At 67.5% G+C, this 56,988-nt stretch carries 54 protein-coding genes and 1 tRNA gene (1 of these 55 running past the window's edge); 46 read left to right on the forward strand and 9 right to left on the reverse strand.

What is annotated here, in order from left to right; translation table 11 throughout:
- The 4 genes from ACFY01_RS27775 to ACFY01_RS27790 all read right to left on the reverse strand — a co-directional run.
- On the reverse strand, positions 1-3,188 hold the 5' portion of the coding sequence (locus ACFY01_RS27775) for an FtsK/SpoIIIE domain-containing protein (protein ID WP_390738456.1). The gene continues 1,999 nt to the left of window position 1, outside the view; only the first 3,188 of its 5,187 coding nucleotides appear in the window; its start codon is at positions 3,186-3,188; its stop codon lies beyond the left edge, outside the window.
- Positions 3,169-4,773 (reverse strand): hypothetical protein, encoded by a 1,605-nt coding sequence (locus ACFY01_RS27780; protein WP_390738457.1) that lies wholly within the window; start codon positions 4,771-4,773, stop codon positions 3,169-3,171. The genes ACFY01_RS27775 and ACFY01_RS27780 overlap by 20 nt, the downstream gene beginning before the upstream one ends.
- The gene (locus tag ACFY01_RS27785) at positions 4,770-6,575 is read right to left on the reverse strand and encodes a hypothetical protein (RefSeq protein ID WP_390738458.1); all 1,806 of its coding nucleotides are present in this window, start codon (positions 6,573-6,575) and stop codon (positions 4,770-4,772) included. The genes ACFY01_RS27780 and ACFY01_RS27785 overlap by 4 nt, the downstream gene beginning before the upstream one ends.
- 62 nt (positions 6,576-6,637) lie before the next feature.
- Positions 6,638-7,444 carry a helix-turn-helix domain-containing protein gene (locus ACFY01_RS27790; RefSeq protein WP_390738459.1) on the reverse strand — a complete coding sequence of 269 codons (807 nt, stop codon included), beginning with the start codon at positions 7,442-7,444 and terminating at the stop codon, positions 6,638-6,640.
- 278 nt (positions 7,445-7,722) lie between these two features.
- Here ACFY01_RS27790 and ACFY01_RS27795 point away from each other — a divergent pair, with 278 nt between their 5' ends.
- The gene (locus ACFY01_RS27795; RefSeq protein WP_390738460.1) at positions 7,723-8,772 is read left to right on the forward strand and encodes an HNH endonuclease; all 1,050 of its coding nucleotides are present in this window, start codon (positions 7,723-7,725) and stop codon (positions 8,770-8,772) included.
- Positions 8,773-9,252: 480 nt separating this feature from the next.
- Positions 9,253-10,428 (forward strand): PIN domain-containing protein, encoded by a 1,176-nt coding sequence (locus tag ACFY01_RS27800; protein ID WP_390738461.1) that lies wholly within the window; start codon positions 9,253-9,255, stop codon positions 10,426-10,428.
- A gap of 320 nt (positions 10,429-10,748) precedes the next feature.
- On the opposite strand, the gene ACFY01_RS27805 is transcribed toward ACFY01_RS27800, so the two are convergent.
- Positions 10,749-11,192, reverse strand: coding sequence for a hypothetical protein (locus ACFY01_RS27805; protein ID WP_390738462.1), 444 nt, complete (start codon positions 11,190-11,192; stop codon positions 10,749-10,751).
- Between the two features lie 426 nt (positions 11,193-11,618).
- Here ACFY01_RS27805 and ACFY01_RS27810 point away from each other — a divergent pair, with 426 nt between their 5' ends.
- The 4 genes from ACFY01_RS27810 (at position 11,619) to ACFY01_RS27825 (ending at position 16,989) form a co-directional block, all read left to right on the forward strand.
- Complete coding sequence (locus tag ACFY01_RS27810; protein ID WP_390738463.1) at positions 11,619-12,086, forward strand: CU044_2847 family protein; 468 nt, start codon at positions 11,619-11,621, stop codon at positions 12,084-12,086.
- Between the two features lie 460 nt (positions 12,087-12,546).
- Positions 12,547-13,380, forward strand: a complete 834-nt coding sequence (locus ACFY01_RS27815; RefSeq protein ID WP_390738575.1) for an AAA family ATPase — start codon at positions 12,547-12,549, stop codon at positions 13,378-13,380.
- A 33-nt stretch (positions 13,381-13,413) separates the two neighbouring features.
- The gene (locus ACFY01_RS27820) at positions 13,414-15,735 is read left to right on the forward strand and encodes a S8 family peptidase (protein ID WP_390738464.1); all 2,322 of its coding nucleotides are present in this window, start codon (positions 13,414-13,416) and stop codon (positions 15,733-15,735) included.
- A gap of 459 nt (positions 15,736-16,194) precedes the next feature.
- Positions 16,195-16,989: an NUDIX domain-containing protein gene (locus ACFY01_RS27825; protein ID WP_390738465.1), complete on the forward strand. Its 795-nt coding sequence runs from the start codon at positions 16,195-16,197 to the stop codon at positions 16,987-16,989.
- On the opposite strand, the gene ACFY01_RS27830 is transcribed toward ACFY01_RS27825, so the two are convergent.
- Entirely contained in the window at positions 16,973-18,016 is a 1,044-nt protein-coding gene (locus ACFY01_RS27830) for an XRE family transcriptional regulator (protein ID WP_390738576.1), read from the reverse strand. The two genes, ACFY01_RS27825 and ACFY01_RS27830, sit on opposite strands and share 17 nt — an antisense overlap.
- A 423-nt stretch (positions 18,017-18,439) precedes the next feature.
- Between ACFY01_RS27830 and ACFY01_RS27835 the strand changes: the two genes are divergently transcribed.
- Positions 18,440-18,796 (forward strand): hypothetical protein, encoded by a 357-nt coding sequence (locus ACFY01_RS27835; RefSeq protein WP_390738466.1) that lies wholly within the window; start codon positions 18,440-18,442, stop codon positions 18,794-18,796.
- Between the two features lie 2 nt (positions 18,797-18,798).
- Positions 18,799-20,136 (forward strand): FtsK/SpoIIIE domain-containing protein, encoded by a 1,338-nt coding sequence (locus ACFY01_RS27840; protein ID WP_390738467.1) that lies wholly within the window; start codon positions 18,799-18,801, stop codon positions 20,134-20,136.
- On the opposite strand, the gene ACFY01_RS27845 is transcribed toward ACFY01_RS27840, so the two are convergent.
- Complete coding sequence (locus tag ACFY01_RS27845; RefSeq protein WP_390738468.1) at positions 20,133-21,218, reverse strand: IS630 family transposase; 1,086 nt, start codon at positions 21,216-21,218, stop codon at positions 20,133-20,135. The genes ACFY01_RS27840 and ACFY01_RS27845 overlap by 4 nt on opposite strands.
- A 188-nt stretch (positions 21,219-21,406) precedes the next feature.
- Between ACFY01_RS27845 and ACFY01_RS27850 the strand changes: the two genes are divergently transcribed.
- From ACFY01_RS27850 to ACFY01_RS27915, 14 genes are all read left to right on the forward strand, one after another.
- Positions 21,407-21,892 (forward strand): hypothetical protein, encoded by a 486-nt coding sequence (locus ACFY01_RS27850; protein WP_390738469.1) that lies wholly within the window; start codon positions 21,407-21,409, stop codon positions 21,890-21,892.
- Complete coding sequence (locus ACFY01_RS27855) at positions 21,876-22,082, forward strand: hypothetical protein (protein ID WP_390738470.1); 207 nt, start codon at positions 21,876-21,878, stop codon at positions 22,080-22,082. Before ACFY01_RS27850 ends, ACFY01_RS27855 begins: the two co-directional genes overlap by 17 nt.
- A 2-nt stretch (positions 22,083-22,084) precedes the next feature.
- Positions 22,085-22,279 carry a hypothetical protein gene (locus ACFY01_RS27860; protein WP_390738471.1) on the forward strand — a complete coding sequence of 65 codons (195 nt, stop codon included), beginning with the start codon at positions 22,085-22,087 and terminating at the stop codon, positions 22,277-22,279.
- Between the two features lie 78 nt (positions 22,280-22,357).
- Positions 22,358-22,630 (forward strand): hypothetical protein, encoded by a 273-nt coding sequence (locus ACFY01_RS27865; RefSeq protein WP_390738472.1) that lies wholly within the window; start codon positions 22,358-22,360, stop codon positions 22,628-22,630.
- Positions 22,627-23,298, forward strand: a complete 672-nt coding sequence (locus ACFY01_RS27870) for a DUF2637 domain-containing protein (RefSeq protein ID WP_390738473.1) — start codon at positions 22,627-22,629, stop codon at positions 23,296-23,298. The genes ACFY01_RS27865 and ACFY01_RS27870 overlap by 4 nt, the downstream gene beginning before the upstream one ends.
- Before the next feature lie 22 nt (positions 23,299-23,320).
- Positions 23,321-23,515, forward strand: coding sequence for a mobile element transfer protein (locus ACFY01_RS27875; RefSeq protein WP_390738474.1), 195 nt, complete (start codon positions 23,321-23,323; stop codon positions 23,513-23,515).
- 16 nt (positions 23,516-23,531) lie between these two features.
- Positions 23,532-23,687 carry a hypothetical protein gene (locus tag ACFY01_RS27880; RefSeq protein WP_390738475.1) on the forward strand — a complete coding sequence of 52 codons (156 nt, stop codon included), beginning with the start codon at positions 23,532-23,534 and terminating at the stop codon, positions 23,685-23,687.
- 26 nt (positions 23,688-23,713) lie between these two features.
- Complete coding sequence (locus ACFY01_RS27885) at positions 23,714-24,040, forward strand: SpdD-like protein (protein WP_390738476.1); 327 nt, start codon at positions 23,714-23,716, stop codon at positions 24,038-24,040.
- 89 nt (positions 24,041-24,129) lie between these two features.
- Positions 24,130-24,327 (forward strand): hypothetical protein, encoded by a 198-nt coding sequence (locus tag ACFY01_RS27890; RefSeq protein ID WP_390738477.1) that lies wholly within the window; start codon positions 24,130-24,132, stop codon positions 24,325-24,327.
- A gap of 5 nt (positions 24,328-24,332) precedes the next feature.
- Positions 24,333-24,572: a hypothetical protein gene (locus tag ACFY01_RS27895; RefSeq protein WP_390738478.1), complete on the forward strand. Its 240-nt coding sequence runs from the start codon at positions 24,333-24,335 to the stop codon at positions 24,570-24,572.
- Entirely contained in the window at positions 24,569-25,234 is a 666-nt protein-coding gene (locus ACFY01_RS27900; protein WP_390738479.1) for an SAM-dependent methyltransferase, read from the forward strand. Before ACFY01_RS27895 ends, ACFY01_RS27900 begins: the two co-directional genes overlap by 4 nt.
- Before the next feature lie 14 nt (positions 25,235-25,248).
- Positions 25,249-26,631 (forward strand): replication initiator protein RepSA, encoded by a 1,383-nt coding sequence (repSA, locus tag ACFY01_RS27905; protein ID WP_390738577.1) that lies wholly within the window; start codon positions 25,249-25,251, stop codon positions 26,629-26,631.
- An 11-nt stretch (positions 26,632-26,642) separates the two neighbouring features.
- Positions 26,643-26,816: a helix-turn-helix transcriptional regulator gene (locus ACFY01_RS27910; RefSeq protein WP_390738578.1), complete on the forward strand. Its 174-nt coding sequence runs from the start codon at positions 26,643-26,645 to the stop codon at positions 26,814-26,816.
- Complete coding sequence (locus ACFY01_RS27915) at positions 26,813-28,186, forward strand: tyrosine-type recombinase/integrase (RefSeq protein ID WP_390738480.1); 1,374 nt, start codon at positions 26,813-26,815, stop codon at positions 28,184-28,186. Before ACFY01_RS27910 ends, ACFY01_RS27915 begins: the two co-directional genes overlap by 4 nt.
- Positions 28,187-28,261: 75 nt before the next feature.
- Here the strand turns inward: ACFY01_RS27915 and ACFY01_RS27920 are convergent, their stop codons facing one another.
- Positions 28,262-28,870, reverse strand: coding sequence for a hypothetical protein (locus ACFY01_RS27920; RefSeq protein WP_361810010.1), 609 nt, complete (start codon positions 28,868-28,870; stop codon positions 28,262-28,264).
- Positions 28,871-29,208: 338 nt separating this feature from the next.
- A tRNA-Arg gene (locus tag ACFY01_RS27925) sits at positions 29,209-29,280 on the reverse strand.
- Between the two features lie 197 nt (positions 29,281-29,477).
- Here ACFY01_RS27925 and ACFY01_RS27930 point away from each other — a divergent pair.
- The 24 genes from ACFY01_RS27930 (at position 29,478) to atpD (ending at position 56,877) form a co-directional block, all read left to right on the forward strand.
- Positions 29,478-29,921 carry a response regulator gene (locus tag ACFY01_RS27930; protein ID WP_390738481.1) on the forward strand — a complete coding sequence of 148 codons (444 nt, stop codon included), beginning with the start codon at positions 29,478-29,480 and terminating at the stop codon, positions 29,919-29,921.
- 87 nt (positions 29,922-30,008) lie between these two features.
- Positions 30,009-30,989 carry an ArgS-related anticodon-binding protein NrtL gene (gene nrtL, locus ACFY01_RS27935; protein ID WP_390738482.1) on the forward strand — a complete coding sequence of 327 codons (981 nt, stop codon included), beginning with the start codon at positions 30,009-30,011 and terminating at the stop codon, positions 30,987-30,989.
- A gap of 15 nt (positions 30,990-31,004) precedes the next feature.
- Complete coding sequence (gene lysA / locus ACFY01_RS27940) at positions 31,005-32,396, forward strand: diaminopimelate decarboxylase (protein ID WP_390738483.1); 1,392 nt, start codon at positions 31,005-31,007, stop codon at positions 32,394-32,396.
- A 188-nt stretch (positions 32,397-32,584) separates the two neighbouring features.
- The gene (locus tag ACFY01_RS27945; RefSeq protein WP_390738484.1) at positions 32,585-33,877 is read left to right on the forward strand and encodes a homoserine dehydrogenase; all 1,293 of its coding nucleotides are present in this window, start codon (positions 32,585-32,587) and stop codon (positions 33,875-33,877) included.
- A 6-nt stretch (positions 33,878-33,883) separates the two neighbouring features.
- On the forward strand, positions 33,884-34,942 hold the full coding sequence (gene thrC / locus ACFY01_RS27950; protein ID WP_390738485.1) for a threonine synthase: 1,059 nt from the start codon (positions 33,884-33,886) through the stop codon (positions 34,940-34,942).
- A 350-nt stretch (positions 34,943-35,292) separates the two neighbouring features.
- Entirely contained in the window at positions 35,293-36,222 is a 930-nt protein-coding gene (gene thrB, locus ACFY01_RS27955; RefSeq protein ID WP_390738486.1) for a homoserine kinase, read from the forward strand.
- Positions 36,223-36,627: 405 nt separating this feature from the next.
- Positions 36,628-38,664, forward strand: coding sequence for a transcription termination factor Rho (rho, locus tag ACFY01_RS27960; RefSeq protein WP_390738487.1), 2,037 nt, complete (start codon positions 36,628-36,630; stop codon positions 38,662-38,664).
- 242 nt (positions 38,665-38,906) lie between these two features.
- The gene (locus ACFY01_RS27965; RefSeq protein WP_390738579.1) at positions 38,907-40,625 is read left to right on the forward strand and encodes a trypsin-like serine protease; all 1,719 of its coding nucleotides are present in this window, start codon (positions 38,907-38,909) and stop codon (positions 40,623-40,625) included.
- Between the two features lie 206 nt (positions 40,626-40,831).
- A complete protein-coding gene (locus ACFY01_RS27970) occupies positions 40,832-41,962 on the forward strand; it encodes an LCP family protein (protein ID WP_390738488.1) in 1,131 nt (376 codons plus the stop codon).
- A 276-nt stretch (positions 41,963-42,238) separates the two neighbouring features.
- The gene (gene rpmE / locus ACFY01_RS27975) at positions 42,239-42,463 is read left to right on the forward strand and encodes a 50S ribosomal protein L31 (protein ID WP_019326867.1); all 225 of its coding nucleotides are present in this window, start codon (positions 42,239-42,241) and stop codon (positions 42,461-42,463) included.
- A gap of 112 nt (positions 42,464-42,575) precedes the next feature.
- Positions 42,576-43,652, forward strand: a complete 1,077-nt coding sequence (gene prfA, locus ACFY01_RS27980; protein ID WP_390738489.1) for a peptide chain release factor 1 — start codon at positions 42,576-42,578, stop codon at positions 43,650-43,652.
- 108 nt (positions 43,653-43,760) lie between these two features.
- Positions 43,761-44,600: a peptide chain release factor N(5)-glutamine methyltransferase gene (gene prmC / locus ACFY01_RS27985; RefSeq protein WP_390738490.1), complete on the forward strand. Its 840-nt coding sequence runs from the start codon at positions 43,761-43,763 to the stop codon at positions 44,598-44,600.
- A 61-nt stretch (positions 44,601-44,661) separates the two neighbouring features.
- Positions 44,662-45,309: an L-threonylcarbamoyladenylate synthase gene (locus ACFY01_RS27990; RefSeq protein ID WP_390738491.1), complete on the forward strand. Its 648-nt coding sequence runs from the start codon at positions 44,662-44,664 to the stop codon at positions 45,307-45,309.
- On the forward strand, positions 45,306-45,983 hold the full coding sequence (locus ACFY01_RS27995; RefSeq protein WP_390738492.1) for a protein-tyrosine-phosphatase: 678 nt from the start codon (positions 45,306-45,308) through the stop codon (positions 45,981-45,983). Before ACFY01_RS27990 ends, ACFY01_RS27995 begins: the two co-directional genes overlap by 4 nt.
- 581 nt (positions 45,984-46,564) lie before the next feature.
- Positions 46,565-47,824 carry a serine hydroxymethyltransferase gene (gene glyA / locus ACFY01_RS28000; RefSeq protein ID WP_390738493.1) on the forward strand — a complete coding sequence of 420 codons (1,260 nt, stop codon included), beginning with the start codon at positions 46,565-46,567 and terminating at the stop codon, positions 47,822-47,824.
- 141 nt (positions 47,825-47,965) lie between these two features.
- Entirely contained in the window at positions 47,966-49,294 is a 1,329-nt protein-coding gene (locus ACFY01_RS28005; RefSeq protein ID WP_390738494.1) for an MraY family glycosyltransferase, read from the forward strand.
- 288 nt (positions 49,295-49,582) lie between these two features.
- On the forward strand, positions 49,583-50,029 hold the full coding sequence (locus ACFY01_RS28010; RefSeq protein WP_390738495.1) for a hypothetical protein: 447 nt from the start codon (positions 49,583-49,585) through the stop codon (positions 50,027-50,029).
- A gap of 225 nt (positions 50,030-50,254) precedes the next feature.
- On the forward strand, positions 50,255-51,085 hold the full coding sequence (gene atpB / locus ACFY01_RS28015) for a F0F1 ATP synthase subunit A (RefSeq protein ID WP_390738496.1): 831 nt from the start codon (positions 50,255-50,257) through the stop codon (positions 51,083-51,085).
- Positions 51,086-51,159: 74 nt separating this feature from the next.
- Positions 51,160-51,384, forward strand: a complete 225-nt coding sequence (atpE, locus tag ACFY01_RS28020) for an ATP synthase F0 subunit C (RefSeq protein WP_390738497.1) — start codon at positions 51,160-51,162, stop codon at positions 51,382-51,384.
- 42 nt (positions 51,385-51,426) lie between these two features.
- Positions 51,427-51,972, forward strand: coding sequence for a F0F1 ATP synthase subunit B (locus ACFY01_RS28025; RefSeq protein WP_390738498.1), 546 nt, complete (start codon positions 51,427-51,429; stop codon positions 51,970-51,972).
- Positions 51,969-52,784 carry a F0F1 ATP synthase subunit delta gene (locus ACFY01_RS28030; RefSeq protein WP_390738499.1) on the forward strand — a complete coding sequence of 272 codons (816 nt, stop codon included), beginning with the start codon at positions 51,969-51,971 and terminating at the stop codon, positions 52,782-52,784. The genes ACFY01_RS28025 and ACFY01_RS28030 overlap by 4 nt, the downstream gene beginning before the upstream one ends.
- 131 nt (positions 52,785-52,915) lie before the next feature.
- Positions 52,916-54,505, forward strand: a complete 1,590-nt coding sequence (gene atpA / locus ACFY01_RS28035) for a F0F1 ATP synthase subunit alpha (protein WP_390738500.1) — start codon at positions 52,916-52,918, stop codon at positions 54,503-54,505.
- A 21-nt stretch (positions 54,506-54,526) separates the two neighbouring features.
- Positions 54,527-55,441: a F0F1 ATP synthase subunit gamma gene (locus tag ACFY01_RS28040; protein WP_390738501.1), complete on the forward strand. Its 915-nt coding sequence runs from the start codon at positions 54,527-54,529 to the stop codon at positions 55,439-55,441.
- Entirely contained in the window at positions 55,441-56,877 is a 1,437-nt protein-coding gene (gene atpD / locus ACFY01_RS28045) for a F0F1 ATP synthase subunit beta (RefSeq protein WP_390738502.1), read from the forward strand. The genes ACFY01_RS28040 and atpD overlap by 1 nt, the downstream gene beginning before the upstream one ends.
- The last annotated feature ends 111 nt before the right edge of the window (positions 56,878-56,988 follow it).

Here is a 56,988-nt window from a genome sequence, read left to right on the forward strand (position 1 = left end):
ATTCCGTCGAGGGCTCGGTTGAGTGCTGCGACGTACGGGCCGACGTACTCCGTGCCCGTGATGCCGTCGTAGCCGGATGAGTCGGGATCTGCCCGTTCCTCGTATTCCAGGACGGTGCGGCGCCGTGCACTTGCGAGAGTGAATGCTTCGAGGCCAACCAACCGGTCCAGGTGTATTACCCACGCCGACTTGCCGTACCACTCCGACAGGGCCTTGTCGGAGGTTCGGACAGTGACCATGCGGGTCTGGTCAGCGGCGAGATTTTCCCCACCCTGGCCGCCGACCAGCTCCAGGCATCGATACTGGATGGCTTCCAGATCGGATGAGCCTTGGTCCGGCTGAGGAGCGAAGACTCCGGTGGCGAAAACCGGATCGGCGTCGGGAATCAGAACTCGTCCGGGTGCACATGCGAGCGCACGGGCGAAGGTGGTACCCGCTCTCCGTTGCAGGCCGACCGGCCGTACCTTGCGTTCGCCGGGGCTCCGGAATAGGAAGGACAGGTGGGAGAAGTCCTGCTCGTCAGCGGGGCGGTGGCGGATGACCGAGCGAGTGCATACCAGTCGGTCCAGAGGATCGGAGGCGGCCGAGGCGACCAGCGATGAGACGCCGTGCCGGATCCCGTCTGCGTCCCCGTCAAGGGTCACGCGGAGCTTGGGGCGCGTATACGCCTGGCGTGTCAGGTCCTTGCGGTAGAACTCGCGCATCGCGTCCAGGACTGGTTCGATGCCAGGGTTGGCGAAGGTGACGGCAACAGTGGCGTCGGGATTGCTCATGCCCGGGTGAACATCCAGGAAGAAGGCGATGCGGCCGGCAATGAACGAGCTGTTGCGTTCAAGCGCTCCCGGCGTGCTCCCGTCCAGCGGTCGGTAGCGTCTCCACAAGAAGGCATTGGGGCAGGGCACGGCTTCGTGCCAGCTGCCGTCCGCCATGATCAGGGGCAGCAGGTGCTGCGGCGAAAACGCGCTGAGGTCGGCCTTGTCCAAGTCTTCCGCACCTGCACCAACGAGTTCGGCGAAGCGCGTGGTGAGGCCCGCGTAGAAGGCAATGCTCAGCGGATTGGTGGGCGCCACGAACAAGTCCGGGGTCCCGATGACTTCAGTGGTGTCGATGAGCAGGAGCCGCTCGTACTCAGTGCGGGAGGCCCCGCTGCGGGGCAACGCTTCGAGCAGGGCGCGGTAGGTGCTGGTGTAGGCAGATGCCTCAGGGGATCGCGGGTCCAGAGCGAAGACGCTGCCGACGGCGGCGGCAATTTCGAAGAACCGACGTCTGGCATCGGCGAATGCCTTGAGCTCCTCTGCCCACGAGGCTTCGGGCTGCGGCAGCTGCTGGAGGACTTCGGCACCCGTGCTGCTGACGCGGAAGGCAGCCCCCTCAGGGTGCTGAAGGATCAGACTCTCGGGTCCGAGGAGGCTGGTCTTGCCGATCCTGGGCTGCACCTCGACACGCTGTGCACCGTATCTGGCGGTGATCTTCTTCTGTTGTCCGGATCCGGTTGTCTCGGGGATGTTGGCGTTCGCCGGCCAGTCGGATTGGCGGAAAGCGAGCATGGCGTGGGCGAGCGTGAGCTGCTGTCCGTTGGTGGGCAGGGATTCGCCCCTGCCGAGGGCAAGCCGATTCAGCAGAGGGTCCGGTTCTGGCCCGGTATCTTCGTCGTCGTGCAGGTCCTCGTGGTCAGCCTCGTAGTTGTCGGCGCCGCTTCCCTTGGCGTCGAGGAAGTCGGAACCGGGGCCAGAGGCGTCTTCCTCCTCGTCAGGTTCTGCGGCGCTGCGAGGCACCACCGGGACGGGCCCGACGGGTGATCCTTGCAGTAGGCCTGTGACCAGTTGCGGACCATCGTTGTCGCTGTTGTCCGTAGGAGGGGTGATGATCTTGGCCGTGCCGAGTTCCTTGCCGTCAGCGCGCCAGACGCCGAGCTGCGGCTGGTCCGCGCAGATGAACCCCCCGACGTCAGGGTCGATGTCGAGCCCGCGCTCAAACCCTGCGATGTCTGCGTCACTGAAGAACAGTGCCAGACGGAAGCTTTGAACCGGGCCATCGGGCGAGTTCAGTTCAACGGCGCCGAAGCGCCATTGGGCAGCGCTTGGCGGCGCCACGTTGAGGAGCGCGCCGCGGCCCTGAGTCTTAAGGGTGGCGTAGCTGTCGTGCTGCCACCGCACGCGCACGCTCTCTCCTCGCCCGAGGAGCCGGATGAGGTTGAACTGCAGTGTCCCACCGCTGGCAGGCATCCAGATGGCCAGACCCTGTTGGCCCTTCAGGACAAGCCGCGGCCCTGTGACTGGGTGGACAGCGTCCAGGTCCAGTGCGGCGCCAGTGGCGCTGCGGGCGAGGTCGTCCAGCGTGAATCCCGTGTAGTCCATGCCGCGGAGGCTGCGTGACTGCAGGACCTTGGCGGCTCCTTCGGCCGGGATTCGCTTCAGGAGGAGCCGGCGCGCCAGGTCCTCGGAAGGGGATGCGATCCAGTCGTCAAGGTCGCGCCGCCAGTCAGCGCATTTGGCCAGGCGCCGCGGGGTGGGTTTGCTGTCGGCGATGTAGAAACCGAGCAGTGGGAGTGCCAGGCCTGCGTGTGTTTCGGGCTTGTCCTTGTTGTCCGTCACCCAACCCCGGAGCCGCTCAGCATCCTGCCAGTTGATCTGGGCGCTCGTGACGCACCGGTCGAGGTAGTCCTCGACGACGGCTGCAACGAATGCAGACAGGGACGGTGTCCCCTGCACCGCGGCCTGCCGGGCAAGCTGGGTCCACTCCAGTTCGGGGAGCAGGGCGGCGTCCTCAGTCGTGGACAGGACTGTCTCAGGGGGTTGGTGGTCGAGGATGAGCAGGACGCGGGGCTCGGTTGCTCCAGCGAGGAAATGGGTGCGCAAAGCGGCGGCGAAGCCTTCGCCTCCGGTGTTGGGTCCCGTCGGCGTCGAGGCGTCTGAGTTGACCAGGTACGGGATGAGCAGAGTGCCGTTGGCCAGCCTGGTCGCGGTGATATCGCGGGGCTGCCCGCTGAGGCCTTCAGGGTAGACCGTCACGGTAACGGTCTCGGAGGCCAGGAGTACGGGCAGGAGGTCAGCGGGGGCCAAGCCGTGCAGACCGCGCAGCATCAGGCGGCGGCCTGCACGCTGGGGCTGTGCTGCCGCCTGCTTGAGGGCGGCTACCACAAGTGTGGTGTAGTGCCGACGCTCTGAGTCAGAGGATGTGGCGGACATACAGTGCCTCCCCGGCATCGCTGTAGCGTTCGAGCAGCCCCAGACGGCCCAGGGCCTGGGAGAGAAGTTCTTCCTCCGCCGCGTCCTGAGGCGCAAGGCCGTACTCGCGGAGAGCCGGTAGGAATTCCTGGCGGAAAGCCAGCTGGTTCCGGCCGGAGTTATCGAGCAGCAGCTTGACGAGGAGGAAGATGACCTGCTCGTCCAGCTCGAAGAAACGCACTCGGCCGCGGTTGCGTTTCAACTCGCCGCTGAAGCCGCCGACGAACGTGTTCACGATGTCGCGGCCCCGCTGCTTCAAGGCATTGCCCCGGCTCCGGAATGAGGCCAGGACGGCCTCTCGAAGGGCGTACACCCCGATGCCCGGATCCGATGGGACAACTTCCGTGCTGTCTCTACGGAGCATCACGGCTGCGGCAGCACACAGCAGGTCGGCCAAGACCCGGCCAACCGGATCGCCGGCCAGAGCCTGTGCGCAGGCGTACGGGTCGGGTACGGGGCCACAGTCTGATCCGCTGACCTGCGCTACCTGGTGAACCAGATTTGCGGAGACCATGTTGGCTGGTAGGGCCAATAGGTGATGCTCATCGAGGTGCCGCCAGGCTTGGGCGCAGGCGTCGGAGGCCCGAACCGGCCGGTCACCTGCGCTACCGACGCGGAAAAGGATTCGCCCTTCAAATCTAGGGCGCTCAGGCAGCTCCTTGCCGTCGAGGACCGCTGCCGCGCAGTCCAGCCCCGTCCCCAGGCGGAATGCGAGCCGGTAGTAGTAGAGGGCGATGTGGAGGCTGAACACTGCGATCAGCGCGTGTGCCTTGTCATGGCGGGGCAGTTGGAGCTTGACTACTGCCAGCAGGTCCCGGCGGATGCGGTCCAGGCTCTCTTGATCGAATGCGCCGGGCGCGAGGTCGTTCCGCAGCGCTTCACCGTACCGTTCGAGGAGTCGCCTCGAGGACACAGGTGCGAGCTCCTGTGAGCTAGCCGCCGTGCGGGCGGCGTTCAGGAAGACCCGGTCCAGTGGGCTGAGGCCGTCTTCGCTTCCCAGGAACTTGGCGATCTCGTCGGCCAGCGCGGTGTCGAAGCCGTTGCCGTCCCAGCACAGAAAAAGCAGCAGATTGCCGCGAAACGATTTGTAGCGGCCCGCATAGTCGAAGGCGGTGGGGAGCTCGCTGTGGAACGGCGCGAGGAAGCTGCGCGGGCTATTCGAGGCTGAGGTGGGGTGGATCCAGTACTGCCTCTCGGTGACGGCGGCCAAGACCTGCCGGTGGCCCTGGTCGACCTGCAGGAGGTCGGCGAGCTTCTCGCGGAGAATCTCGTCGTTTACGCGGTTGCCCGAGTTGTCGGACATGTCCTGCAGGATGTTGTAGAGGGTCTTCTCCCTTACGTCACCGCGCGCACGGGAGGGAAGAGCGCTGGGCATGTGGGCAAGGCGGTCGAGGTCGGTTCCGTCGATCGGAAGCGCGAGCTCGGACTGCCGACCAGCGTACGTTGCCCGCAGCGTCCGGCCGTCAGCCAGCAGGCTGATCGTTGCGTTCCGTGAGGCCGCGACTGCGTTCAGCGTGTACTGCAGGCTCGCGGCAGGGCCGGTCATTCGTTCACCATCCTGGCGTTAAGAGTTAGCTTTCCGCTGAAGCCCGTCCGGGGCTCGATGACGAAGCGGCATCCGGATGCCGGGTCGTCCACAAGCATGGGCACGTACTCTCGGTCTTCTGCGAGCCGTGCGAGCGTTGCTGCCGCCCTCCGCAGGGCGTAGACACGTTCGGCGTCCCCACTGCTGGCCACTCCCCGGGTGGCAGCGCTGAGGATCCGGTAGGTGGGGAGGTCGACAGCCAGCTGGGCGTCCGGTCGGCCGTCTCGCCCTTGTTCAATGCGAAGGGATACAGCCATCGGTCTGTAGCCGACGTGGCGCGTTCCGGTCGGGTTTGTCGACGATGGCTTGTCGAGGACAGGCACCGCTTCGGCCAGAGTGAGTCTGAACTGCACGAAAACCCGCGTTGGCTCCCGGGCGTCGTAGATGTGGACGGGCAGGTAGGTGCCCCCTGAGGCCTGAGCGCCGAACAGGGCAGCGAAGCCGTCGGCGAGCTCGTCAACCATGGCGCTGACGTGCTGTTCGACGTCCTCTTCCAGCGCTCTATCCCCATGATTGTCACGCTTTGCTGCCTGCCAGCGCTCGTAGGCACTGAGCGCACGGAGAAACCGCTCCTCCTCATCGAACTGAGGATCCGGAAGCTCGTCCAGGAAGTAGCGCGATCCGATGACTGTGGCCGCCACCAGGTCACGCCAGGCGCGTTCCTGGGTTGCGTCCGGACTGGTGAACCCCGCCTTGAGCGCCTCGGCTGCGGTCCGCAGGGCCGGTGCGTCGATCCCAGCTCCCTCTACGGCCTCCACCAGGCGCTCTACCGGCCGCGCATCCTGGATCGGGAGCAAACCGGAGTCTGCGAAAGCCTCGTATGCCTCGCGTGTCGGAGCCAGTGCCGGCGACTGTGCGGCGATACGGGGCCCTACCTCGCCTCCACCAGTGAACGTGGTCACCGGGAGCAGGCCTCTAAGCACGAAAGTGGCATCGTCCTTCTGGTGAGCCTGCAGACTTGCCTCGCAGGGGTCGACGAAACTGTCGTACAGCTCCGGTCGCAGGACGGTCCTGCTTACCAGATCCCATAGCGCCCGAGGGGTGTCGCTCCGCCCGCGTTCGACGGCCGCGCGACGTGCCACCGTGTCGAACGCGTTGACGGCTACCGTCGACAGCAGGACCGCATTCGTGTGGGCGGGACAGTGTGAGATGGCCGGACAGGTGCCGCATCTCCTGGCATCGAACAGAGCCGTGCCGTCGCCCGGTGCCAGCCGCTTGAGCATCTCCGGCAGCAGGGTCCCCTCTCCTGCGGTAGGGCGGTGGTCCAGGTTCAGCACCTCGACCTGCAAGGGGAGCAGCGGTTGTCCGGCCGTGTCTTCCACTGGCAGGCCCAGGCGCGTGAACAGCGCATGGACGAGAGCGGTGAACTGGAACCCGCGTTCTTTCCACAGCGGGGCCAGCTGGATGAGCATCCCGATGTTTGCTGCGACAAGGATCGGCGCGCTGGGGCGTTGGTCTGCATCGTCGGCAAGGTCGGCGAGTCTGCGCGCAAGGCTGTCGGCCTGGTCCTCGCCGGGGCTATCGGCATGCGTGGCGTCCTCCACTATCACGCTGAAGTTTTCGGCGTGAGCCTGCCGTTGGAACTCCGCCGCTCCGCTTTTGCCTCCCCCTGCGCTACCAGTGATGAAGATGGCGTGCGGCGGAACGGTTTGAGAGGCCAGTTCAGTGATCGCGTCGTCGACTGCGCTGGGGACGTAAGCTGCTGCCTGCGAATCAGTCTGGCTGCCGAGAGCTACCACGGCGCCTTGGGCATCGGCGCGCATCTGGCGGATAGCCGCCAGCGGGCTGGGGGAGTCGTCTCCCCACGGACGTGCCTGATTACCTGTCACCAGTGAAGTTCTCCGATCTTGTCTTCGGCCACACGTGCTGAGGCCCACTGGGTGGGGACCCGGAACCGGGAGGCGACCCGCTCCAAGGAGGCTGTGAAGTCGGTGGGATCCTGCGGCAGTGGCCTTTGCCGCAAGTCAGCGGCCAGCAGGGCCTGCGGCACGAGGATGCGGGACGCCACATAGGTCGCCTCCCTCTCAGCCACCGATCCGACTTCTCTCACATGGCACTCCGGTATGGTCCCGCTCTCGGCGGCGATCAGCCGATGGGCGATGCCGTGCGCACCCCAGAGCCGCTGTCCCATTGGGGCACTGTCATTGCCCCGGGGGAACTCGTAGCACTGGCCTTGGCGGGCGAAGCGGGCCTCCGTACCGTTGTTCGGAACGAGGGTGAGGTCTGCCTTCTTGGCAGCGAGCCGCACGTCTACGGGCCGCGCGCTTCCCAAATCTGCTGAGAATTCTGAGGAGAGCAGCCTCAGGTGTGTCAGGCGGAGGGCCGACAACGCATCTGGGTTCAGCCGGCCGTCTTGCAGGACACGGCGGATACTGGGATCAGCGAGCTCGGCTGAGCCGGCCGACGCTAGCGGTCCAGCCAGACGCAGAACATCGCCCTCGCCCAGCCCAACGTTGCGGGCGACAGCCAATGCAACTTGGAGTGACGGTACTGGTAGCACACCGTTCTCGATCCGGGAGAGCGTCGAATACGAGATCCCACACCCCTTGACCGCGTCACGTTGAGTGATGCGCCCACGTTTGCGTGCTTCTCGCAACGCTGCCCCGAGCAGGCCGTCCCTTGATCCGGTCACACAATGAACAATGTCACTCGCGCTCCGAGAGTCTCAAGGGGGTTGCATGTTGCGCAAATGCAACAACACTCCCGCTGGTGTCATCGGTTGCTCGTCGCGAGCTCCGCTTGGATGACGTAGGAGCCGTAGATGCCTTCTGGGAGTGCGGAGGGCGCACCCGCGTGTGTGCCCGGATCTGACGCGAGGCTGACGTTCGCACAGTCCCTGCACTGCGCTCGGTTGGCATGGAGGCGGTGACTGCGATGTCTGTTGTCACACCTGCCCTTTAAGCTCCGCCCATGGAAAAAGGGGCCATCTCGCGTGACGACATCCTGAAGACTCTGCAGGAGTACGACGAACTGGGGGCGGAGGCGTTCCTTGACCTCTACGGATTCAGGCCGGCCCAAAAGTTCCTGATCCTGCACGATGGCAAGGAGTACGACTCAAAGGCCGTGGCAGGGGTGGCCCACAAGCACTCTCAGGGAAGGCCCTTGGCCTGGGACGAGCTGAGCGGCGGTGTCGGCCACGCAGTTGACTGGCTCAAGCGTGAAGGCTTTCAGGTGGGAGTATCTCGTAGCCCCAAGTGGACCAGGGACGAGCTGATCCTCGCGTGCGATGTCGTCGCCAAGAACGGGTGGCGAGCGCTCCCGTCCTCGGACCCACAGATCGCGGAACTGTCCGACCTCCTTCAGCTCCTGGCTGCTTACCCCCCGGAGCAGCGGGCGGCCGAGTACCGCAACCGCAACGGCGCGGCGCTCAAGACCGTCAACATCGCCAGCTTCCACCCCGACTACGAGGGTGATCCGACCAACGGCGGACAGCTGGACCGCGAGGTACTCCGTGACTTCTTGGACCGACCGGCCGAGATGGCGCGTGCCGCTGAACTACTTCGTGAGGGACTGCGGTCCGGTGATCTGCAACCTGTAGCGCAGTCTGGTGATGGGGGCTTCGATGACGACGTCAGCGCACCCGAGGGACGCGCTCTCTACCGGCGCCATCGCACGCGCGAACGCAATAAGGGTCTCCGCAGGAAGAAGATCGAATCGGTACTCAAGAGGGGTGGCACCCTGTCTTGCGAGGCCTGCGGATTCGACTTCGCCAAGGTGTACGGCAAGCGCGGTGAAGGTTACATCGAGTGTCACCACGTAGTGCCGCTCCACGTGGCTGGAGAGGGCACCACAAGGCTGGCGGACCTGGCACTGATCTGCTCGAACTGCCACCGCATGATCCACCGCAGCGCGCCGTGGCCCACCCCGGCGGAACTTCGCCTCCTAGTGCTGGAGCAAGCTAACGAAGGAGAACCCGGTTTGCCAGGCCCCCGGACACCGATGGAGTCCGCGGACGTGTGACCGCTGCGACCCTTCTCTACAGCCACAACTGATCGCTGACGGACGTGACCTGCGGCCGCCTCAGCGACAGGCGCTCTGACCTGCTGCCGAGCTGTCGGCACCTGTCGACGTTGCTCACCATTGAGCGCCCTTCCACGGCCCGAGGTCGGCCCAGGGCAGCGCTTGTTGGTGTCACCGCATTAGGAGAGAGGCTGGGTGAACTCGGACCTGATCTGCGGCTTCGCCGGCCGGGGAAGCGGGCGGCTACTCCACCGCAGAGCATCGGGGTTGACCGTGGCTGACCCCTGCATCTGGCACGGTTGTGGCACGAACCTCAGCCGACGACAGTCCGCCACGGCTGGGGCCGACGACAAGACATCTTCACGCGAACCAGTGTGTCGGCCCCGGCCCGATACCGGTTGTTCCGGCCAATTCGTGTGCGCCCGCGGGCCCTGCCTGAAACCCTGGGAGATCACCTCGATGGGCGACAGGAGCAGCGAGTTGATCATCCTTGACACGAATATTTTGTGGAGCCTCACTCCCGAGGGCGGCAGCACCGATCTGCTGCGTGCTATCCGGGCTGTGAGCGGCGAACGTGTTGCGGTGCCGTGGATGGTCATGGAAGAACTCGCGGCCCAACAAGCGCTCAAGTACCAGGAGCAGCACACGCGGGCCGCAGAAGCAGTCAAGGCACTGCGCGAGGTAACGCCTTGGGGTCTCGACGTGCCGCTCGGCCCATGCGAACCCGAAGAGGTGCGCAAGCACTGGCGGCGGCAGTGGGGCACAGTCGTGGAAGTGATCCCGACCAGCCCGCAGGCCTTCCAAGAGGCAGCGTTCCGTGAAGCGAACCAGCTTCGGCCCTGCAGGGTGGTGAAGGGGCTAAAGATCGGCAGCCGAGATGCGGCGATTTGGCTTACTGCTGTGGAGTACGCGCAAGCACATCCGGAGGAGCGTGTCTACTTCGTCAGCGGCAACAACAAGGACTTCGGTGACGGCACGTCGTATCCCGCCCCGATGGACAAGGACGTCGCTGGCATGACTGACCGGTTCCGGCTCCTGCCCTCTATGGCCGATGTCGTGGCTGAGTTCGCCACCGAGACGACGACCGACGAAGCAGCGGTGCGGGCCCTCCTGGAACAGCCTTCGACAGGGTCTCAGTTGGTGGATGCTGCGACCCGGTACGGCTGGCTTCCGATGGACGGCTCGTTCGAGTGCACAATCAGCGGTGTCCCAGGCTCTGAGCCGCTGATCGTCGCTGCTCACGGCTGGCTAAGCGGGGGCCGTGTATCGGTCTCTGAGATCCAGTCGATGCACTCTTACCGCTTCGGCCAACAGGAGTGGTGCGCCGCTGTCGTTACATGGCAACTCACCGGAGTGATCCTCTTGGACGGGGTGACGACGTGGGCCGGCTGCAGCTTGACCGCGTCCGTACTGCTGGCGCTCAACGGGAGTGAGCCCCGACTGACCATCCTGCGAGCGGACACACCGCAGCCTCTCAGCCGCGACATCTTCCTGTCGTTCAATCTGCCTCGCATCAAGCTGAGCGGAGCTGGGGAAGATGCAGCAGAGGTGATGCGAGGCAGCGTTGCGGCTTCGCAGACTCCAGTGAATCTGCACCCCCTGCGGGGTCCGCGCGCCTATGAGGGAGCATGGGCGCGGGCGCGACGAGCTCAATAGGCGGGGACAACAGCACGGTCGGCGGAGTCTCCATGGCTGAGGGATGACCTGATTTCTTGCCCTGTGTCTTGCCGGGGATCTTGGTGAGCTGGGTTTTTGCTGGTCAGGGACGGTGGGCTCGCACGCTTAGCGGTCGTCGCCGGTCGTCGTTGGCCACTGTTGAGCGGCCTCGGACGGCCCAGGGACGGCCCAGCGTGGACGGCTCACCGGACTGTGACTCCCGTTAAGGTGCCAGACATTCGGTCGGCTGGGGCTGCCGTGCTCGGCTTGAACGGCGGCATGCATCGAGTAGTGGCGCCCGGCCGACTATGGTCTTCGTGTCAGTGCGAAATGCCGCCGTGCCAGGAGCAGGTTCCGCGGCCGGTGGAGTGAGATATGGAGCCGTCCGAACAGACTGTCACGGTCGGCGGCTGGTAGCTGAAGCTGGCTATGGGGGTGGGCAAAGCGGTCGAGGTGGTCCAGCGTCTGGCAGCAGCAGACCGTGACGCTTTGAGGTCTTGGAGGGCTTCCTCTATCCCGCGCGCCCAGCATTCGGCGAAGGTGCCGCGAGTGCCGTCCCCGCAGTCTTGCTCAGCAGGTTCCAGCGTTTCTGGGATGCTCTCCGCAGGTGACGGCGTCCCCACGAGCGCCGGTTCGCTGGGGGTCGTGTAGTCAGGCGGCGCAGTTGTGGGACCTGTGTTGGCGATCCAGAAGCCTATGGCCGCGACAGGTATTGCGAAGATCAGGTAGCCGATGAGGGCAGCGCGCTCTCTCTCCGTTGCCACGGTCCCCCCTTGGGTCGCAGGTGGACATCATGCCGCAGATCAGGCGCGACCGGCAGCCGGAGCGCCTTGCTGTGCCGAATAGCTGATGCCGTGCGCCGACGACCGGACCAGCGCAGTGTTCCGGCATAGCCAAGCGGTCGACACTCGCTTTAGGAGTTCGATTCGAGCCTGCTCCGGACGCTTCCGCTGACTGGTACGACAGCCGGTCAGATGCCCAGGGGGTACGCGTCTGTTTGGCGTCGTTGATGTCAGCGGTGGATGTCAGCCTCAGCTTTGAGAGCGACCGGCGTGGCCCAACTCATGGGGATCAGCCGTGCCGGCGGCATCCCGCAGAGGGCCCGGGTGCCGGAACGCTGAACCTCCCTATCTGACCGGGGCATATGGCTCGCTGTTCTGGTGCTCCTGGGAGCCGACGCTAGGACATAAGTGCTGGTGGCAGCAACGCTTTTAGGTCAAAGTGCGGTAACCAGCCAAACCTGCGCGATGATTCGTACCAACCCCTCCGCGGGAGACCCTTCGTGCGAGATCATCGGGCTGCAATTGATCAGCCACATGGGGGCGGATGTGTACAAAGCGGTCAAGATCGATGGTAGCGATTCGGAGTTCCTCGTTGAGGTCATTCCCCTCGCTGTTGAGAGCGTCGACCAGTCAAAGATTCTGAGGGGGCGCGGAGCGCCAGAGCAGGCCTTGACCAGCCTGCGTCAGGTGGGAGATGCCATCGTCCAAACCTGCGAAGACGTGTCAGCCGCGATTCGTGAACGCTTTGCCGAAGCTGCGCCGAACGAGTTGGAGGTCAAGTTCGGGGTATCCCTCAGCGGTGAGGGAGGCGTTCCCCTGGTGGGCAAAGTCAAGGCTGACTCGACCTTCGAGGTCAGAGCACGCTGGACTCGCTGACCAGCGCTGTCTCTGTGGTACATGTACGCGCCGAGAGTGAACGTCATGTACCAGTTGACGTATGCGACCTGGTCAGGGGGGAAAACTAGTTGGTAACCTACGCGGCATGAGTAAGCCGGAGGATGGCAGCTGGTCGGGCCTGAGCGACACAGAACACGCGCTGCTTGAGCTGATGTCGGCTGCGCTGAAGGCGGACGAGGAAGCCGCGAAGGAACTATGCCGACGGTGGATGCGCAAGCCTCCCACAGTGTCAGGTCATGCAGTTGCTCTCCGGGCAGAGCTGAGAGCCTTGCTCACGGCTCTGCCTGGACGCTCTCCTCTTCGAGGTGGCGCGGCACCTAGCACTGACTGGAGGCCGCCGGCCACCGTCGACTTGCCTAGAGACCCGGAAACCAACCAAACGTTGCTTCGCTTGGGTGAGCCGCCTGCAAGTTCAGGTCCCGTGCTTGATGAGGCTTGCATGGCCCAAGTTGACAGGGTTGTCGCTGAGCGCCCTCTACGTGAGCGTCTCCTTGAAGTTGGCCTGCAGCCGTCTCGCAGCGTTCTCTTGAGCGGTCCCCCAGGGGTAGGTAAGTCCATGACCGCTGCGTACATCGCTGAGCAAATGAAGCAGCCGCTCCTCATCGTGGATCTGGCATCCGTAATGTCGAGTTACTTGGGGCGGACCGGGCGCAATTTGAGGGCGGTACTCGATTATGCGTCACAAACGGAGTGCGTCCTTTTTGTAGACGAGTTCGACGCTCTAGCGAAACGGCGAGACGATAATACTGACGTCGGCGAACTAAAGCGGTTGGTCAACGTTTTGCTGTTGGAACTCGACCGCTGGCCCGCTGGAAGCTTCTTGGTCGCCGCTACCAATCACCTAGACCTAGTTGATCCGGCTATCGCAAGGCGCTTCGATGTAAAAATCGAAATGCCTATGCCCGAATGCGAGCAGCGGAAAAACCTTCTATCTCAGGTTCCCGTTATCGCAGGTGCGAGTATCGGCGCAGACTGCATCTCTTTGCTGGCGCTCGCAACTGAAGGGAAATCGCATTCCGATATCGTTAAGCTTGTGAGTGGCCTCGCGAGAGAAGTAATAATTCAAGATGGCAATTTGGAAAAATTTTCGGAGCGTATTGCTGAGTACGCCATGGTTACGCTTCGCGAACATTCGAAGTCGGACTCAGAAACTCGATCTCAAATAATCTGTCTTGCCTATCAATCACTTGGCTACTCGCAACGAAAGATCGCAGGCATCCTCGGTGTAAGCCATCCGACAGTGAGTCGAGTTCTGGCTTCACAAGAAAAATGACGGAACCGTAGCTAATTTCCTGGGGGGGAATAAATGAACCAAAAGACGGGTGGACGAATCCTCGTTGGAGGCGAGCAGATGTCCGAAATGATTGATCGAGCTTTAGGAGGAGGAAACAAGTTCTACCCGTACTCTATGGAGGAGACCAGGGAGATCCTTGGCCCCCAAGCACGATCACTCCGTGACTCTGCAGTACAGATTGATTCATCACTGCGTGCCGATCATGTAGTCTTCGAGGCTACTCTGTTGCCCAATTTTCTTGCCAACAGTTACTTCCCAGATCGCCTAGTCAAGCTGCTGGATCTCACTCCGCTCGGATCTCGTCCGGCCACGGGGAACTTAACACTTCGGAGTGGCACCACACCGGATGTGCCCACCAAATCGCTGATCGTCGCTGGCAATGATGCGAGCCTAAGCCGCTTGGCTAACATGCTTGAAGGGGGCGAACTAAACCGCGCCGAAAAGGCAGCCGCAGAAGAACTGCGTCAGTTCTCACAAATCAACTTGCCACGTCGGGAAGAAGTTTTACGGGATCCTCGGGTAGATACTGGTGCTTCTGGCCGTGATCGTGTGGTCTATGAGGCAGTCCTACACCCTGATCCAGATAACCCTGGATCGGGCCGTCAGCCGATGAATAATCGACTCTTCCATAAATTCGAAGAGTACATTGCGAGCCTGGGTGGGGAAGTAGCGGCTACGCGTCGCGATGTAGTTGGCGGGTTGACGTTCGTCCCTGTGTTGCTGCCTGAGGAGCAGGCAGAGCAGGCTGCTGCCTTCAATCCCCTGCGGTCGATTCGGCGTATGCCGCGGATTCGTCCCGTTCCTACGTCGCCGCTCCGGTCGGCGCCGCGGGTAGCGCGGCCGGCACCTCCAGCAGCTGACGCGATTGCGCCCGAGGTTCTTATCTTTGATGCCGGAATTGATGGCGGCGACTACTTCGCAGGCTCTGCTCAACAAGTGCATCTGACAAATGAACATCCCGAATACGGCTGTATTGAGCACGGGAGCGCTGTTACGGGAGCCGTCCTTTACGGGAATGTGCAACCGGGGGAGAAGTTGTCGAAGCCACCGGTCAAGGCCACCCATTACAGGTGCATTCCGGGGCCAGCCGAGGATGGCACGGAACTTTACTGGCTTCTGGATCAAATCCAGAAAACAGTAACGGAAAAGGATGCAATGATTGTCAATCTCAGCCTTGGACCGGAAGTCTCCGTAGACGATGGAGAGCCGCACCGCTGGACGGCTGTTCTTGATAGCCTGGCCTACGAAAGGGACATTCTTTTCGTTACCGCAGTTGGAAACAACGGTGAAACCAACGACAGCCGGATAATGGTTCCGGCGGATATGGTTAACGGGCTCAGCGTCGGAGCGTGTGATCGCCCCTACCCCGAGGCATTGTGGACACGCGCACCCTATAGCTGCGTTGGTCCCGGGCGGCCTGGTGCCCTAATACAGCCGACGGTCGTGGCGTTCGGGGGCGATGACCAGCTGCCATTCGCTAGACTAAGGGCCGACGGCAGGATCTCGTACGACTGCGGGACAAGTTACGCAGCGCCCCTTGTTTCCCACGAGCTGGCCGTGTTGTCTGGTGAGCTTGGGGACCGAGCAAGTGCTTCGGCACTGAAGGCATTTGCGGTCCATTTTGCAGAATCGCATGCTGACCCGGACATAAGCACTGGGCATGGACGGCTTATCAGTGACCATGCTTCCGCCCTTTGGTGTGACAGTGATGAAGTCACTGTCATGTACCAGGCTTCTGTTGAGCGTGATCAGGTTCTGGGATTCCAACTTCCAGTGCCGGAAGGTCTTGATCGAGGGCTGGTGAAGGTGAGGTGGACGCTCGCCTATGCATCGCCCACGGATCCGACTGAGGCGGTTGAATATACGGAATCCGGCCTTGAGTTCACGCTAAGGCCGCATGCGGCAATTTACTCCTTTCGTGACCCGGAAGACTCGTCGCATGTCGTGAAGGTCAATATTCGTGACGAATCAGAGCGGGTGGCGGAACTGGAGGAGGAGGGCTGGGTCCGCAGCAAAAATCCAATATCTCGGTCTCAGGGGAAGGGGCCAAAAGAATCCGAGGCCAGGAGACGTCGCGGGGGGAAGTGGGAGACGGTCATGCAGGGGCAGGATCGTCTCCGGGCGAATAGCCTCTGGCTTCCCAGGCTGGATATTGAGTATTTGACGCGAGCCGGTGGCGTCCTCACTCGCGGCGCGGCACCGGTGGACTTCACGCTACTTGTTACCGTAACGTCCCTTTCTGGCGTACCGGTCTACCAGCTGGCTCAGGCGGAGTTCCCTGTTCTCTCGGTACTTCCTGTGCCCATTTCGGCTCAGGTGCGAGCCCAGACCTGAGCGGGGCATCGCGGGCGGTGGAGCGGCTTTGGGGTGGCGCTGCTTTGGCGCGAGTGATCATGGCCCCGTAAGCTTCCGGCGCGTCGGGCAGTCTGTGGACCTGCCCGGTAAAGCACGACGTTGGGGCCATGATCTTCGAGGCTCGCGCCAAAGTGGCTCCGTAAAGCCGTGGAGCCGACCGCCCCAGCCACGACGCACCCTTTCTCTGGCATCAGGCGACTGATTGTCATGAGCGCGGCACGGGCGCCGGCCGGGCTGGAGCGGGACGAAGGCAGGAGCGCAGGCCCGGCCGGGGGCCGGGCCGCGCGCGGTGAGCGGAGCGAGCCGCCTTGATGAAGTAGGGAAAGTTCTACCGCGCCCGTGGCGATCATCAGGGCGGCGAACGGCCTACTGACTTTGGTATGTGGTCGCTACGCTTGTCCGGTCACCGCAACATGAATCAAGGAGTGTGCTCACCGGATGGGACCGAAGTCGGAGCGGGTCTACCGCGCCATTCGAGAGTGGATCTCGACGGGCAAGTACTCGCCAGGCTCCAAGATCCCCTCTGAGCGAACGCTATCGGAAGAGCTGGCCATCGGCCGCACAGCACTGCGCCAGGTGCTAGCCAGGCTCGTTGCTGAGGGCATCATCGAGGTCCACGGTCGCAGCTCCTACCGGGTGGCGGATCGCTCAGTGACCACGGAGGCCCCGACGGATGTCGAGCCCTGGCAGATCCACGGTGAGCGAACCGTGTATGACAACCGCTGGGTAAAACTCAGCCTCGTAGATGTCGAGCCTCCCGGTGTCGACCGCTTCGAGCATCACGTGGTGCGCCTACACCACGTCGCCATCGCTGCCGTCATCGACGATCAGGACCGGGTCCTGATGATGTGGCGCTACCGCTTCGTCCCGCAGTCGTTCGGCTGGGAGTTGCCCGGCGGGATCGTCGACGAGGGCGAAGAGCCCGCGCAGGCGGCATTGCGCGAGGTCGAAGAAGAGACCGGCTGGCGGCCGAACGCTCTTGAGCACGTGGTGACGTACCAGCCCATGGTGGGCATGGTCGACTCGCCACACGAAATCTTCGTGGGTCGCGGCGCCAAGCTCGTTGGCGAGCCGACAGATCTCGAAGAAGCCGGGCGCATCGCTTGGGTGCCGCTCTCAGACATTCCGGGGCTAATGGCGCGTGGTGAGCTGATGGGCTCCGGCACGCTGGTGGCCCTGCTGCATGTGCTCGCCTCGCGGGGTGCTGGCGCCTCGCCTACAAACGCTGCGTGAGCTGCTCGATCCGGCGTCGCTGACGTACTGATCCCGTACGGTTCGCGATTAGACGAGCTTGGCGTAGGTGCTCGTGCGCCTGGTCGTACTCGCCGCGGGCCAAGTGCGCCTGCGTGAGATCGCAGTGCAGTCCTGCGGATGCTCGTATGAACGTGGGATCGGCGGTATCGAGTGCCGCGTAGAGGTTGCCCACGGCTTCGTCGTCACCGATCAACGCAAGCGCGTTGCCCCGCCACCTCGTGAGGTGCCCTTCGTTCAGGAAGATGCTGAGCATGTCCGGGTCGCGGGCGTCTTCTCCCGGTGGCAGGCATCGCGTGGCATTCTCGAGCGCCCGCCGGCACTCGTCGGGCATGCCAGCTCGAGCGCATATCTCGGCTTCGGCTGCGTACAGCCAGGCAGTGAGGCGCGGGGACATCGCCTTCCCGCCGAGTCGCTGCGCGTCGCGTATCAACTGGACTGCCATGTGGGCTCGTCCCGCGTCACAGAGCACGTAGGCCTGCTCTGCCGTGGCGTGCGCGAGGTACATCGGCTCGTCCGCCTCCTGGGCTGCTCGCTTGCCCAACTCATAGTGGCGCCAGGCGCGCTCGACTGCCCCAACGTCGAGGGCCTGCCACGCTGCGAGAGTCGCCGCCCCTGCCAACGCGCGGGCGACTGGGCGTCGAGTATCAGGCAGTACGGCGAAGGTCAGAGCGTCCTCAAGTGTTCCGAGGTGGGCGGTCATCTGGTCGACGAGACTCGGGGCCCCCATCTGGCGGTCCATGGTCCTGAACAGCTCGGTCTGGTCCATGAAGGTCTTCACCATGGTCAGACTGACGCTGCGAGCCGCATCGATCCGGCCTATGAGCTCGTCGTACCCGTCTGCCGCAGCCGGCGCCGCCAAGGTGACTGCTGTGCCGCTCAGTTCCTCGTCGGTGACGCCGAGCAGTGCGCGCAGGATCTTCGCGTACCGGGCTGAGATCGGGCGCCGGCCGTTCTCCCACTCCGAGACGTACACACGCAGGCTTGCCGTTGAGGCCACTGTGAGCACGTGCTGTCGCGCATAGCGTTCGATCTCGCGAACTAGCCGCTCCTGCGACCACTCGCGCGCACTCCTCGCTGACTTCAGCCCGTTCGCCACCTCGCGCCGCCCTGCCTAGGTTGCAAGCCCCAATTGCAGCATGCCTTAACGTCAGCGCAGGTCGGGAGGGGTTAACGCGCCAGGTGTTAACCCCTGTTGGCTACCGGTCCGTTGGCGGAAACGGTTCTCTAGAACCGTCGCAGCAAGGCGAGTTGAAGCGCCAGGCCATCGGCACTGCTTGACATCTGGTGCGCACCAGATGCAATCTACTGGTGCGCACCAGTTGGAAGCGCAAGTGCCCGCGGCGTGCTGCGGCTTCGGTCAACGCACAGGAGCGGCGACCCACCGCCAAGCAAGTACGCCGCTCCCGCCCCCCTGAAAGGGAGTTCAAGCATGCGTCAGATTCCCGTCGACACCAACGGCGCCACGTTGATGGTCGCCCAGGTCCCGCAGACGAAGATGAAGGACAAGCGCAACGGCGTGATCGCGACGGACCGGGACACCGGTCACACGCTCATGACGGTCGACGTGCTGTTCGTGATGAACGGCAACGCGGAGGTCATCACGGTGACGGTGGCCGAGCCGGACATCTCCGGTGAGCTGGCCATGGGCACCCCGATCGCGCTGACCGGCCTGGTGGCCGTGCCGTGGGAGAACGAGTTCAACGGCCAGAAGCGCCACGGGATCAGCTTCCGCGCGGTCGCGGCCACCTCGCTGGCGCAGGCCCCGGCGAAGCCTAAGGCGGCCTGACCATGACGGGCTTAGTGATCGCCCTGGCGGTCCTGGCCGGGCTGGCGCTGCTGCTGAAGTGGCGCCGCCCCGTCTGGTACTGGCTCACCCTCGGGGTCTTCTTCCGGATGATCTGGGTGAGCTACCGCTACGCCAGCGTCATGGAAGCCTGCCGGCTGACCGCTCCGGCCTCCCGGATGCGGCGCACGCTGGCCCGCTGGATGGACAGGCCGGTCCCGCAGCAGCGGGTGCCGCGTCTGCTGTGGCTGAAGCCCACACGGACCGGGCTTCGGCTGCGGCTCCGGCTGCTGCCAGGACAGGATGCCTTTGAGTTCGCCGCCGCCGCCGACCGACTGCGCCACTCCTTCGGCGTCCACCAGGTCACCTCACGGGAGATCAAACCCGGGGTCATCGAGGTCACGCTGACCGGCTACGACGTTCTCAAGCGGGTGCAGATGCCCGCCCGCGGCGACCGGGGCTTGCTGAAGATCCCGATCGCGATGGTGGAGGACGGCACGGTCCATTACCGCGACTACCGCGAGGTCCCGCACGCGGTCACGGTCGGCGCCACCCAGTCGGGCAAGTCCGTCACCCAGCGCACCGTCATAAAGGAGCTCGCGGCCCAGCCGGTGGCGCTGGTCGGGATCGACTGCAAGAAGGTCGAACTGGGCCCCTTCGCCCGACGCTTCTCAGCCCTGGTCGACAACCCCGATGACGCCGCTGACCTGCTGGAAGCGTTGGTGGATCGGATGCTGGGCATCTACGACGTGATCCGGGCAGAGCAGCAGATCAGCGTCGACACCCCGGATGCGGAGATCGCCGCCAATATCTGGGACCTGCCCGAGGAACTTCGCCCGGTGCCGGTCGTGGTCACGATCGACGAGATCGCCGAACTCACCCTGAGCACGAAGAAGAACGACCCGCGCCGCGACCGGATCGTCAACGCCCTGGTCCGCCTCGCCCAGCTCGGACGTGCGGCCGGCGTCTTCCTCGACATCTACGGACAGCGCTTCGGCTCCGAACTCGGTGACGGCATCACCATGCTCCGCGCCCAGCTCACCGGCCGGATGGTCCACCGCGTCAACGACGTCTCGACGGCGAAGATGGCGTTCGGCGACATCTCCCCGCACGCGGTGTTCGCCGCCACCCAGATCCCCAACGCCCGGCGCGGGATGGCCGTGGTCGGCTACTCGACGGGCGAGTGGATGCGGGTCCGTGGCCCGCACACCTCGATGCGGCAGGCCGTCGCCGCCTGCAACCGCCATGCCCACCGCACCCCCGACCTGCCGGAGCTGGCCCGCTTCCGCCCGCTCGTCGGCATCGCGCCCCTGGAGGCGTCCCCGGTGGCCCAAGCCGCCTAGTGTCCCGGTCCGGAGATCCTGTCGCAGTAGCGGCAGATGCGGTCGATGATCTGGTCCGCGGTCTTGGTCCATCTGAAGGGCCGAGCCTGCTCGTTCCAGGTCTTGATCCAGTCCTCGAGCGCGGTCTTCAAGTCGTCGAGTGAGCAGAACACGCCGCGCTCCAGACATCGCCGCTGTAGTTCGGCGAACCACCGCTCGATCTGGTTGATCCAGGACGAGTAGGTCGGGGTGAAGTGCAGCTCGAACCGAGGATGGGTCAGAAGCCACTTGTGCACGACCGGCGCCTTGTGGGCGGAGAGGTTGTCGCAGATCACGTGGACCGCCAGGCCGGGATCGGTCTGGCGGTCGATCTCATCGAGAAAGTCGCGGAAGTCCACCGCCCGATGCTGCGCGGACAGCTTCCCGATGACCTTGCCGGTGGCGGTGTTCAGGGCGGCGAACAGGTCCACGGTGCCGTGCCGGAGGTAGTCGAAACTGCGCCGCTCAGGGGTGCCGGGCACCATCGGCAGCACCGCAGCGGTCCGCTCAAGGGCCTGGATCTGCGGCTTCTCGTCCACCGCGAAAACTGCCGCGTTCGCCGGCGGAGCGAGATACAGCCCGACCACGTCTCGGATCTTGTCGATCAGCAGCGGGTCCGGGGAGATCTTGAAGTCCTCCGTCCGCCAGGGCTGCAGCCCGAACGCCCGCCAGATCCGCAGCACGCTCGTCGGGGAGATCCCCACCCGCTTCGCCAGCTCCCGCTTCGACCAGTGGGTGGCACCCTCGGGCACCTCTTCGAGAGTGCGCACCACCACCTCTTCCACCTGGGCGTCTGTGATGGTGCGGGGCACACCGGGACGTGGCTCGTCGGACAGCCCGTCGAGCCGGCACCGGAGAAATCTGGTCCGCCACCGGCGCACGGTCGCGCGATCGGTCCCCAGCCGTGCGGCCACTGCGGTGTTGTTCAGCCCGTCTGCGCAGGCGAGCACGATCCGGGCCCGTCTGGCCAGCCCCTGCGCGGTTGTCCGGCGTTTGGCCCACCCCTGCAACACCAGCCGCTCGTCCTCGGATAACACCAGCGGCTGCAGCCTGCTGTCGCCCACACCCCCAGCAGACCGCAGCCGGCAGCCGCCGTCACCACCCACACCGCAATCTGAAACGAACGACGACTCACGTGGCGAAACGTGAACTCAAGGCCAGGTCACTAGCTCCCCTCGCTCCACGGCCGGCGTGACCGCCTTCGCGTCACGTCCCTACCCCAGCCATGCCGAAAACCGGAAGGAGACCCGCGATGTTCTGCGAACACTGCGGCGACACCGACGGCCAGGAAACCGGAACCGATCACGACGAACGCGACTGCCCCCGGTACGCGACCGACAACGACTGGACGGCCAAGGAGCTGGAAGACGTCCTGCGACAGACCGCTGACGGTAGCCCCCACCGCACCGCCGCCATCGAGCTGCTCGCCGCGCACGGCGTCTGGCTCCCGCGTCTCGCCCAGCGTGAGGACCTGATGGTCGCCGACGGCGAGACCGGTGAGGTCTACGACCTCGACTGGCCCACGCTCGCCGACCCGGACCGGGCGGAACTGGTCGGCTCCGGCAGCGAACTGGGCATCCTCACCCTCGCGGCCTCGCTCGCCGACGCCGGCGTCTCGATCCGCCTCGGCGACATGCTCAGCCACCTGGACTCCACCAACCTTGCCCGCGTCCTGACGGCCATCGCCACAGCCAACGGTCGCCCTCAGGTGGGTGAGCGCTATGTGCCCTCACTGTGAGGACTTCCAGCGCACCGTTCTGCTGCTCGGCCAACTGGCCCTGTACGCCGACATGTTCGGCTCCGACCAGGACTTCATCGACTCCGTCGGCCCGTGCCTGGCCGCGTCGCTGCCCGAGCCGCCGCCCGGTTTGTTCCCGCCCGACTACGACCCGAACGAGGGTCCCGAATACCCCGGCCAGGGGTGGTGACCATGACCACCGCCAAGAGGCCCGCCACCCGCCGCAAGGCCGCCAAGCCTGAGCCCGCGAAGTGCCCGGACTGCGACGGCAACGGCGAGATCACCGAAACCGTCCGCGTCGGCCCCCGCAAGGGCCGTGCCACCGACGCCCGACAGTCCGCCGTGTGCCTGACCTGCTGGGGCTCCGGCGAAGCGACCGCCGACTGAAAACCCGCCGGGGCTGGGCGACCGGACCTCAATCCCCGCCCCGCCCCGGCACGACCGCCAGGAAGGAGACACCCCGTCATGCCTCAGCCACTGACTGCCCTGGACGACCTGACCTCAGACGACTTCCTGCGTCAGCTCGCTGCCCTGCGAGAACAGCGGGAGCAGATCGACCGGCACATCCGCGCCCACCTGGCCTACGCCCGGGAGTTCACCAGCCCTCGCCCGTACACCCTGGCCTCGCTGGCTGAAGCGGCCGGACTGTCCATCTCGGGAGTTCGCACCGCCTTCACCACGGCTGACTGTGAGACCGTGGCTCGCGCACTGGGCCGGGCTCCTCGGAGGCAGGCATGACCCGGCCCACCGGTCGCCTTCGCCCGGACGCGGTCCTCGTACAGGCCGTGATCGCCGGAGCATTGTCCTTCGCCCACCTGCACGACCTCGCCGCCGCTGCCGGACAATCCGGCTGGAAAGCCTGGGCCTACCCCATCAGCGTCGACCTGCTCCTGGTCGCCGCCTGGCGACGGCTGCGCGCCCACCGCTCCCGGCTGGCCTGGTGCTGGTTCCTCATCGCCCTGGTCGCCTCACTCGGCGCCAACGTCGCCACCGCCGGCTTCCTCGACCTGGCCCACCCGCCCGCCTGGCTCCGCTTCGGCATCGCCGGGTGGCCCGCCCTGGCCTTCCTCGGCGGCACCCTGCTCACCCACACCCCCACCCCGGCCGAGGACCGGACGCCAGCTTCGTCGGCGCCCAGCGTCGCGGCCTCTGCGCCCACCGCAGAGCCCGACCCCGAGCCGGTTCCGGTGGCCGTCGACGACGCGCCAGCTCTGCCCGCCGCCGAACCGGTGGAGCCCCTTGATGCTCCGGCTGTGCCAGTTCCGGCCGCACTGGTCGCGCACGCTCGCAAGGTTGCCGACGACCACCACACCCGTACCGGCACCCGGATCGACCCCGACACCCTGCGCGCTCGCCTCGGTGTCCCCGCCCCGCTAGCGAACGCGATCGCTGCCCAACTCACCTGAATCCCGGAAGGGAGATTTACCCATGGGTCTGTTCCAGCTCTGGCAGGACCTGCACCGCATCGGCACCACCCACGTCGGCGGCGGCGTCGACAAGCGCACCGGCGAGATGAAGTACGTCGCCGCCTGCGAGGCCGAAGAGTGCGGCTGGTCCAGCGGCTACGACACCTACGAGGCCGCCATGGTCGCCGCCCGCGGCCACCGCTGCCCCGTCCGCTGAAGGCGACGGTCCCGCGATGTCCGTCCCGCTGTGGTTCTTCATCACCTGTCTGGGCCTGGTCGGCATCAAGCTCATCCGCCCGCCCTGGTGGCTGATCGCCGTGCTCCTCCTCGGCGGCTACCTCCTCGCCTCCAGCTCTCTCGCCCCTGCCATCGGCACCGCAGTCAAGTAACCCGACCCGGAAGGGAGAACAGCTCGATGTTGCACCCGAAGATCCCGACCAACCCGACTCCGACCGGCGCAGTCACACCGCCCACTGCGGTACAGCCGACCACGATCGCCCCCGCCCCCGCGGCCCCGTCGGCTGCCCCGTACGCGCCCCCGGCCCCGGCCTCGTCCCGGCCGACGATCCAGCTCACCCCGGGGAGCACGCTCGCCCTTATCGGCGGCGGCACTGCCGTGGTCCTCGTCGTCGGCGCGGTCCTGGTCTCGATGCTGCTCGCGGTCGCCATCACCGGCGTCTCGGTCGCCATCTGCGCCCTGGTCATCCGCTCCCTGGTGACCACCGACGCCAAGCGACGCTGACCGGCCCCCGGAGCGGCCTCGGTCGCCAAACTTCCGCCGCTCCGGGCGCCTTCCCTGTCCGATCCACAGAACCGGAAGGAACCTCCATCATGCCCGGCACCAGCCCGGCCACGTCCACGACCACGCGGATTTGCCCGAACTGCGACGGCTTCGCCACTGCCGCTATTTCCCTCGGCGACCGCGACGACCACGGCCACCTGACCACCCTCCCCGTCGACTGCCCGGCCTGCCACGGCACCGGAACCGTGCCCGTCGGCCAGCGCCCGACCGCCGTGGCAGGGAGGTGACCGCTGTGTCCGACCTGACGCCGAACGAAAAGACGCCCGGCCTGCACATCTCCGCCGAACCGATCTACCGCCGCCACGACGACCCCGGTCGCTGGTGGCAGAGCACCGCTACGGCCCCGAAGGCCTCCTACCACTGCGGCGGCTGCGGCAAGTCCGAATCCGCCACGGGCAACGACGCTGCCGGCCTGATCGACGACTACAAGACCAACCACGGCCCCGCGCACAACCGGGGGCGCCGGTCATGAACACTGCTCTCCCCAACGGCCTGCGGGTGCTGGACCTGTTCTGCTGCCAAGGCGGCGCTTCCATGGGCTACCGCCTCGCCGGGTTCGACGTCACCGGCGTCGACATCGTCCCGCAGCCCCGCTACCCGCTCCGGTTCATCCAGGCCGACGCCATCGACTTCGTCCGCGAGCACGGCGCAGAGTTCGACTTCATCCACGCCTCACCGCCCTGCCAGCGCTACACGCTCGCCCAGCGCATCCAGCGCCGCGACCACCCCGACCTGATCGCCCCGACCCGCGCAGCCCTGGAAGCCACCGGCCGGCCCTGGGTGATCGAGAACGTGGAGGAGGCTGCCCCCGAGCTGCGCGCCCCGGTCACCATGTGTGCGGCCGTGTTCGGGATGCACACCTACCGGCACCGGCTGTTCGAGACCGGCGGCGGCTTCACCTTCACGCCGCCCCGCCACCCTCGGCACACCGCGCCCCTGACGAAGATGGGCCGCCCCCGCGCTGCCGGGCACTTCGCCCACTACGTCGGAAACTTCTCCGGCGTCCAGGAAGCCCGTGACGACATGGACGTGTCCTGGATGAGCCGCGACGGCATCCGCGAGTGCATCCCGCCCGCCTACACCCAGTGGATCGGCAACGCCATGCACGCCTCCCTCCTGGGGGTGGCTGCGTGACACACACCGCCACCATGGCGGGCCTGGACCCGGTCACCCTCGCCGACGCGCTCAGGGTGGCCGGGCTTCCCGGCTTCGACCGCTGGCAGGACCAGATCCGCCGCACCGGCGGCTGCGCCGACCCCATCCACCTGCGCGGCTGGGTCCTGCACAAAGACAAGACCACCGGCGAGACCCTGCACCACTACACCACCGAAGGTGAGCCCGGCGGACGCCTCCGCGTAGCCTGCGGCAACCGCCGTGCCTCCCGCTGCCCGGCCTGCGCCTGGACCTACGCCGGAGACACCTACCACCTCATCCGCGCCGGCCTCGCCGGGGACGCGGACAAGGACATCCCGGCCACCGTCCGAGATCACCCGAGGGTCTTCGCCACCTTCACCGCGCCCTCGTTCGGCCCGGTCCACAACCGGCCCGACCGTGGCGCCTGCCGCTGCGGCACCCACCACAGGGAAGACGATCCCGCCCTCGGCACCCCGCTCGATCCGTGGTCGTACGACTACGCAGGCACCGTGCTCTTCAACAACCACGCCGGCGAGCTGTGGATGCGCTTCACCAACCGGCTCCGCCGGGAGATCGCCAAGCGTGCCGGGCTGACACAGCGCGAACTCGCCGACACCTGCCGCGTCTCCTACGGCAAGGTCGCCGAATTCCAGAAACGGGGCGCCATCCACTTCCATGCCGTGATCCGTCTCGACGGACCTGACGGGCCGGACTCCGCGCCGCCTTCCTGGGCCAGCACACAGCTGCTCACCGACGCCATCCGCGCCGCCGCCGTGCACCCGTACACCACGATCACGGTGCCGCCCAACGAGGAAGCGGGCTACCTCAACGGCTGGCGCCTGCGCTGGGGCAAGCAGCTCGACGTCCGGCCCGTGAAGGCCTTCGGCGACGGCACGGACCTCACCGAACAGGCCGTCGCCTCCTACGTCGCCAAGTACGCCACCAAAGCCGCGGAGAACACCGGCACCCTCGACCGCCGGATCGGTGAACTGTCCGAACTCGACCGACACGGCGTCCCCGACCACGCCCGCCGCCTGATCACCGCATGCCGTGACCTCGATGAGGTCTATCCCGACCGCCGACTGTGGGCCTGGGCACACATGCTCGGCTTCCGCGGGCACTTCAGCTCCAAGTCTCGCCGCTACTCCACCACCCTCGGAGCCCTCCGCCAAGCACGCGCCGACTACCGCGCCACCCAGGAACGCCAATCCCTCGGCCTCGACGACACCGCGCCCGACACCGTCCTGGTCCTCGCCGACTGGCAGTACGCCGGCCACGGCCACACCCCCGGTGAATCCGCCCTCGCCGCGTCGATCGCCCGGGACCTCCAGATCAACCGCGAAACCGCCCGCGAAGCCCTACGCGACCAAATCACGGAAGAAGGGGAGCTGACGTGAAAGACGAGTTGATGACAGTGCGGGATGTCTGCACCGAACTCAAGGGCATATCACGCCGGACCTTCTACCGCTGGCGCGAGCTGGGGGAGGCGCCGCAGGCCTTCAAGTTGCCCAACGGCGAGTTGCGCGTCTGGCGCAGTGACTTCAACGCATGGCTCAATGCCCGCGAGAGGGTCACCGCATGAAGTCCCTCGACGTGAAGGTTTGGGGCGTTCGCAAGAGAAGCACCAAGAAGTCGTCGTATGACATCAGGTGGACCGTTGCCGGCAATGTGTTCTCCGAACAGTTCCGTACGAAGGGGCTTGCGGACCATTACCGGTCCAAGCTTCTCCGTGCCGCGCGCGATGGTGAAGAGTTCGACACGGTCACCGGGCTGCCTGACTCGATGATCGAGAAGGCTCCTTCGATGACTTGGTACGCATTCGCTCTGAGGTACCTCGCCATGAAGTGGCCCCACGCTGCGCCGAACACGCGCAACGGGATCAACGAGTCGCTGACGGCCGTCACCGTGTTACTTCTCGACGATCGTCCGGGGCGGCCGTCTGACGATCTGCTCAGGAAGGCACTACGGAATTGGGCTTTCGTCTTGCCGGGTCCTAGTGATCGCGAATTGCCGACCGAAATCGCGAACACGCTGCATTGGGTGGCCAAGGCATCGCGTCCTCTCTCCGACCTCGGTGACGCTGCGATCGGTAGGGCAGTCCTGGACTCGCTCAAACTGAAGCTCGACGGTACGGCGGCAGCTGCGGAAACCGTTCGGCGTAAGCGTCGGACCCTGGTCAACGCGCTGCACTATGCGGTCGACCTTGGAGAATTCAGCGAAAACCCGATCACCGGTATCCGTTGGAAGAAGCCGAAGGTGGCCGGGGAAGTCGATCCCCGAGTGGTGGCCAATCCGGAGCAGGCTCGGGCCCTGCTGACTGCTGTCTCGTATGTCGGTGGCTATGGCCGGGCCCGTGGTCGTCGGCTCGTCGGCCTTTTCGCCTGCATGTACTACGGGGCCTTCCGCCCCGCTGAGGCTGTAGGACTCGCCAAAGCGGACCTGAAGCTGCCAGAGATCGGCTGGGGAACAGCCCTGCTGAACCGGACGCGCCCCAGTGTCGGGAAGCAGTGGACGGATTCTGGCGAGACCCACGACCACCGGGGTCTGAAGAACCGGCCGGCGGAGGAGGTCCGGCTCGTACCGATCCCGCCCCAGCTCGTCACCATCCTTCGTCAGCACCTCGAAACGTTCGGCAGCGCGACGGACGGGCGGTTGTTCACCAACGAACGCGGGGGAGTGGTTGGCTCCTCGACGTACTACCGCGTGTGGCAGGAGGCGCGGGCGCTGGCGCTGCCGCCGGCTGCTGTCGCCTCGCCACTTGCCGCACGTCCGTACGACCTGCGGCACTCGGCGCTGTCGACGTGGCTGAACTCCGGCGTCGACCCGACCGAGGTTGCCGAGCGTGCTGGTAACAGTGTCGAGGTCTTGCTGAGCCGTTACGCGAAGTGCATCGACGGTCGGCGAGAGATCGCTAACCGCAAGATCGAGGAGCTGTTGCGCGAGTACGAGTGATCACTGCTGTGCCAGGCGTGGGCCCCTCGGGTTCTCCGGGGGGCCTGCGCCTTCCGTAACGTCGGCTGTAGATGATCAGTGGCTGTGTTGCCAATGCGCTGCTGGCCCGATCTCGGGGTCGTACCAGTCTGGGAGTTCTTCAGTGGCACGCACCTCAACGCGCATGAGTGCTCGCACGTGTCCTTGTTGCGCGGTGAGTGAGTTCAGGCGAGGGATGACGCGGCTGAGTTTCGCCTGACGAGCGGATGAGTCCGACTCGCCCGCTGCGTCCATCAGGTCCCTGTAGGCGGTCGTGAGCTGGGCGTTCACGCGGCTCTCGATCTTTAGTACTGCATCGCTTGCCACCAGCTGAGCTTCAGCGCGGGTGTCCCGTTGGGCGCGCCGCGCAGTATTCACTTCCGCTGCTTCCGCGTCGGCTGATCCCGACTTGAGCGCGTAGGCGTACGCCAGCATCGCATCTCTGTAGTAGCGATCGTTGGCGTTCAGTTGAACGTAGCAGTTTCGGAGTTGATCGATCTTCCGCTGATCTTCAGAAGCTCGCTGTTCCGCGATACGGACCTGCTTCTCCCTCTCCGATCTTGCCGATTCGGCACGCTGCGCGAGCACTTGAGTGATCACTGCTGAGGCCAGCGTGCCGAATACACCAACGCTCGCAACGATCACAGAGAAGGTCCCGCTCGACATCCCCACCCCCTGGGACTTACTGACTTCCCCTGACGATCAGACGGTAGCCAACCCGCCTGCCTGGCTCGGTGCAATCCCTGGCATCGCCGAGGAGGGAGCCGCTGTGTGGCGTTGCCGGCGACCTCCCTGTCGTTGACGTCTGGTACGCGGCCTGTGGACATGTGGGCGGCTGCTCGGATTGTGCAGCTGACCAGGGCAGACGCCTCAAGATCCTGTCCACGAATAGTCCACAGACCCCGACATAGGGCCGCTCAGCGCTGCATACGCCTGCACATACGCGAAGACCCCGGCCTCAGCGTTTCCGCTGGTGACGGGGTCTTTGGGCACCTCATGAAGGGTGCCCCCGGCAGGATTCGAACCTGCGCACACGGCTCCGGAGGCCGTTGCTCTATCCCCTGAGCTACGGGGGCGTGTCGGTCGGGAGCTGTTCGCTCCTGGCGACGGGTGAAACACTACCAGCTCTGATGGGGTGTTCATGAACGGGTTTCCGGGGGCGGGGGAACGGGCGCGTCGCTCGGACGGGGTGGAAGTGGGGAAAACCCGGACGCGGTGGCCGGTCCGGACCTACTCTCGAGTTGTGCCAGGCGCGTCGGGGCGGGTGCTTGTTGTGGACGACAACAAGGTCATCCGGCAGCTGATCAGGGTCAATCTCGAGCTGGAGGGTCTCGAGGTCGTGACCGCGGCTGATGGTGCCGAGTGTCTGGATGTCGTTCATCAGGTGCGGCCCGATGTCGTGACGCTGGACGTCGTCATGCCCCGTCTGGACGGGCTGCGGACCGCCGAGCGGTTGCGGGCCGATCCGCGGACGCGTGATCTTCCGCTGGCCATCGTCAGCGCGTGTACGCAGCACGAGGTCGAGGCCGGCCTCGATGCCGGGGTCGACGCCTTCCTCGCCAAGCCCTTCGAGCCCGCGGAGCTCGTGCAGCTCGTCCGGCGGCTGATCGACCGGGGGAGGGCCGATACGGTGGTCGTGGGTGGGGAAGCGCCGCACACGGCCGAGCCCGGTGATCGGCATCAGCATCACGAGCGGCAGGGATATCAGGAGCGGTAAGGCAGTGGCAGTGACCGTGTCCGTATCGCGGGACACCCGCCCAAACCGGCTCGCCTACCCACCCCCCTCCTCCCCTACCCTTGTCCCGTGACCCCCGTCGAGCTCTCCCGCACCGTGTTGCACGCGGTGCGTCGTGCCGTCGATGTAGGGGAGCTGAGTGTCACCGTTCCGGAGCGGGTCGTGGTCACGCCTCCCGGGCCGGGAGGGTGCGGGGACTACGCCACCAACATCGCGCTTCAGCTCGCCCGCCCGGCCGGGCAGCCTCCCCTGCGGGTCGCCGAGATACTGCGGCCGCATCTCATCGACTCCGAGGGTGTCGGCGATGTCGTCGTCACCGGGCCGGGGTTCCTCAATATCTGCCTACAGACAGAGGCCGACCCCGCCGCTGGGCTCGTGCGGGAGGTGCGCGAGCGAGGGTCTGCTTACGGGCACAGTGATGTTCTTGCCGGGCAGGTCGTCGTTCTCCGTGTGCCGTACGACGTTCGGGCCGAGGTCATCGCGGATGCGCTCGTGCGGATCGTTGCCACCCAAGGGGGGCGCGTCGAGGTGGAGCACGGTGAGCCCGTCAATCTGCGGCCCGTGCCCGCCCCGGAGGACCCCGCCCCGCTCGGGCTCGACGCCGCCCAGTGGGCCCTGCTCCATCCCGCCCCGCACGACCGGCCCCGGATCACCGCCGATCATTTGGTCCAACGCGAGGGCAATCCCCTTTTCCGCGTCCGGTACGCCCACGCCCGTACCCGGGCCCTCACCCGCAACGCCGCCCGCCTCGGCTTCACCGCCGAACCCGGTGACCCCACCAGCACAGAGGCCGGCGCCCTCGTCACCGCCCTCGCCGACCACCCCCGCATCCTCGCCGCGGCCGCCACCCACCGTGCCCCGGACCGGCTCGCCCGGCACCTCGTCACCGTCGCCGATGCCGCGCTGCCCTTCCTGCTGACCGTGCTCCCGCGCGGCGAGGAGAAACCCTCGGCCGCCCACTGTGCCCGGCTCGCCCTCGCCGAAGCCGCCGGGACGGTGCTGGCCGGTGGCCTGTCCCTGCTCGGCATCGACGCACCCGACCACCTCTGAAAGAGCACGCCCAAGATGAGTCGTTCCGCACACCCTGCCGGGCCCCGCCACGCCGACATCCTCCCCGAGGGGCACTACTCCGCGCCCCCCACCGACCTCAACGCCCTCGACCCCAAGGTGTGGGCCCAGACCGTCACCCGGGACGCCGACGGGGTCGTGTCCGTCGGTGGCACAAACGTCAAGGCCCTTGCGGAGGAGTACGGCACACCTGCGTACATCCTCGACGAGTCCGACTTCCGTGCCCGCGCGCGTGCCTGGCGTACCGCCTTCGGGCCCGACGCAGACGTCTTCTACGCCGGCAAGGCGTTCCTGTCGCGTGCCGTCGTGCGGTGGCTGCACGAGGAAGGGCTCAACCTCGACGTCTGCTCCGGTGGGGAGCTGGCCACCGCCCTGTCCGCCGGGATGCCCGCCGACCGCATCGCCTTCCATGGCAACAACAAGTCCGAGAGCGAGATCCGGCGGGCCATCGAGGCGGGGGTGGGGCGCATCGTGCTCGACTCCTTCCAGGAGATCGTCCGCGTCGCCCACATCGCCCAGTCCCTCGGCAAGCGGCAGCGGGTGCAGATCCGTATCACCGTGGGCGTCGAGGCGCACACCCACGAGTTCATCGCCACCGCCCACGAGGACCAGAAGTTCGGGATTCCGCTCGCGGGCGGGCAGGCGGCGGAAGCCGTTCGCCGTGCGCTTCAGCTCGACGGGCTCGAGCTCATCGGGATCCACTCCCACATCGGGTCGCAGATCTTCGACATGTCCGGGTTCGAGGTCGCCGCGCACCGGGTGGTCGGGCTGCTCAAGGACATCCGTGACGAGCACGGGGTGGAACTGCCCGAGATCGACCTGGGGGGTGGGCTCGGGATCGCGTACACGAGTGACGACGATCCCCGTGAGCCGCACGAGATCGCCAAGGCGCTGACCGAGATCGTCACCCGTGAGTGCGAGGCCGCACGGCTGCGGACGCCTCGTATCTCCGTCGAGCCCGGGCGCGCCATCGTCGGGCCGACCGCCTTCACGCTGTACGAGGTCGGCACCATCAAGCCCCTCGACGGGCTGCGGACGTACGTCTCCGTCGACGGCGGCATGTCCGACAACATCCGCACCGCGCTGTACGACGCCGAGTACAGCGTCGCCCTCGTCTCCCGCACCTCCGACGCCGCCCCGATGCTCGCGCGCGTGGTCGGCAAGCACTGCGAGAGCGGGGACATCGTGGTCAAGGACGCGTTCCTGCCCGCCGACCTGGCACCGGGTGACCTGATCGCGGTCCCGGCGACGGGCGCTTACTGCCGGTCCATGGCCAGCAACTACAACCACGTCCTCCGGCCGCCCGTCGTCGCCGTGCGCGACGGCGAGGCCCGGGTGATCGTCCGTCGTGAGACGGAGGAGGACCTGCTGCGTCTCGATGTCGGCTGACGATGAGGGCGGGAAAAGTGCGGAGTGACCGCGTGAGCGCGCGCATGAGTGGCGGCCGCCGGAAGATCTTCGGTCTCTTCCGTGCCCCGAAATGAAATAGATGTCTCACGATCCGGACATGGCATAGAAAGTCCCGTCCGGTGAGTGAGACTGGTCCAACCGTAGACGGTATGAGGAAACGAGGTCGGATGATGCGTACGCGTCCGCTGAAGGTGGCGCTGCTGGGCTGTGGGGTTGTCGGCTCAGAGGTGGCGCGCATCATGACGACGCACGCCGCTGATCTCGCCGCCCGCATCGGTGCCCCCGTGGAGCTCGCGGGCGTGGCGGTGCGGCGGCCCTCCAAGGTGCGTGAGGGCATCGACCCGGCGCTCGTCACCACCGACGCCACCGCCCTCGTCAAACGCGGTGACCTCGATGTCGTCATCGAGGTCATCGGTGGGATCGAGCCCGCCCGTACGCTCATCACCACCGCCTTCGAGCACGGCGCCTCCGTCGTCTCCGCCAACAAGGCCCTCCTCGCCCAGGACGGCGCCGCCCTGCACGCGGTGGCCGAGGCGAACGGCAAGGATCTGTACTACGAGGCCGCCGTCGCCGGTGCCATTCCGCTGATCCGGCCGCTGCGCGAGTCCCTCGCCGGTGACAAGGTCAACCGGGTGCTCGGGATCGTCAACGGGACCACCAACTTCATCCTCGACAAGATGGATTCCACGGGGGCCGGGTACCAGGAGGCGCTCGACGAGGCCACCGCGCTCGGATACGCGGAGGCCGATCCGACCGCCGACGTCGAGGGCTTCGACGCCGCCGCCAAGGCCGCCATCCTCGCCGGCATCGCCTTCCACACCCGGGTGCGCCTCGACGACGTCTACCGCGAGGGCATGACCGAGGTGACGGCGGCCGACTTCGCCTCCGCCAAGGAGATGGGCTGCACCATCAAGCTGCTCGCCATCTGTGAGCGCTCGAAGGACGGGGCCTCCGTCACCGCACGCGTGCATCCCGCGATGATCCCGCTGAGCCATCCGCTCGCCTCCGTGCGCGGTGCCTACAACGCCGTGTTCGTCGAGTCGGACGCCTCCGGGCAGCTGATGTTCTACGGTCCCGGCGCCGGCGGCGCGCCCACCGCCTCCGCCGTGCTCGGCGACCTCGTCGCCGTCTGCCGCAACCGGCTCAGCGGGTCCACCGGGCCCGGCGAGTCGGCGTACGCCGCGCTGCCGGTGTCGCCCATGGGTGATGTCGTCACGCGCTACCACATCAGCCTCGACGTCGCCGACAAACCGGGTGTTCTCGCCCAGGTGGCGACCGTGTTCGCCGAGCACGGGGTGTCGATCGATACGGTTCGGCAGCAGGGCAAGGACGGCGAGGCCTCCCTCGTCGTCGTCACCCATCGTGCGTCCGACGCCTCCCTGACCGGGACCGTCGAGGCGCTGCGCAAGCTCGACACCGTGCGGGGTGTCGCCAGCATCATGCGGGTTGAAGGAGAGTAACCAGCAATGACCCACCAGTGGCGCGGAATCATCGAGGAGTACCGGGACCGGCTGCCGGTATCCGACACCACGCCGGTCGTGACGCTCCGCGAGGGCGGCACGCCGCTCGTGCCCGCGCAGGTGCTCTCCGAGCGCACGGGCTGCGAGGTCCACCTGAAGGTGGAGGGCGCGAACCCCACCGGGTCCTTCAAGGACCGCGGCATGACCATGGCCATCAGCAAGGCCAAGGAGGAGGGGGCGAAGGCCGTCATCTGTGCCTCCACGGGCAACACCTCCGCCTCCGCCGCCGCGTACGGGGTGCGCGCCGGGATGGTCTCCGCGGTGCTCGTGCCGCAGGGCAAGATCGCGCTCGGCAAGATGGGCCAGGCCCTCGTGCACGGCGCGAAGATCCTCCAGGTCGACGGCAACTTCGACGACTGCCTCACGCTCGCCCGCGCCCTGAGTGAGAACTACCCGGTGGCGCTGGTCAATTCGGTCAACCCGGTGCGTATCGAGGGGCAGAAGACGGCCGCCTTCGAGATCGTGGACATGCTGGGCGACGCCCCCGACATCCACGTCCTCCCGGTCGGCAACGCGGGCAACATCACCGCGTACTGGAAGGGGTACAAGGAGTACGCCGCGGACGGTGTCGCCGCGAAGACTCCTCGCATGTGGGGCTTCCAGGCTTCCGGCAGTGCTCCGATCGTGCGCGGCGAGGTCGTGAAGGACCCGTCGACCATCGCCACCGCGATCCGCATCGGCAACCCCGCCTCCTGGCAGTACGCCCTGGCGGCGCGGGACGAGTCGGGCGGCTCCATCGACGAGGTGACGGACCGTGAAATCCTGCGCGCCTACCGGCTGTTGGCCGCGCAGGAGGGCGTCTTCGTGGAGCCCGCGTCCGCCGCGTCCGTGGCCGGTCTGCTGAAGGCGGCCGAGCAGGGCAAGGTCGACCCGGGGCAGCGGATCGTGTGCACGGTCACCGGCAACGGCCTGAAGGACCCCGACTGGGCCGTCGCGGGCGCCCCGCAGCCGGTCACCGTCCCGGTCGACGCGGCGACGGCGGCCGAGCGCCTCGGCCTCGCCTGAGATCTGCCGCAGGGCCGGCGGAGGCCCACCGCAGGCCGCCCGTAGACCCACCCGAGATTCCGCGGAACCGCCGGAGAACCCGCCCGCACCGGGCAACCCGGCGGCTCCCCGCGGCGTCTGAACCTGGGGACGCCCTAGGGAGGGGGCACAAGGGGCCCACGACACGCATCGTGCGCCTCCTGTGCGCCCTATGTCGCCACAGAACCTTCCTTCGATAGGCTGTACTGAACCCGCCTACTGCATATGCCCCGCATATGGCAGGGTGCCGCGCCGTCTGCGCGGCCGGAGGGCCTCACGTACGTATCGAATGTCATTCGACCATCACGCAGCTCAAGGAGAGTCATCGAGCGATGGCCGGTCCAGCGTTCCGCGCCGCCGCCGTCCGGGTGCGCGTCCCCGCCACCAGCGCCAACCTCGGCCCGGGCTTCGACGCCCTCGGCCTCGCGCTGGGGCTGTACGACGACGTGGTCGTCCGGGTGGCCGACTCCGGGCTGCACATCGACATCGCGGGGGAGGGCAGCGAGACGCTGCCGCGTGACGAGAGCCACCTGCTCGCACGCTCCCTGCGCACCGCCTTCGACCTGCTCGGCGGCCAGCCGCGCGGCCTCGAGATCGTGTGCGCGAACCGCATTCCGCACGGCCGCGGCCTGGGCTCCTCCTCCGCCGCCATCTGCGCGGGCATCGTCGCCGCCCGGGCGGTGACCATAGGCGGCGAGGCCAAGCTCGACGACACCGCCCTGCTCGAACTGGCCACCGAGATCGAGGGGCACCCCGACAACGTGGCGGCCTGTCTGCTCGGCGGCTTCACGCTCTCCTGGATGGAGGGCGGCGCCGCGCGGGCGATCAGGATGGAGCCCAAGGATTCCATCGTTCCGGTGGTTTTCGTGCCCGGAAAGCCGGTACTGACCGAGACGGCGCGCGGACTGCTGCCGCGCACCGTGCCGCACGTCGACGCCGCCGTCAACGCGGGCCGCGCCGCCCTGCTCGTCGAGGCCCTGACCCGGCGCCCCGAGCTGCTGCTGCCCGCCACCGAGGACCGTCTCCACCAGGAGTACCGCGCCCCGGCGATGCCGGAGAGCGCCGCGCTGGTGGAGCGGCTGCGGGCGGACGGGATCCCCGCGGTGATCTCCGGCGCCGGGCCCACCGTCATGGCGCTGGCCGACGCGGGCACCGCCGACAAGGTGGAACGGCTGGCGGGGGCCGGCTGGGCCGCCAACCGGCTGAGCCTGGATGCCCAGGGAGCGAGCGTCCTGCCGCTCGCGGCCCCCGGGGATATCTAAAAGCGTTCGGTTGCCGGATTTGGAGAGGGGGAATGTTTGTTGGATCCGGTAGTGTTAATCTCAAGTCTGCACCCGACCCCACCATGGCGAGGTGCTTCGTGTCCCCGTCCGGGACAGACATTCTTCCGGGAGTCTCCCAAGCCACTCCGTGTTCCGTGCGTCGTACCTGGGCAGCACCTCGTACGCGGGCACTGAGCGGGCCGCTGGGCACGCTCCGGAATCGGTGCTACCACGCCACGTGACACTGGGTGTCACGGCTCGTGGAAGCGCCATCACCAGATATTCCCTCCGCCACTTTGGCGGACCACCGCCCCGGCTTGGTTCACAGAGACAGAACCGAAGCCGGACAGCACAAACGGTCGCCGAGCCAGACAGGCCGACGTCCGCTCCAGGGAAGGACCCTTCGTGAGCGACACCACCGATCTGATGGGCGCACGTGTCGAGGAGACCGCTGCCGCGCCCGCCACGGACGCCTCCGCGCCTGCCACCGGTGCCGGCTCCCGGCGGCGCCGCGGTACCGGCCTCGAGGGCATGGTGCTGGCCGAGCTGCAACAGGTCGCATCCGGCCTCGGCATCAGGGGCACCGCGCGTATGCGCAAGAGCCAGCTGATCGAGGTCATCAAGGAGGCGCAGGCGGGAGGCGGCGCCGCCCCGGCCGCCAAGGCCGACGCCCCCGCCGAGACCAAGCCGAAGCGCCGTGCCACCTCCAAGGCCCGTACGGGCGAGGAGGCCGCCGAGAAGAAGGCCGACAAGGCCGCGGCGCCCGCCGAGAAGGCCGTGGCCCAGCAGCAGATCGAGATTCCCGGCCAGCCGGCCGCCGGCGACGACGCCCCGACCGAGCGCCGCCGTCGCCGTGCCACCGCCGAGGCGGGTGCCCCGGCGGGCAGCGGTACCGAGACGATCGCCGCCGAGGCGAAGAGCGAGCCCAAGGCCGAGACGCCCGCCCAGCAGGCTCAGCCGCAGGGTGACGCCGCCAAGGGTGACGCCGGTGACGGCGAGGGCCGTGGGCGTCGCGACCGCCGCGAGCGCGGCCGGGACCGCGACCGCGGTGACCGCGGTGACCGTGGCGACCGCCGTGGCGGCAAGGGTGACGACCAGCAGCAGGGTCAGGGCGGCGGTCGTCAGGACCGACAGGACCGTCAGCAGGGTCAGCAGCAGGGCGGCGGCCGTCAGGACCGCAACACCGGTCCGCAGGACGACGACGACTTCGACGGCGGCCGCCGTGGCCGTCGCGGCCGCTACCGCGACCGCCGTGGCCGTCGTGGCCGCGACGAGATCGCCGAGCCGCAGGTGGCCGAGGACGACGTCCTGATCCCCGTCGCGGGCATCCTGGACATCCTCGACAACTACGCCTTCATCCGTACGTCGGGCTACCTGCCGGGTCCGAACGACGTGTACGTCTCCCTCGCCCAGGTCCGCAAGAACGGCCTGCGCAAGGGCGACCACGTCACCGGCGCGGTCCGTCAGCCCAAGGAAGGCGAGCGGCGCGAGAAGTTCAACGCGCTGGTCCGCCTGGACTCCGTCAACGGCATGGCGCCCGAACACGGCCGCGGCCGCCCGGAGTTCAACAAGCTGACCCCGCTCTACCCGCAGGACCGCCTCCGCCTGGAGACGGACCCGGGCGTGCTGACGACCCGCATCATCGACCTCGTGTCGCCGATCGGTAAGGGCCAGCGCGGTCTGATCGTGGCCCCGCCGAAGACCGGCAAGACCATGATCATGCAGGCCATCGCCAACGCGATCACGCACAACAACCCCGAGTGCCACCTGATGGTCGTCCTCGTCGACGAGCGTCCGGAAGAGGTCACCGACATGCAGCGGTCGGTCAAGGGCGAGGTCATCTCCTCGACCTTCGACCGCCCGGCCGAGGACCACACCACGGTCGCCGAGCTCGCCATCGAGCGCGCCAAGCGTCTGGTGGAGCTGGGTCACGACGTTGTCGTGCTGCTCGACTCGATCACGCGTCTGGGCCGTGCGTACAACCTGGCCGCGCCGGCTTCCGGCCGCATCCTGTCCGGTGGTGTCGACTCGACCGCCCTGTACCCGCCGAAGCGCTTCTTCGGTGCGGCCCGCAACATCGAGGACGGCGGCTCGCTGACCATCCTCGCCACCGCCCTGGTGGACACCGGGTCCCGCATGGACGAGGTGATCTTCGAGGAGTTCAAGGGCACCGGCAACATGGAGCTCAAGCTCGACCGCAAGCTCGCCGACAAGCGCATCTTCCCGGCGGTGGACGTCGACGCGTCCGGTACCCGCAAGGAAGAGATCCTGCTCGGCAACGAGGAGCTCGCCGTCGTCTGGAAGCTGCGCCGGGTGCTGCACGCGCTCGACCAGCAGCAGGCGATCGAGCTGCTGCTCGACAAGATGAAGCAGACGAAGTCGAACGTCGAGTTCCTGATGCAGATCCAGAAGACGACGCCGACCCCCGGCAACGGAGATTGAGGCAGGGCCTCGCTCAGGGCCTCGCCAGGCGTTTTCCGGGCCGCCCCCCGTCACACCAGTGACGGGGGGCGGCCTTTTGGCGCTGAGTAGGACGGACGCACCATGCGTCCCTTCCACCTCTTGCCTCCCTGGGGACCCCCTTGAGCACAACCACGTCCGGCAGTGGCCGGCACAGACGCCGGATACGCATCGCACTTCCCCTCGCCGCCGCCGGTGTGGCCGCGGCCGTCGCCGCCGCGGTGATGACTTCCTCCGCCGGCGCGGCCACCACACCGCCGACGCCGACGGTCAAGCCGGCCGCCATCAGCTCGCCGTCGCTCGGTGAACTGAAGAAGCGGGTCGCGGGCGCCCTCGCCGGTGACGACACCGCGGGGCAGACGACCCAGAAGTCGTCCCTGAGCGCGAGCACGAACACCGCCACCGCCGACCCGAAGATCATCGGTGGCACCGACACCACCATCACGTCGGCCCCGTGGATGGCCCAGCTCTGGTACTACGACGACAAGGGCACCACCGACACGAGCGACGACCTCGGCTTCTTCTGCGGCGGCGCCGTCGTCGCGCCGACGAAGATCCTCACCGCCGCGCACTGCGTCAAGGGCTACGACTGGCACGCCAACGGCGCCGTCATCACGGGCACCTCCCAGCTGGCCACCACCGACGACTCGGGCAACACCGACCTGCACGGCGGGACCGCCACCGGCGTCTGGCGGCAGTGGAACCACCCGGCGTACAGCGCGAACACCATCGACAACGACCTGGCGGTGCTCACCCTGCCGGTCGCGATCAAGGCCACGCCGATCCGGATGACGACGTCCGGCGACACCGCCTCGTACGCCGCGGGCACCAGCGCCAAGCTGTACGGCTGGGGCCGCACCAGCTCCACCAGCCAGGACATCTCCGACACGCTGAAGACGGCCACGCTGCCCATCCAGTCGGACAGCACCTGCGCCGGCGCCTACGGCACCGACTTCATCAAGGGCCACATGGTGTGCGCGGGCAAGCCCGCCTCCGGCAGCGACACCGGCACCACCGCCTCCTGCAACGGCGACTCCGGCGGCCCGCTGATCGTCGGCAACCGGATCGTGGGCGTGGTCTCCTGGGGCGTGAAGGACTGCGTGGCGAAGGGCTCCTACAGCGTCTTCACCAAGGTCAGCACCTACGTCGGCGCCGCTTACCCGCGCATCGACGACACCAATCTGAGCGGCGACCACAAGGCCGACCTGTGGGTGCGCGAGTCCGCCACCAAGACCGGCTACGAGAAGGACTCCACGGGCAGCGCGTTCGGCGCCCGCCAGTCCTGGGGCGGCTGGAGCGGCGTCAACGTCGTCCTCCAGACCGACCTCGACCGTGACGGCTACCAGGACCTGGTCGTGCGCGACAGCGCCTCCGGTGCCGTCTTCTGGAGCCACTACGTGACGTCGAGCGGATCCTGGAGCACGCAGCAGATCTTCGACAACTGGAAGACCCGCACCCGCATCATCGCCCCCGGCGACCTCACCGGCGACTACCTGCCCGACCTGCTGTCCGTCGACTCCGGAGGCACGATGTGGCTCTACCCGGGCAAGGGCAACGGCGGCTTCGCCGCCCGCGTGGAGGTCGGCACGGGCTGGAACCAGTACAACTCGGTACGCGGCCACGGCGACCTCAACGGCGACGGCAAGGCCGACCTGCTGGCACGCAGGAGCAGCACGGGCGACGTCTACCTGTACAAGGGCACCGGCAAGTCGGGCACCGGGGCGTTCTCCACCCGGGTCAAGGTGCGCACGTGGAGCAGCACGACGTACAACGCCTTCGACGCGGTCGGTGACGTGAACGGCGACGGCAGGGCCGACTTCCTGGCCCGCACCCCCGGCGGCACGCTCTACCTGTACAAGGGCACCGGCAAGGCGACCAGCGAGATCTTTGCCACACGTGTGTCGGTCGGTACCGGTTTCGACAAGTACGACATCTTCGGCTGAACCCGCAGGTGAGCGGGTGATGACCCTGCCCGTCCGGCTACGCACCGTGCCCACCGCCGTACGCGGTGGGCACGGTCCGTTGTGCAACCCTTTGCCGAGTTTCCCCGTCTGACCCGGGGGAGTGACGATGGTGCGGTAAGGGTCGCGAGACCAGGCCTGTCCCTGAAAGCAGGGGGTAACCGACCGGACGAGAATTCGAGGAGCACATGTCTGCCGAGAGCACGCCGGAGCCCGCGATAACCGAGCCCGGCACGAAGGGCCGCCGATCCAAGGGGCGCCGCCGCAAGGCCCCCAGCGGGCGCCACAGGGCCCTGGTGATCACCGCCTGGACCGCCGGCGGTGTACTGGTGCTGGGCGGCACCGGCATCGGGTACGTGTACTTCAAGCTCAACGGCAACATCAAGAGCGTCGACATCAACCAGGCGCTCGGCACGGACCGGCCGGCCAAGGCCGACAACGGCTCCGAGAACATCCTGGTCCTCGGCTCGGACACCCGCTCCGGCTCCAACAAGAAGCTCGGCGGCGGCACCGACGACGGCAGCGCCCGCTCCGACACGGCGATGATCGTGCACGTCTACGAGGGCCACAAGAAGGCCACCGTGGTCTCCATGCCCCGTGACACCCTCATCGACCGCCCCGAGTGCACCGACACCAAGGGCACCACCCACCCCGCGGCCCGGGGGGTCATGTTCAACGAGTCGTACTCCACCGGCGGTGCCGCCTGCACCGTGAAGACGGTGGAGACCCTCACCGGCCTGCGCATGGACCACTACCTCGAGGTCGACTTCGCCGGCTTCCAGAAGCTCATCGACGAGCTCGGCGGCGTCCCGGTGACCACCACCAAGAGCATCAAGGACCCGCAGAGCCACCTGGACCTCAAGGCCGGCACGCACCAGCTCACCGGCCGGCAGGCCCTCGGCCTGGTCCGCACCCGGCACGGCGTCGGCGACGGCTCCGACCTCGGCCGCATCCAGCTCCAGCAGGCCTTCGTCAAGGCACTGGTCAACCAGGTCAAGCACATCGGCGTCTTCACCAACCCGAAGAAGCTGCTCGACCTCGCCGACACCGCCACCAAGACCGTCACCACCGACTCCGACCTGGGCTCGGTGAACTCCCTCACGGGCTTCGCCGACGGCCTGAAGGGCATCAGCTCCTCGCACATGCGCATGGTCACGATGCCGGTCCAGTACGACCCCGCGAACCCCAACCGCGTCATCGTCCAGCAGACCAAGGCCAAGCAGGTCTGGACGGCCCTCAAGAACGACCGGCCCGTCCCGGCGAGCGCCGTCAAGGGCACGGCGACGGGCGAGGCCAAGGGCGTCGTGACTTCTTCATAGGGGCTGGCTGTACGTGCCCCGAAGGGGCGCGGGCTGTATCGATATGCGGCTCCGCCGCGTGGGCGCGATCAACCACGACGAACCCGCAGCCGCCGACGGCGAAGAAGTGGCACCCCGTCCTGCGCAGACCCACCCCCGGCCCACAGGGAATAGAAAACGCGAACCCCCGGTTTTGGGGGATGGCCCCAGTCCTGGCAGACTGGTACGTCGGCCCCGGTTCACGCCGCCGCACCCCGCGGAAGCGACCCGGTGCCCTCCCGAAACCTAGGAGACACCTTGAAGCGCGACATCCACCCCGAGTACGTCGAGACGCAGGTCAGCTGCACCTGCGGCGCGTCGTTCACCACCCGCAGCACCATCGAGTCCGGCACCATCCGGGCCGAGGTCTGCTCCGAGTGCCACCCGTTCTACACGGGCAAGCAGAAGATCCTCGACACCGGTGGCCGTGTGGCCCGCTTCGAGGCCCGCTTCGGCAAGGCTGCCGCCGGCTCCAAGAAGTAGCGAGCACCGATCCGCCGGTCCACGGCCGCGGCCCCTCCCCGGAGGGCGCCGCGCCGGGACCGGCGTTTTTGGTCGCCCGCCAGCCATCACCCCGCAGTATCAGGAGCCCAAGATGTTCGAGGCCGTCGAGGAACTCGTCGCCGAGCACGCCGACCTGGAGAAGAAGCTCGCCGACCCGTCGGTCTTCGCCGACCAGGCGAACGCGCGCAAGCTCAACAAGCGCTACGCCGAGCTCACCCCGATCGTCGCCACGTACCGCTCCTGGAAGCAGACGGGCGACGACATCGACACCGCGCGCGAACTGGCCGCCGACGACCCGGACTTCGCGGCCGAGGTCAAGGAGCTGGAGAAGCAGCGCGAGGAACTCACCGAGAAGCTGCGCCTGCTGCTCGTCCCGCGCGACCCGAGTGACGACAAGGACGTCATCCTGGAGATCAAGGCGGGCGCCGGCGGCGACGAGTCCGCCCTGTTCGCCGGCGACCTGCTGCGCATGTACCTGCGCTACGCCGAGCGCGTCGGCTGGAAGACCGAGATCATCGACGCCACCGAGTCCGAGCTCGGCGGCTACAAGGACGTCCAGGTCGCGGTGAAGACCAAGGGCGGCCAGGGTGCCACCGAGCCCGGTCAGGGCGTGTGGGCCCGGCTGAAGTACGAGGGCGGCGTGCACCGCGTGCAGCGGGTGCCCGCGACCGAGTCCCAGGGCCGTATCCACACCTCCGCCGCCGGTGTCCTCGTCACCCCCGAGGCCGAGGAGGTGGACGTGGAGATCAACCCCAACGACCTCCGCATCGACGTCTACCGCTCCTCCGGACCGGGCGGCCAGTCCGTGAACACCACCGACTCCGCGGTGCGCATCACCCACCTCCCGACCGGGGTCGTCGCCTCCTGCCAGAACGAGAAGAGCCAGCTCCAGAACAAGGAGCAGGCACTGCGTATCCTGCGCTCCAGGCTGCTCGCCGCGGCGCAGGAGGAGGCGGAGAGGGAGGCCGCCGACGCCCGTCGCAGCCAGGTCCGCACCGTCGACCGCTCCGAGAAGATCCGCACGTACAACTTCCCGGAGAACCGCATCTCGGACCACCGTGTCGGTTTCAAGGCGTACAACCTGGACCAGGTCCTGGACGGCGACCTCGACGCGGTGATCCAGGCCTGCGTCGACGCGGACTCGGCGGCGAAACTCGCGGCCGCGTAAGGCACGTCACGCAGGTCACGACGCAGTTCACGCACGTGACGAAGTACTGAGCACCGGAGGACGAGCGTGCAGCAAGAATTTGGGGGGCGGCCCCCAAGCCCCCGCAGCGTGCTGCTCGCGGAGGTGGCGCAGGCCACCCAGCGGCTGGCCGACGCCGGCGTGCCCTCGCCGCGCAACGACGCGGAGGAACTCGCCGCGTTCGTGCACGGCGTGAAGAGGAGCCAGCTGCACTCGGTGAAGGACTCCGACTTCGACGCCCGCTACTGGGAGGTCATCGCCCGGCGCGAGCAGCGCGAGCCGCTCCAGCACATCACCGGGCGGGCCTACTTCCGGTACCTGGAACTCCAGGTCGGGCCGGGCGTGTTCGTGCCCCGGCCCGAGACCGAGTCCGTGGTCGGCTGGGCCATAGACGCGGTACGCGCCATGGACGTGGTCGAGCCGAGCATCGTCGACCTGTGCACCGGATCCGGTGCCATCGCGCTCGCCCTCGCCCAGGAGGTCCCGCGCTCCCGGGTGCACGCCGTGGAGCTGTCCGAGGAGGCCCTCCAGTGGACCCGCAAGAACATGGAGGGGTCCAGGGTCGACCTGCGCCAGGGCAACGCCCTGGACGCCTTCCACGACCTCGACGGCCAGGTCGACCTGGTGATCTCCAACCCGCCGTACATCCCGCTCACCGAATGGGAGTACGTCGCCCCCGAGGCCCGCGACTACGACCCCGAACTGGCGTTGTTCTCCGGGGAGGACGGCCTCGACCTCATCCGCGGTCTGGAACGCACCGCGCACCGGCTGCTGCGGCCCGGCGGCGTCGTCGTCATCGAGCACGCCGACACGCAGGGCGGACAGGTGCCGTGGATCTTCACCGAGGAGCGGGGCTGGGCCGACGCGGCCGACCACCCGGACCTCAACAACCGCCCCCGGTTCGCGACCGCGCGCAAGGCGCTGCCGTGACCGCCACGATCCATCCCCACCAGCAGTTCGTGTACTTCGTGTACGAGGAGGCCCGCTAGACATGGCACGGCGATACGACACCAATGACGCGACCGACCGCGCGACCGGTCTGCGCGAGGCCGCGTCCGCCGTCCGCCGGGGTGAACTCGTGGTGCTGCCCACCGACACCGTGTACGGCATCGGCGCCGACGCGTTCTCCTCGCAGGCGGTGGCCGACCTGCTCGACGCCAAGGGCCGGGGCCGCAACATGCCCACCCCTGTGCTGATCGGCTCCCCGAACACGCTTCACGGTCTCGTCACCGACTTCTCCGAGCTGGCCTGGGAGCTGGTCGACGCGTTCTGGCCGGGGGCCCTCACGCTGGTCGCCAGGCACCAGCCGTCGCTCCAGTGGGACCTGGGGGACACCCATGGCACGGTTGCCGTGCGCATGCCGCTGCACCCGGTCGCGATCGAGCTGCTGACGGACGTCGGCCCGATGGCCGTGTCCTCGGCCAACCTCACCGGGCACCCGGCGCCGGAGACCTGCGACGCCGCGCAGGAGATGCTGGGCGACTCCGTCTCCGTCTACCTCGACGGCGGCCCCACCCCCGGCAACGTGCCGTCGTCCATCGTCGACGTCACCGGCGAGGTGCCGCTGCTGCTTCGGGAGGGCGCGATCTCACCGGACGAGCTGCGGAAGGTCGTACCCGACCTCGAGGTGGCGAATTGACGGCCCCTGACGCGGGGCGTGGCATAGGCGGCGGTGGATACAACGCGGAAGAGACGACGACGTTCGGGTTTCCGCGCGACAGCTTCCGCATCCTCCACGTCAGCACCGGCAACGTGTGCCGCTCGCCGATCACCGAGCGGCTGACCCGCCATTTCGTGGCGGAGCGGCTCGGCGTACTGGGCGGCGGGCTGATCGTGGAGAGCGCGGGCACCTGGGGTCATGAGGGCGCGCCCATGGAGGCCAACGCGGAGGCGGTCCTCGCCGAGTTCGGCGCGGATGCCTCCGGCTTCGTCGGGCGCGAACTGCTGGACGAGCACGTGATCATGGCGGACCTGGTGCTGACCGCCACGCGGGACCACCGGGCGCAGGTGATCTCCATGGGGCACTCGGCCGGCCTGCGCACCTTCACCCTGAAGGAGTTCACCCGGCTGGTGCGGGCCATCGACCCGGCGACGCTGCCTGGGCTGGAGTACGGGCTGGTCGCGCGTGCGCGTGCGCTGGTCCGGGCGGCGGCCGCGCTACGGGGGTGGCTGCTGGCGCCTACCGCGGAGGCGGACGAGGTGTACGACCCGTACGGTGCGCCGCTGCCGTTCTTCCGCTCGATCGGCGACGAGATACACCAGGCGCTGGACCCGGTGGTGACGGCGCTGACCGGCGTCCCTGCGCGGATGTAGCCGGCCGCCTGAATTCGCCCCCGCCGCCCCTACCCATTCCCGTCCCCAGGGGCTCCGCCCCTTCAACCCCGCCAGGGGGCTGCCGCCCCCTGAACCCCTGCGGAGCTTTGCCCCTGTCCCCCGTCGGGGGCTGCCGCCCCCTGGACTTCTGCGGGGCTTTGCCCCTGTCCCCCGTCGGGGGCTGCCGCCCCCTGGACTTCTGCGGGGCTTTGCCCTGGGGCTCCGCCCCTGCACCCCGTCGGGGGCTGCCGCCCCTGGACCTCTGCGGGGCTTTGCCCCTGCATCTCCGGGCCCCTTGCGGGAACCGTCCCTTGACCCCCTGGGGGCTGGCGCCCCGGGACCCCGCGGGGCTTCGCCCCCCGCGCCCCGCCCACGCACCCCGCCCGGGGCTGGAGCCCCAGGAGCTTGCCCGGCGCCCCTGCCCGGGACTGTCGCCCTTGGGGGACTACCGAGCTCCGGCCCCGCCCCTCACCAGGCCCCCGTCGACAGCTGTCCACAGGGGCCTGGGCTCGGTGGCGGGCGGGGTGGGCGGGGTGGGCCTACATTGGGTCTACGTCACCGTCGATCGCCCGGAGGGTGTCATGTCGGTCGCTCATGCCCTTGAGGCCGATGTTCTGCGGCGGCAGGACCCGGAGGTGGCCGGGGTGCTGCTGGGTGAGGTGGAGCGGCAGTCGACGACGTTGCAGTTGATCGCGGCGGAGAACTTCACGTCACCGGCGGTGCTGGCCGCGCTCGGCTCGCCGTTGGCGAACAAGTACGCGGAGGGGTATCCGGGGGCCCGGCATCACGGGGGCTGCGAGATCGTCGATGTGGCGGAGCGGCTCGCGGTGGAGCGGGCGAAGGGGCTGTTCGGGGCCTCGCACGCCAACGTGCAGGCGCACTCGGGATCGTCGGCCGTGCTCGCCGCCTACGCCGCCCTGCTGCGGCCCGGCGACACCGTCCTCGCCCTCGGGCTGACCCACGGCGGCCACCTCACCCACGGCTCGCCCGCGAACTTCTCCGGCCGCTGGTTCGACTTCGTCGGGTACGGCGTGGACGCGGAGACCGGGCTCATCGACCACGACCAGGTGCGGGCGCTGGCCCGTGCGCACCGGCCCAAGGCGATCGTGTGCGGGTCGATCGCCTACCCGCGCCACATCGACTACGCCTTCTTCCGCGAGGTCGCCGACGAGGCAGGGGCGTACTTGATCGCCGATGCCGCGCATCCGATAGGGCTGGTCGCCGGACGGGCGGCGCCCAGTCCGGTGCCGTACGCCGACATCGTGTGCGCCACCACCCACAAGGTGCTGCGCGGTCCCCGCGGCGGGATGATCCTGTGCGGCGGCGAGTTGGCCGAGCGCGTCGACCGGGCTGTCTTTCCCTTCACTCAGGGCGGCGCGCAGATGCACACCATCGCCGCGAAGGCCGTGGCGTTCGGCGAGGCGGCGACGCCGGAGTTCAGCGCCTATGCCCATCAGGTGGTCGCCAACGCGCGCAGCCTCGCTGCCGGGCTCGCCGCCGAGGGCCTCGTCGTCACCACCGGCGGCACCGACACCCACCTGATCACCGCCGACCCGGCCCCGCTCGGCGTCGACGGGCGCGGCGCGCGGGGTCGGCTCGCCGCCGCCGGGATCGTCCTGGACTGCTGCGCGCTGCCGCACGGCGACGCCCGCGGCCTTCGCCTGGGCACCGCCGCGGTGACCACGCAGGGCATGGGGGAGCGGGAGATGGCGCGGATCGCGGAGCTGCTCGCCGGTGTGCTGCGCGGTGCGACACAGCTCACGGCGGCTCGGGACGAGGTGCGGGAACTGACCCGCGGATTCCCGCCGTATCCGGGCCGTATTCCCGCTGAGGGCGGGTAGCCGCACCGTCATAAGAGCCGACGTGCGCCCGAGCACACAGCCTTACGTGCAACCATCGTCGCTACCCGGCAGTCCCCACAGATATGCGTACGTCGCTAGGGTGTGGGGCTGAGATGGCCAGCGAGACCTGTGGGGAAGCCCGTGCGTGAATACCTGCTGACGCTCTGCATCACGGCCGCGGTGACGTATCTGCTGACAGGGCCGGTACGGAAGTTCGCGATCGTGGCCGGGGCGATGCCGGAGATCAGGGCCCGTGACGTGCACCGGGAACCCACTCCGCGGCTCGGCGGTATCGCCATGTTCTTCGGCCTGTGCGCGGGCCTGCTGGTCGCGGACCATCTCACGAACCTCAGTGAGGCGTTCACCAAGTCCAACGAACCGCGCGCCCTGCTCTCCGGGGCGGCCCTGATCTGGCTGATCGGTGTCCTGGACGACAAGTTCGAGATCGACGCCCTGATCAAGCTGGGCGGTCAGATGATCGCTGCCGGTGTGATGGTCATGCAGGGTCTGACGATCCTGTGGCTGCCCATCCCGAGCGTCGGCAACGTGGCGCTCACCCAGTGGCAGGGCACGCTGCTGACGGTGGCGCTGGTCGTCATCACGATCAATGCGGTCAACTTCGTCGACGGCCTCGACGGCCTGGCCGCCGGCATGGTGTGCATCGCCGCCGCCGCGTTCTTCCTGTACGCCTACCGGATCTGGTACTCGTACGGCATCGAGGCCGCCGCCCCGGGCACGCTGTTCTCGGCGATCCTGATGGGCATGTGCCTGGGCTTCCTGCCGCACAACATGCACCCGGCGCGGATCTTCATGGGCGACTCCGGCTCGATGCTGATCGGCCTGGTGCTGGCGGCGGGCGCGATCTCCATCACCGGGCAGGTCGACCCGGACGCGCTGAACCTGTACGCGGGCTCCGAGAAGGCGGCCGTGCACCAGACGGTGCCGGTCTACATCCCGTTGCTGCTGCCGCTGACGATCATCGCCGTGCCGGCCGCCGACCTGGTCCTGGCCATCGTGCGCCGTACCTGGCGCGGCCAGTCGCCGTTCGCCGCCGACCGCGGGCACCTGCACCACCGGCTGCTGGAGATCGGCCACTCGCACAGCCGGGCCGTGCTGATCATGTACTTCTGGTCGGCGCTGATCGGCTTCGGCGCGCTGGCCTACTCGGTGAACTCCGCGTCGATGTGGATCGTGCTCGGGGTGGTCTTCCTCAGCGCGATCGGCCTGGTGCTGCTCCTGCTGCCGCGGTTCACCCCGCGCACCCCGCGCTGGGCCGAGCACTTCGTGCCGCCGCGGTACCGGCGCCGGCGCGCGGCCGCGGCGTACGAGCAGCACGCGCAGGCCGTCGGACACGGCGAGGAGGAGGCCGCGGCGCATCCCGCTCCGGGCGCCTCCGCGGTGGCCCGGGTCAACGGATCGACGGCCGTCGGGGCCCGTTCGCGGTCCGGTGTCGGCGGCGGCTCAAGGTAAGAATCTGACTAGAGCATTGCCAAGTCGTGGGGGAGCAAAGCCCCCAAATACCAGACAAGACACCCCGGTTTCTGCACAGACGCGCACTGTCACTCTCATGTGTGACAGCAAGCACACCCTAGAGGTAAAGACCTCATCAAATAGTTTGTGATACGGTTCACGAGAACCCCGGACAGAGCCGAAGGACCGCGATGCGACGGTCCCTTGGCGTGAGGTCTCCAACCCTCGGACCGGGACTACGCTCGTCCATGACGACACCCTGCCCCCTGTGAAAGCGGAGTTGCCGCCATGCCGTCCAATGACGCCCGGATGCTTGCCCAGGCCGCCGTACCCACGGCCGCCGTCGGCGTGATCGCCGCCGTCGTGAGCGGCGTGGTCGCGGGCGGCAAGGGTGCGATCGGGGCGGCCGTGGCGACGGTGATCGTGATCCTCTTCATGGGAATCGGTCTCTACGTGCTCCAGCGCACCGCCAAATCGCTTCCGCATCTGTTCCAGGCCATGGGCCTCATGCTCTACGCCGCGCAGCTGCTGTTGCTCTTCGTCTTCGTGGCAGCGTTCAAGAACACGACGCTGTTCAACCCCAAGGCCTTCGCGCTCACTCTCGTCGCCGGCACCCTGACCTGGATCGCCGCGCAGACGCGTGCCCACATGAACGCCAAGATTCTCTATGTCGAGCCCGACTCGACCGCCTCTTCGAAGGGCGACAAGCCCGAGAAGTCAGGGCATTCGTCGTGAGAGGTAGGCCCGGGATAAAGGCACAAGAGAGATCCTGCTATCGTCCGGTGCCAACTGCGGCATCGCGGGCGCGGGCATCCGAGCTGACGCCTGCTCAATCGCGAGGCGAGATGCCCCACAGCCGCCCCCACATCCGTAACACCAGTCCCGTGCCGAACCGCGGCCGCACGCCGCGCCGACACAACGAGGTTGCCGTACCTATGCGCCACGCTGAAGGAGCCCGCGGTGAGTGCTGACCCGACGCAGACGCTCGCTTTCGACTCGAGCTGCCACCTGTTCGACGGGTGTGGTTTCGACAAGGTCGCACCGGGCCTGCACTCGTTCATGTTCGAGCCGCTCTTGGGCAACGCGGACGGCCACGGCTTCTACTTCAACAAGCCGATGCTGCTGGCCCTGCTGGGCTCCATCATCGTGGTGGGCTTCTTCTGGGCCGCCTTCGCCAAGCCCAAGGTCGTCCCGGGCAAGCTCCAGATGGTCGCCGAGGCCGGCTACGACTTCGTCCGCACCGGCATCGTCTACCAGACGCTGGGCAAGCGCGAGGGCGAGAAGTACGTCCCGCTGGCTGTCTCGCTCTTCTTCTTCGTGTGGATGATGAACCTCTGGTCGATCATCCCGGTCGCTTCTTTCCCGGTGACGGCGATCATCGCGTACCCGATCGTGCTCGCCGCGATCGTGTACATCACCTGGGTCGTGCTGACGTTCAAGCGTCAGGGCTTCGTCGGCTTCTTCAAGAACGTGACCGGCTACGACAAGGAGCTGGGCGCGGTACTGCCGCTGTCGATGACCATCGAGTTCTTCTCGAACCTGCTGGTCCGCCCGTTCACGCACGCCGTCCGACTGTTCGCGAACATGTTCGCCGGGCACACCCTGCTGGTGCTCTTCACCGTCGCCAGCTGGTACATGCTCAACGGCATCGGCATCGCCTACTCCGCCGTGTCGTTCTCGATGACCATTGTGATGACGCTGTTCGAGCTCTTCATCCAGGCCGTCCAGGCGTATGTGTTCGTGCTGCTGACCTGCACGTACATCCAGGGCGCGCTCGCCGAACACCACTGAGCGCCCCCGCTCTCGAACCCCCAGTCGTCCGGTGGCCAACCTCCACCGGTCCGTAAAGAGAAGGAAGAACTGGCATGTCCCAGACCCTCGCCGCTGTCTCCGGCAACCTCGGTTCCATCGGTTACGGCCTCGCCGCGATCGGCCCGGGCGTCGGCGTCGGCATCATCTTCGGTAACGGCACCCAGGCCCTCGCCCGCCAGCCCGAGGCGGCCGGTCTGATCCGCGCCAACCAGATCCTCGGCTTCGCGTTCTGTGAGGCGCTGGCCCTCATCGGCCTCGTCATGCCGTTCGTCTACTAAGACGGACGACAGCGACAGCCCCATTCGACGAAAGGCACTGATGTGAACCACGCACTGGTTCAGCTCGCGGCCGAGAAGGAGAACCCTCTCGTTCCGCCGTGGCCGGAGCTCGTCATCGGCCTGATCGCCTTCGTCATCGTCTTCGGCTTCCTCGCGAAGAAGCTCCTCCCGACCATCAACAAGGTCCTGGAAGAGCGTCGTGAGGCCATCGAGGGCGGTATCGAGAAGGCCGAGGCCGCGCAGACCGAGGCCCACAGCGTCCTCGAGCAGTACAAGGCCCAGCTCGCCGAGGCCCGGCACGAGGCCGCGCGCCTGCGCCAGGAGGCTCAGGAGCAGGGCGCCACGCTCATCGCCGAGATGCGCGCGGAAGGCCAGCGGCAGCGTGAGGAAATCATCACCGCCGGTCACGCGCAGATCGAGGCCGACCGCAAGGCCGCCGCGTCCGCGCTCCGCCAGGACGTCGGCAAGCTCGCCACCGAACTGGCCGGCAAGCTCGTCGGCGAGTCCCTCGAGGACCACGCCCGCCAGAGCCGTGTGATCGACCGCTTCCTCGACGAGCTCGAGGAGAAGGCCGAGGCCACGCGATGAACGGAGCGAGCCGCGAGGCACTGGCAGCCGCACGTGAGCGGCTCGACGCGCTGACGGACGCCACGTCCGTGGACGCGACGCAGCTCGCCGACGAGCTGGCGGCCGTCACCGCGCTGCTCGACCGCGAGGTGTCGCTGCGTCGGGTCCTCACCGATCCGGCGCAGCCCGGCGAGGCCAAGGCCACGCTCGTCCAGCGCCTGGTCGGCGGCCAGGTCAGCGGTGCCACCGCCGACCTGGTGTCCGGCATGGCGCGCTCCCGCTGGTCGCAGCCCCGCGACCTGGTGGACGCGCTGGAGGAGCTGGCGAACATCGCCGACCTCACCGCCGCGCAGCAGGCGGGCACGCTCGACGACGTCGAGGACGAGCTGTTCCGGTTCGGCCGGATCGTCTCCTCGAACACCGAGCTGCGCGCCGCGCTGACCGACCGCAAGGCCACCGTCTCCGCCAAGGTCGAGCTGCTGCACCGGCTGCTCGGCGGCCGGGCCAAGGTGGCCACCGAGCGTCTGGTGACGCGCCTTGTGACCGCGCCGCGGGGACGTAGCCTGGAGGCGGGACTCGAGTCCCTGTCCGGGCTCGCCGCCGAGCGGCGGGACCGGGCGGTCGCCGTCGTCACCTCGGCGGTGCCGCTGAGCGACACGCAGAAGCAGCGCCTGGGCGCCGCTCTCGCGAAGCTCTACGGCCGCCGCATGCACCTCAACCTGGACGTCGACCCCGAGGTCGTCGGCGGGATCCGGGTGCAGGTCGGTGACGAGGTCATCAACGGCTCCCTCGCGGACCGGCTCGAGGACGCCGCCCGCCGCATGGCGAGCTAGCCGCAACTCAACACGCAAGACGTACACGACGGCCCTGGTTGGGCCGTGCAGAGGATTCACCTCTTATTGGGGGGAGTCCCCCAACCCCCCAAGTGAAACTTCGGGCCCAACAAGGAGAGCAGGGAACCCAGATGGCGGAGCTCACGATCCGGCCGGAGGAGATCCGGGACGCGCTGGAGAACTTCGTCCAGTCGTACGAGCCGGACGCGGCCTCGCGCGAGGAGGTCGGTACGGTCACCCTTGCCGGCGACGGCATCGCGAAGGTCGAGGGTCTTCCCTCGGCCATGGCCAACGAACTGCTGAAGTTCGAGGACGGCACCCTCGGCCTCGCGCTGAACCTGGAAGAGCGCGAGATCGGCGCCATCGTCCTGGGCGAGTTCAGCGGCATCGAGGAGGGTCAGTCGGTGCAGCGCACCGGCGAGGTCCTCTCCGTCGCGGTCGGCGAGGGCTACCTCGGCCGCGTCGTCGACCCGCTCGGCAACCCGATCGACGGCCTCGGCGAGATCGAGACGACCGGCCGCCGTGCCCTGGAGCTCCAGGCTCCGGGCGTCATGGCCCGTAAGTCGGTGCACGAGCCGATGGAGACCGGCTACAAGGCCGTCGACGCGATGACCCCGATCGGCCGCGGCCAGCGCCAGCTGATCATCGGTGACCGCCAGACCGGCAAGACCGCCCTGGCCGTCGACACGATCATCAACCAGCGCGACAACTGGCGCTCGGGCGACCCGAAGAAGCAGGTCCGCTGCGTCTACGTCGCCATCGGCCAGAAGGGCTCGACCATCGCCTCCGTGCGTGGCGCCCTGGAAGAGGCCGGCGCGCTGGAGTACACGACCATCGTCGCCGCCCCGGCGTCCGACCCGGCCGGCTTCAAGTACCTGGCGCCGTACACCGGTTCGGCCATCGGCCAGCAGTGGATGTACGACGGCAAGCACGTCCTCATCATCTTCGACGACCTCTCGAAGCAGGCCGACGCCTACCGCGCCGTCTCCCTGCTGCTGCGCCGCCCGCCGGGCCGTGAGGCCTACCCGGGTGACGTCTTCTACCTGCACTCCCGTCTCCTGGAGCGCTGCGCCAAGCTCTCCGACGACATGGGTGCCGGCTCGATGACCGGTCTGCCGATCGTCGAGACCAAGGCCAACGACGTCTCGGCGTTCATCCCGACCAACGTCATCTCCATCACCGACGGCCAGTGCTTCCTGGAGTCGGACCTCTTCAACGCCGGTCAGCGCCCCGCGCTGAACGTCGGTATCTCCGTCTCCCGAGTCGGCGGTTCCGCCCAGCACAAGGCGATGCGGCAGGTCTCCGGCCGTCTCCGTCTGGACCTCGCCCAGTACCGTGAGCTGGAGGCGTTCGCCGCCTTCGGTTCCGACCTGGACGCCGCGTCGAAGTCGCAGCTGGAGCGCGGTCAGCGACTGGTCGAGCTGCTCAAGCAGGCTCAGTACCAGCCGATGCCGACCGAGGACCAGGTCGTCTCCGTGTGGGCCGGCACCACCGGCAAGATGGACGACGTCCCGGTCTCCGACATCCGCCGCTTCGAGAAGGAGCTGCTCGAGTACCTGCACCGCAAGGAGCAGGGCCTCATGACCTCCATCAAGGAGGGCGCCAAGATGTCGGACGACACCCTCACCGCTGTTGCCGACGCCATCGCCGACTTCAAGAAGCAGTTCGAGACCTCGGACGGCAAGCTTCTCGGCGAGGACACCCCGGCCGCGGCCAAGTGACGTAAGGAAGGGACCTGACTCATGGGAGCCCAGCTCCGGGTCTACAAGCGTCGCATCCGATCCGTCACCGCGACCAAGAAGATCACCAAGGCGATGGAGATGATCGCCGCTTCGCGTGTCGTCAAGGCGCAGCGCAAGGTGCGGGCCTCCGCGCCGTACGCGACCGAGCTCACCCGCGCGGTCACGGCGGTCGGTTCCGGGTCGAACACCAAGCACGCGCTGACCACCGAGGCTCAGACGCCGACCCGTTCCGCGGTGCTGCTCCTCACGAGCGACCGCGGTCTGGCCGGTGCCTTCAACTCCAACGCCATCAAGGCCGCCGAGCAGCTGACGGCGCGTCTTGAGGCTGAGGGCAAGGAGGTCGACACCTACATCGTCGGCCGCCGCGGTCTGTCCCACTACAACTTCCGCGAGCGCAAGGTCGTGGAGTCGTGGTCGGGCTTCACCGACGAGCCCTCGTACGCGGACGCCAAGAAGGTCGCGGCGCCGCTGATCGAGGCCATCGAGACGGAGACGGCAGACGGCGGCGTGGATGAGCTCCACATCGTCTACACCGAGTTCGTGTCGATGATGACGCAGACGGCGCTCGACGCCCGGCTGCTGCCGCTGCGCCTCGAAGAGGTGGCCGAGGAGAAGCCCCAGGGCGAGATCCTCCCGCTGTACGACTTCGAGCCCTCGGCGGAGGACGTCCTCGACGCCCTGCTGCCGCGCTACGTGGAGAGCCGGATCTACAACGCGCTTCTCCAGTCGGCGGCTTCGAAGCACGCCGCCACGCGGCGCGCGATGAAGTCGGCCACCGACAACGCGGGCGAGCTGATCAACACGCTCTCCCGTCTTGCCAATGCGGCCCGCCAGGCCGAAATCACCCAGGAAATCAGCGAGATCGTCGGTGGCGCCAGCGCCCTGGCCGACGCGACCGCGGGGAGTGACCGCTAATGACCACCACTGTTGAGACCGCGACGGCCACGGGCCGCGTCGCCCGGGTCATCGGCCCGGTCGTCGACGTGGAGTTCCCCGTCGACGCGATGCCGGACATCTACAACGCCCTTCACGTCGAGGTGGCCGACCCGGCCAACGCCGGCGAGAAGAAGACGCTGACCCTGGAGGTCGCCCAGCACCTGGGTGACGGCCTGGTCCGCACGATCTCCATGCAGCCCACCGACGGTCTGGTCCGCCAGGCCCCGGTCGTCGACACCGGCGACGGCATCACCGTCCCGGTCGGCGACTTCACCAAGGGCAAGGTGTTCAACACCCTCGGTGACGTGCTGAACGTCGACGAGAAGTACACGGGCGAGCGCTGGTCCATCCACCGCAAGGCCCCCAACTTCGACGAGCTCGAGTCGAAGACCGAGATGTTCGAGACCGGCGTCAAGGTCATCGACCTTCTCACCCCGTACGTCAAGGGTGGAAAGATCGGTCTGTTCGGTGGTGCCGGTGTCGGCAAGACGGTGCTCATCCAGGAGATGATCTACCGCGTCGCCAACAACCACGACGGTGTCTCCGTGTTCGCCGGTGTCGGCGAGCGCACGCGTGAGGGCAACGACCTCATCGAGGAGATGGCGGACTCGGGCGTCATCGACAAGACCGCCCTGGTCTTCGGCCAGATGGACGAGCCCCCGGGCACCCGTCTGCGCGTCGCGCTGGCCGGCCTCACCATGGCCGAGTACTTCCGTGACGTCCAGAAGCAGGACGTGCTGTTCTTCATCGACAACATCTTCCGCTTCACGCAGGCCGGCTCCGAGGTCTCCACGCTGCTCGGCCGTATGCCGTCCGCGGTGGGTTACCAGCCGAACCTGGCCGACGAGATGGGTCTCCTCCAGGAGCGCATCACCTCGACCCGTGGTCACTCGATCACCTCGATGCAGGCGATCTACGTCCCCGCGGACGACCTGACCGACCCGGCCCCGGCCACCACCTTCGCCCACCTCGACGCGACGACGGTTCTGTCCCGTCCGATCTCGGAGAAGGGCATCTACCCGGCCGTGGACCCGCTGGACTCCACGTCCCGGATCCTGGACCCGCGCTACATCGCGGCGGACCACTACACCACCGCCATGCGCGTGAAGACGGTCCTCCAGAAGTACAAGGACCTCCAGGACATCATCGCGATCCTCGGTATCGACGAGCTCGGCGAGGAGGACAAGCTCGTCGTCCACCGTGCCCGTCGCGTGGAGCGCTTCCTGTCCCAGAACACCCACGTCGCCAAGCAGTTCACCGGCGTCGACGGTTCGGACGTCCCGCTGGACGAGTCGATCGCCGCGTTCAACGCGATCATCGACGGCGAGTACGACCACTTCCCGGAGCAGGCGTTCTTCCTGTGCGGTGGCATCGAGGACCTCAAGGCCAACGCGAAGGAGCTGGGCGTCTCCTGAGCCTCCGGCTCGCCCGTGAGAGGGGCGGGGGCGTACCCCCTTGTGGGGTGCGTCCTGCCCCTCTCGCCACGCCTACTAGAATTGACCCCACACCCGGCACTACCGCCGGGT

Source organism: Streptomyces sp. NPDC001480 (assembly GCF_042894725.1).
Taxonomy (GTDB): Bacteria; Actinomycetota; Actinomycetes; order Streptomycetales; family Streptomycetaceae; genus Streptomyces.

What these genes read in the sequence shown, in the direction of transcription:
- ACFY01_RS27780 (WP_390738457.1), bottom strand. Translation starts at nt 4,773, where the DNA reads ATGACCGGCCCTGCCGCGAGCCTGCAGTACACGCTGAACGCAGTCGCG.
- ACFY01_RS27785 (WP_390738458.1), bottom strand. Translation starts at nt 6,575, where the DNA reads ATGCGCGCCGATGCCCAAGGCGCCGTGGTAGCTCTCGGCAGCCAGACT.
- ACFY01_RS27795 (WP_390738460.1), top strand. Translation starts at nt 7,723, where the DNA reads ATGGAAAAAGGGGCCATCTCGCGTGACGACATCCTGAAGACTCTGCAG.
- ACFY01_RS27815 (WP_390738575.1), top strand. Translation starts at nt 12,547, where the DNA reads ATGGCCCAAGTTGACAGGGTTGTCGCTGAGCGCCCTCTACGTGAGCGT.
- ACFY01_RS27820 (WP_390738464.1), top strand. Translation starts at nt 13,414, where the DNA reads ATGAACCAAAAGACGGGTGGACGAATCCTCGTTGGAGGCGAGCAGATG.
- ACFY01_RS27825 (WP_390738465.1), top strand. Translation starts at nt 16,195, where the DNA reads ATGGGACCGAAGTCGGAGCGGGTCTACCGCGCCATTCGAGAGTGGATC.
- ACFY01_RS27835 (WP_390738466.1), top strand. Translation starts at nt 18,440, where the DNA reads ATGCGTCAGATTCCCGTCGACACCAACGGCGCCACGTTGATGGTCGCC.
- ACFY01_RS27840 (WP_390738467.1), top strand. Translation starts at nt 18,799, where the DNA reads ATGACGGGCTTAGTGATCGCCCTGGCGGTCCTGGCCGGGCTGGCGCTG.
- ACFY01_RS27850 (WP_390738469.1), top strand. Translation starts at nt 21,407, where the DNA reads ATGTTCTGCGAACACTGCGGCGACACCGACGGCCAGGAAACCGGAACC.
- ACFY01_RS27855 (WP_390738470.1), top strand. Translation starts at nt 21,876, where the DNA reads ATGTGCCCTCACTGTGAGGACTTCCAGCGCACCGTTCTGCTGCTCGGC.
- ACFY01_RS27860 (WP_390738471.1), top strand. Translation starts at nt 22,085, where the DNA reads ATGACCACCGCCAAGAGGCCCGCCACCCGCCGCAAGGCCGCCAAGCCT.
- ACFY01_RS27865 (WP_390738472.1), top strand. Translation starts at nt 22,358, where the DNA reads ATGCCTCAGCCACTGACTGCCCTGGACGACCTGACCTCAGACGACTTC.
- ACFY01_RS27870 (WP_390738473.1), top strand. Translation starts at nt 22,627, where the DNA reads ATGACCCGGCCCACCGGTCGCCTTCGCCCGGACGCGGTCCTCGTACAG.
- ACFY01_RS27875 (WP_390738474.1), top strand. Translation starts at nt 23,321, where the DNA reads ATGGGTCTGTTCCAGCTCTGGCAGGACCTGCACCGCATCGGCACCACC.
- ACFY01_RS27880 (WP_390738475.1), top strand. Translation starts at nt 23,532, where the DNA reads ATGTCCGTCCCGCTGTGGTTCTTCATCACCTGTCTGGGCCTGGTCGGC.
- ACFY01_RS27885 (WP_390738476.1), top strand. Translation starts at nt 23,714, where the DNA reads ATGTTGCACCCGAAGATCCCGACCAACCCGACTCCGACCGGCGCAGTC.
- ACFY01_RS27890 (WP_390738477.1), top strand. Translation starts at nt 24,130, where the DNA reads ATGCCCGGCACCAGCCCGGCCACGTCCACGACCACGCGGATTTGCCCG.
- ACFY01_RS27900 (WP_390738479.1), top strand. Translation starts at nt 24,569, where the DNA reads ATGAACACTGCTCTCCCCAACGGCCTGCGGGTGCTGGACCTGTTCTGC.
- repSA (WP_390738577.1), top strand. Translation starts at nt 25,249, where the DNA reads ATGGCGGGCCTGGACCCGGTCACCCTCGCCGACGCGCTCAGGGTGGCC.
- ACFY01_RS27910 (WP_390738578.1), top strand. Translation starts at nt 26,643, where the DNA reads ATGACAGTGCGGGATGTCTGCACCGAACTCAAGGGCATATCACGCCGG.
- ACFY01_RS27915 (WP_390738480.1), top strand. Translation starts at nt 26,813, where the DNA reads ATGAAGTCCCTCGACGTGAAGGTTTGGGGCGTTCGCAAGAGAAGCACC.
- ACFY01_RS27920 (WP_361810010.1), bottom strand. Translation starts at nt 28,870, where the DNA reads ATGTCGAGCGGGACCTTCTCTGTGATCGTTGCGAGCGTTGGTGTATTC.
- lysA (WP_390738483.1), top strand. Translation starts at nt 31,005, where the DNA reads ATGAGTCGTTCCGCACACCCTGCCGGGCCCCGCCACGCCGACATCCTC.
- ACFY01_RS27945 (WP_390738484.1), top strand. Translation starts at nt 32,585, where the DNA reads ATGATGCGTACGCGTCCGCTGAAGGTGGCGCTGCTGGGCTGTGGGGTT.
- thrC (WP_390738485.1), top strand. Translation starts at nt 33,884, where the DNA reads ATGACCCACCAGTGGCGCGGAATCATCGAGGAGTACCGGGACCGGCTG.
- thrB (WP_390738486.1), top strand. Translation starts at nt 35,293, where the DNA reads ATGGCCGGTCCAGCGTTCCGCGCCGCCGCCGTCCGGGTGCGCGTCCCC.
- ACFY01_RS27965 (WP_390738579.1), top strand. Translation starts at nt 38,907, where the DNA reads ATGACTTCCTCCGCCGGCGCGGCCACCACACCGCCGACGCCGACGGTC.
- ACFY01_RS27970 (WP_390738488.1), top strand. Translation starts at nt 40,832, where the DNA reads ATGTCTGCCGAGAGCACGCCGGAGCCCGCGATAACCGAGCCCGGCACG.
- prfA (WP_390738489.1), top strand. Translation starts at nt 42,576, where the DNA reads ATGTTCGAGGCCGTCGAGGAACTCGTCGCCGAGCACGCCGACCTGGAG.
- ACFY01_RS27990 (WP_390738491.1), top strand. Translation starts at nt 44,662, where the DNA reads ATGGCACGGCGATACGACACCAATGACGCGACCGACCGCGCGACCGGT.
- glyA (WP_390738493.1), top strand. Translation starts at nt 46,565, where the DNA reads ATGTCGGTCGCTCATGCCCTTGAGGCCGATGTTCTGCGGCGGCAGGAC.
- ACFY01_RS28010 (WP_390738495.1), top strand. Translation starts at nt 49,583, where the DNA reads ATGCCGTCCAATGACGCCCGGATGCTTGCCCAGGCCGCCGTACCCACG.
- atpE (WP_390738497.1), top strand. Translation starts at nt 51,160, where the DNA reads ATGTCCCAGACCCTCGCCGCTGTCTCCGGCAACCTCGGTTCCATCGGT.
- ACFY01_RS28030 (WP_390738499.1), top strand. Translation starts at nt 51,969, where the DNA reads ATGAACGGAGCGAGCCGCGAGGCACTGGCAGCCGCACGTGAGCGGCTC.
- atpA (WP_390738500.1), top strand. Translation starts at nt 52,916, where the DNA reads ATGGCGGAGCTCACGATCCGGCCGGAGGAGATCCGGGACGCGCTGGAG.
- ACFY01_RS28040 (WP_390738501.1), top strand. Translation starts at nt 54,527, where the DNA reads ATGGGAGCCCAGCTCCGGGTCTACAAGCGTCGCATCCGATCCGTCACC.
- atpD (WP_390738502.1), top strand. Translation starts at nt 55,441, where the DNA reads ATGACCACCACTGTTGAGACCGCGACGGCCACGGGCCGCGTCGCCCGG.